Source organism: Halostagnicola kamekurae, assembly GCF_900116205.1.
GTDB lineage: Archaea > Halobacteriota > Halobacteria > Halobacteriales > Natrialbaceae > Halostagnicola > Halostagnicola kamekurae.
The window spans coordinates 1400695-1456963 of record NZ_FOZS01000001.1 but is presented as its reverse complement, the minus strand read 5'-3'; the positions used below and the strand labels follow the sequence as shown (position 1 = coordinate 1456963).

Below are 56269 nucleotides of genomic sequence, written 5' to 3'. Positions count from 1 at the left end.
GGACGGTCTCGTATCGACGAGTAGACTATGTCAGAGAGGACAGCCACAAAGAGTCGTGGTCGTCTAGCAGTTGCTCTATCGTACGCGTTTGCTGTCCATCCAGAAAACATCAATATAAAATGATGTTTAGTAGTATGTGGCTGGTGGTTGCTGCCGGACAAATAAATCTCATGACGCTATATTGAATGTTAGTTCTTTCTGGTAGCACTGGCACCTCATCACGGACACAAATCGTTTTGCCGCTGGGCCCGAATTCAGCGGCTAGATGCTACTCTCCGGAACGGTTATCGCCGACTCGAGGACGGTCTTCGACGACGGCGCGGTCGTCGTCGAGGGCTCACGGATCGCCGCCGTCGGCGAACGCACAGCGATTCGCGACCAGTATCCCGATCTCGAGGAGCGCGAGTACGACCTCCTCGCTCCGGGACTCGTCGGCGGTCACATCCACTCGGTCCAGAGTCTCGGTCGCGGGATCGCGGACGACTCGGAACTCCTCGAGTGGCTCTTCGAGTACGTGCTCCCGATGGAGGCGTCGCTGTCGGGCAAGGAGATGGAGACCGCAGCGAAGCTCGGGTACCTCGAGATGCTCCAGAGCGGGACGACGACATGTATCGACCACCTCTCGGTCAACCACGCTGACAGAGCGTTCGAAGCCGCCGGTGAGAGCGGGATCCGCGGAGTTCTCGGAAAGGTGATGATGGACCAGCGGTCCCCGGAGGGGCTTCTCGAGGAAACCGAAGACGCGCTCGCAGAATCCGAAGACCTGATCCGGGAGTATCACGGCTCGTTCGACGATCGAATCCGATACGCGGTCACGCCGCGCTTTGCCGTCTCGTGTACCGAGGCGTGTCTCCGTGGTGCCAGAGAGCTCGCCGACGCCTACGACGGCGTTCGAATTCACACTCACGCGAGCGAGAATCGAGGCGAGATCGACACCGTCGAATCGGACACCGGAATGCGAAACATCGAGTGGTTGGACGAGGTCGGACTCACCGGCGAGGACGTCGTGTTGGCCCACTGCGTCTGGACGAACGAACGCGAGCGAGAGATCCTCGCCGAGACGGGAACGCACGTCACCTACTGTCCCTCCTCGAACATGAAACTCGCGAGCGGCGTCGCACCGATCGTGGAGTATCTCGAGCGCGGAATCCCAGTTGCACTCGGAAACGACGGCCCGCCGTGTAACAACACGCTCGATCCGTTCACGGAGATGCGACAGGCGAGCCTGTTACAGAAGGTCGACCGACTGGACCCGGTCGCCATTCCGGCCGAAGAAATATTCGAGATGGCCACGGTCAACGGCGCGAAGGCGGCCGGCTTCGATCGCCTCGGAAAACTCCGTTCCGGATGGCGCGCGGACGTCATCGGCATCGACACCGACAAAGCGCGTGCGACACCGGTCCACGATCCGATCTCTCATCTCGTCTTCGGGGCCCACGGCGACGACGTCGAGTTCACCATGGTCGACGGAACCGTCCTCGTCGACGACGGCGACGTTCGCTCGCTCGACGCGGAGAAGATTCGCGAGTCGGCGACCGAAATCGCACGGGACCTCGAGGGCGCTCGAGAGTCGGCGGACGGGACGAGTCCGTAACGGCCCTCAGTTGGCCGTTGCGATCGCTTCGATTTCGATACCCACTCCTTTCGGCAGATTGGCGACTTCGACGGCGCTTCGGGCCGGCGGCTCCTCGTCGAAGTACGTCGCATACGTGTCGTTCATCTCGTCGAAGGACTCGATATCGTCGAGATAGACGGTGACTTTGAGAACGTCGCTCATCTCGAGGCCTTCCTCGGCTAACACCTGCTCGACGTTGGTGAGGCTCTGCTCGGTCTGTGTTGTGATCGGCTCGTCCGCGAGCAACTCGCCGTCGGGTGTCAACGGGATCTGTCCGGCGGTGAAGACGAGGTCGCCGTTCGTCGTCGCTTGGCTGTACGCGCCGACAGCGGCCGGTGCGTTATCCGTGCTAATAATTCGTTTCACGAGTAGTCGTTCTCGGCGGATCGCTTAATTATTGGCGACCGTGAGCCGGAGATCCGTTTGTGGACCCGTCGTCCAGTCAGTCGTCGCTGATCGAGGCCGTTTCGCCGGCCTGATCGGCGGTCTCGTCCGGATCGTCGAACAGCGGACTCGAGTCGCCCGGAACGAACGTGTTCAAAAGGAGTGCGGACAGGCCGGTCATGATGACCGCTTCGCCGAAGAACGTCTGTGCCGCTCTCGGCAGCCCCTGAAGCGCTTCGGGGACGACCGCGACGCCGAGACCGAGGCCGAGCGACGTCGAGACGATGACCATGTTCCGCCGGTTCATCTCCACGTTCAAAAACAGCAAGCGCATTCCGCTCGCGGCGACCATGCCGACCATCACGAGGACGGCACCGCCGAACACGGGTTCCGGAATCGTCGTCACGACGGCTCCGGCGATCGGGCTCAGTCCCATGATCGTCAGGAAGACGCCGCTAACCCCGACGACGTGCCTGCTCATGATGCCCGTGAAATTGACGATACCGACGTTCTGCGAGAACGAGGTCACCGGAAACGAGCCGAAGACGGCGCCGATCGAACTCATGAGTCCGTCTGCGAAGATGCCACCGCGGAACTCCTCCTGGTCGGGGTTTCGGCCTTCAGCGGCGGTAATGCCGGACATATCTCCCACCGTTTCCATCGCCGAGACGAGAAAGAGGAACGCGAACGTGACGATCGCGACGGGATCGAACGCGTACCCGAACTCACCCGGCGTCGGGACCTCGACCAGCGACGCGTTGGCGATCGGACTGAAGTCGACGACGCCGAACGCGATCGCGACCGCGTAGCCGACGGCGATCCCGATGAAGACGCTCAGGATTCGCGCCACGCCGTCGAGAAAGAGGTTGAACAACACCGCGATAAACAACACGAGCGCCGCGAGTCCGAGATTCTGCACGGAGCCGAAACTCGCCGCGGTCGGATCGCCGCCCCCGACGTACTCCATCCCCGTCGGGATGAGGTACAATCCGATGATGATCACGATGAGCCCCGTTACCAGCGGCGGGAAAAACGGCTCAATGCGTCTGAACTGCCAGCCGATGAGTCCCTCGACGACGAGTCCGGTGACCAGTACCGCACCGAAGACGGCCGCCAATCCCTGTTGGCTTCCGATGGCGCTCGCCGCCCCTAAAAACGTAAAGCTCGTGCCCATGACGATCGGGAGTTTGGCACCGACCGGACCGATCGTGTACGCCTGAACGATCGTCGCGAGCCCGGAGAACAGAAGGACCATCTGGACGAGATACCCCGTATCGGCGGCCCCCAATCCGACCTCGCCGGCAACGAGAAACGCGACTGCGGTCGATGGAACGATCATCACCAGAACGTGTTGAATGCCGAGCGGAACCGCCTCCGATATCGGCGGTTTTTCGTCGAGTTCGTACGCGAGTTCTATTTCGCTGTCCCTCTGTCCAGACATGAAGCGTTGTCTCTCACCTCTCGAATTTCCCATTTATACCTTGTCTTCTCGAGAAAAGACGAGGCTCGAGAACGCCCGAAGCGGCGACGTTCAGGCGGCCTGAGCCCATGATACCAAGAAATACCTGAGCCGAACATCGATCAATAGCTTTTATTCGCGCCACAAGAAGTATCGGCATGGAACAACTGGAGCGGTCGGTCCACGACGCGCCGATCATCGAGAAAGACGACTACGAGTACCTCGTCCACCCGATCAGCAACTGCGTCCCGGTGCTCGAGCCGAGCCTGCTGCGCGAGGTCGTCACTCGGATCGTCCGTGCCGCGGACCTCGAGAACGTCGACAAGATCGTGACCCCTGCCGCGATGGGGATTCACATTTCGACCGCGGTTTCGCTGACGACGGATATCCCGCTCGTCGTCATCCGAAAACGCGAGTACGGGCTCGAGGGCGAAGTCTCGCTCACGCAGGAGACCGGGTACTCGAAAAGCGAGATGTACATCAACGACGTCGACGAGGACGACAACGTCCTCCTGCTCGACGACATGCTCAGTACCGGCGGGACGCTCCGGGCGATCACCGAGGCGCTCGAGTCGATCGGCGCAAACATCGTCGATATCGTCGTTGCGATGCGAAAAGTCGACGGCGGCGACGCGATGGTCGACAGCGAGTACGACGTGTCGTCGCTGCTCGATATCGTCGTCCGCGACGGCGAAGTCACGGTGATTCGCGACGAGGAAGAGCGACAGCTTGTTATCGAGCAGTTCGACGAGTAGCGAGGAAACTTCGACTGCGGTGTGACCAGAACTGCGATTCGGTCCGTTATCGACCGAGCGCGAGTTGGGTTTCCGTCTCGCCATCGGCCAGCAGCGACCGAGCGGCCTCGACGGTCTCGTTCGTTTCCGCGGTGTTCTCCATCAGCACCGTTTCGCTCGGGAACAGTTGCTCGCCGAGCAAGAGCCCGTGTTCTCGAGCGGTCGATCCGGTCACGGTCAGATACACTCCCACGCCCGCGTCGGCGATAGCGGCCTCCTCTTCGATCGCGGGAGTGGGGTACTCGAACTCGATACCGTCGAGAATGTCCGTGCCCAGCACCGCTTGCACGAGCCGCTCGTATCGCGGAACGATACAGAGCGGGCCGGCGTACTCCTCGAGGAACGCCCGGTCGATCGACTCCGATGCCGGCGTCGCGTTCGGCGTCGCCATCAGGGTGTGATAGACCGTATCGCCGAGACCGGTGACCACCCGCACGTCGGTATCCGTGGGATCGATGCGGGCGTTGACGTCCGCGATTCGCTGTAAGGGCTCCGGCCGCAGTTCGACGACTTCCTCGAGAACGAGGTCGGCGCTGTCGAACCCGAGCGCGAACTCGTGGGTTCGCAGGGCCCGAAACGGCTCTTCGCGCCCGACGAGTTGTATCGACGTGCCGTCGGGAACACCCTCGACGCCCTCGAGTGGAATCGTGACGCTATCGAAGACGATCCGCCGCGGTTTCCCGGCCCGGTCGTCCCGAAACAGCGTGTACTCCGGCTCGGTCGGCTCGTCGACGTTACTGTAGGCTGTGAGACGATGATAGACGTCGCGATCGCTCGAAAGCGACCCTTTCGTGAGCGCCTTCTCGTGACGGAGCGTCGAACTGATGTCGTCCGCGAGGTCGCCGATTCCCAGTTGGTTCGCCAGCCGATCGAGGACCGACTCGAGCGGCCGTCCTTTTCGAGGAATCGCGATCGGGATCGTCTCGCCCATTGACCGAAAAACAGCAACCGAGAAGTAAACGAGTTGCGTTTCGTCGCGCTCGTGGGTTAGTTCGAGAACATCGAACCCAGCTCGTCGCGCCACTCGTTCAGATCGGTGACTTCCTCTGAGAGCGTTTCGACCTCAGACTCGACGTCCGCAACAGTTTGTTCGACATCTGCCACCGTCGTTTCGACGTCCTCGACCGATGACTCGACCGTCGCGACCGTGTTCTCGACTTCGTCGACGGTCCCCTCGACCTCACCGACGGTTTCTTCGACTGTCGCGACTGTCTCCTCGACTTCGTCGACGGACGTTTCGACGCCTTCGACGGACGCTTCGACGTCCCCGACGGTTTCTTCAACCGTCTCGACAGTCGCTTCGACGGTTTCGACGTCCTCGGCGACGCTGTCGACCTCGCTCTCGAGGTCGTCGATATCGGACGCGTTCGTTTCGACAGTCTCCTCGAGGTCCTCGACGACGGTGTGGGCCGCGTCGATTTCGGATTCGACGGCTTCGAATCTGCTGTCGATTCCCTCGACGTCGTCGGCGACCTCGTCGAGGCGATCCGTCGCCGAGTGCAACTGTTCGCCGAACAGCGCCGTCTCCGACTCGATGTGATCGACGTCGGCGGCGACGGACTCGAGTTCAGACTCTGTCGCATCGACCCGCGTATCGATCGAGTCGAGTTCGGACTCGACGCTCTCGAGTTCGGATCGGAACTGCTCGATGATCTGTTCGCCGGTCCCGTACTCGTCGAGGAACGATTCGATCGCCCCGGAGTAGGCGGCGACCTCTTCGACCCGCGACTGGAGGTGATCGACCCGCGCCAGATCGGGGCCGTTCATCTCGACATCGAGTTCAGACCGGAGGACCTCGAGATCCTCGTCGCTGACCGACCCGGCCCGGAGTTCGGCCGCGAGTCGTGCGCTGAGCGAACTGGCGTCGCCATCGACATCTCCGTCGCCTTCGAACGACGGGTCGGTATCGACACCAACATCGGAGTCGTCCGAGTCCGGTTCGCCGACGTTGTCTGATTCCGGGTCAGGTCGGTCGACGCCGTCCGAATCTGCGTCTGATTCGTCGGTGTCGGCCGGTTCGTCGACGTCGTCCGCTGTCTCGGCATCTAGCTCGCCGCCGTCTTCCTCGTTGTCGTCTTCAGTCACGTCTGCCGGACCGAGGCCGAGATCGTCAGCGTCGTCGACCGCCGCCGATTCGTCTTCGCCGGACGGCGGAATGTCGTCTTCCTCGAACTCGAGGTCGACGCCGTCGGGCTCGGCCGCCGCATCGCCTTCCGTGTTGTCTGCCAGTACATCGCCCTCACGATCCGATTCGTCCGTATCGGCTGCCCGGTCGAGGCCGAGGTCGTCTGCGTCGTCGGTCGTCTCGGCTTCGGCCGTTTCGTCCGCGGACGAGTCGGTTTGTGCGGTATCCGCATCGAGGCCGGGGACCGAGTCGGACTCGCCGGCGATCATGTCTTTGACGACCTGGTTTCGGTCGTCGGTGATGATCTCGTCGATCATGGTGTCGTCGACTTCGGTTCCCTCCGTGCCGACGGCGTCCGTCCCCATCTCCTGCGTCTCTCTGTCGTCGGCCGATTCCTCGTTTCCGCTATCCGCCGGCAGTTCGACATCGACGGAGATCGAGTCGGTCAGAAACGGCGCGGCTTCGGATTCGTCGCCGATTCGGATGCCGTAGACGGTGACGAGCGTTTCCTCCGGGGAGAGCGTCCGGGTGAATTCGACGTGGTGGTCCTGAAACGCGGTCCAGTTCTCGCTGTAGTAGTTCGGATGGAAACCGACGCCGTCCATCGGGAACGACTCGGGGATGGTCTCGGAAACGGTAACGGTCACCGCTTCGTCGCGACTCGAGTCGATCTCAAACCGGATTGCGGGAACCGGGAACTCGTCGGCCGCAAAGAGCTTCCGAACTGTCACCCCGTCGGCACTGGCTTCGATCACCTGATCTGTGTCGGCGGCTGAACTCATAAGCGCACTATTAACTTACCATTACTATAAAATGCACGGCAGTTTCGAATCCGCCTATCGAACGTCGTACAGGCTATCGTGGCCTCGATACCAGAGTAGAGAGTGATTGAACGCACCAGTCGAGCGACGGTCGGCGATTACTAGAGGTCGACGCGGTCCCCGATTTCGATGATCTCGAGATTTATCGGATACTCGAAACTATTCGTGTGGTGAGAGAGCGCCTTCGGGTCGGCGGTCAGTCCCTTCCACATGTCCCAGTGGCTCGGACAGAGCGTCTCGAGTCGGAGCGCGTTCGCCGCCTCGACGATCTGGTTTTCGTCGTTGTACCAGCGCGTTCGTTTCGGTTCGCCGGTCTGCTTGTCGGGGATGTTTCCGACGGTTCCGAACGCGAGCACGCCCAGGTCGATGTCGTACTCCTCGCCGATTCGTTCGAACTCCTCAGCCGGTTTCGAGTCGCCGCCGTGGAAGAACGTCCCGGCGTCGTGTTCGATGACGTAGCTGACCGGATGGGTGGCGTCGGCGTCGTTCGCGGGTTCGACGTTGACGGTGAACTCGCCGATTTCGAACGTATCGCCCTCGGATACTTCCTCGAACTGGTCGTCCGCGAGGTCCCACTCGTCGGTCCAACCTTCCTCGCGAGTGACGGCGAGACTGTCGTCGGGACCGTACATCGTCGCGCCGGTGGTCTCGAGAATCGGGGCCTGACTCGGGCCGTCGACGTGGTCCGTGTGCTCGTGGGTCGCGAGCACGGCGTCCGCTTCGGTGACATCCTCCGGATCGAAGGGAACGGGAATCATGCGTATCGTCCGCGGGGGACTCCCCGTTCCGAGATAGGGATCGATGAAAACGGTCGTTCCCTCGTCGCCTTTCAGCGCGAAGCCGTTACAGCCGAAGTACCAGACGGCGACGCCGTCCGGATCGGCGTCCTCGATCGCACGAACAAGCCACTCGCCCCAGTCGCTCGTTGTCATACGTGTGGGTGCTCGGAGTGTGCGGGTAAGTGTTATCGTTTCGCCTCAAACCGTGAGAGTCGCCGCGAAATGGGGTGTGTGACCGAGATGAAACCGAGGACGAATCAGAACGCTCGAGAGCTATACTCAACACGACGCCGAGAGTTCGACGATAGCGGCGGTCTCGTCGTCTCGGCCCGACCCGTCTCGATAGCGAACGCTGCTTTCGTCGCGGTCGTACTCGATCAGGCCGGCGTCCTCGAGGAGCGGCAGATCGGTGTGTACGATGGCGCCCATAACGTGTCGCCAGTCGCCGGGCGCGACCGACTGGGTGTTCCCGTGGTCCGGTTCACGGGTGAGATCCATCGCGATCGACTCGACCGTGACGGCGTGCGAGCGGTCGGCGAGGGTTTCGACGATCCGCCGCCGGCGCGGATCGGCGAGCGCCTCGAACAGCGCGTCCGTCTCGTCGGCGTTCCGATCCTGATCCTCGAGGTGCTCGAGGAGTCCCGATTCGAACGCGTCGGGGGTCTTCTCCTCGAGGGTTGCAGCGCCGATGGCCGCGTCGACGCGTTTCGTCTCCGGATCGTAGGAGAGCACCCCCGCATCGGTGAGCATCGGAAGGTGGCGGTGGTGCAGATCGAGGAGCAGACTCTCGAGCGAGGCGACCGAAAACCCGTCTTCGCCCTCGAGTCGGTTCGCGAGTTCCGCGGCCGTCCGCGTCGATCGCGGTGTCTCGAGTACGAACGCGACGAGACGGCGTCGAACGGGGTCGGCGAGCGCCTTGAGCGTCACATCGAGGCGTTTCTCGTCGCCAGTTGCAGGTTTACTCGTCGGACGGTTCGCATAGTTCGTCATTACCCGCTCTGGGAGCGCGATCTCATTAAGCGCGTTCCCAAACCTCTTAGGACTGTGAAAGCGGATAGTCACGGGAGTAGAACGCTTCTCTCAGTGGTATCGGAGGATACGGCAGAACGCGTTTTCGCAGGAGATTACCAGGTGCCGTGGAACGTATCGAACTCGAGGCTGTCGAGCGGTTCGTGGCCGACGGCGATCTCGTACTCGCCGGGGGTGAGCATCGGCTTGTGGAACTGCGGGCCGTCGTCGGTCGTGATCCGAGGACACCCGGTGTTGACGAAGGCGTCCATGTCGAAGTTCCGGAGTCGATCGGGCGTGACCTCGTCCATCGTGATGAGGTAGGCGTCGTCGTTTTCGTCGAGGATGTCCTGGGCCTGCTCCCAGCGGCCCTGTCCGATCTTGGTACAGAAGATGACGCCCCACTTCTCGGCGTCCATCGCGCGGTGGATCGCGCCGTAGCGCTGTTTCATGAACTTCTCGGTGTCCGCGACCGTCACGACGTTGTTGACCGGGTCGGCGATGACGACGTGTTTGTCGGGGTGTTCCATCGCAAGCCCGAGCGGGTGGAACTTGCCACCGCCGACGTAGAGAATCTGGTTCGCGGGCACGTCAGCGCTGGCGTAATTGCAGCCCAGAACCTGTCCCTCGTGGGTCAGTCGGTCGTCGCCGCGACGGCTGTCGACCTCGTAGCCCCGTTCCTCGAGGAACTCGCGCATCTCCTCGTAGAGATTCATGTGTTGGGCCGTCGTCACGAGGCCGACCTCGGGGTCGTCGTCGGGGTCTGCGAGCGTCTCGAGGGCTTCCTCCATGATCGGCGTCACGTCGACGTTCGAGAACAGCGGGACGTAGATCACCTTGTCCGTGTCCTTCATCGGCGAGTGGCCGAAGTGGACGAAGACGTCGGTGCGTTTCATCAAGTACGTATCGAGGTCACAGGCGCCGTAACAGGGCTGGCCCGAGAGCATGATCGTCACGTCGTCGCCGACGCGCTCTCGGAGGTCGTCCGCAACCTTCGGCCCGCGGCGTTTGAGGCCCTCGGGGAACTGAAGGCCGACCTTCGTGGCGTCGCGGTCGTCGATTTCGTCGACGATCCGCTCGAGTTCGTAGTCCCACTCCCGATCGTGCTTGAGGCTCATTCCGGTGTTTCGGAGGTCTCCCTCGCTGTACTCCGACTGCTGGCTCATTACACTTTCATTCGTCGGCGCACGTAAAACGGCGGCGCTTTGGCCCCTCGAGACGATCTCACCCCGCGTTCGGTTCGAACGGTCGGACGTTCAGCCGGTCCGAAAAGTCATGGTACTGCAGTCTAAATGGAGGGCCAATGGTAGCACGAGGCGATTCGGACGGATACCTCTTCGACCTCTATCGCCAGTACATCGGCGAGCCGTCGGGTCGAAACGACGTCTACGTTGGATTCGGGCTGTTCTTCGGCGGGATCGGACTCGCAGTGACGGCGCTGGTACTTTTCATCTGGGGGAGCACGCATGAGCCACAATCGACGGCGTACGTGACGTGGACCGAACCGGCCTACGGGTTCGGAATGCTCTCGCTTCCGGCGATGATGCTCGGAATCGTCGTGTTGTTACCCTCGAACCGACGGATGCTCTATACGTCGCTCGCGGGCGCAGCGATAACGTTCGGAGCCGTCCTCGGTTTCTTCTATGCGTATCCGTCGGACTGGAACGGCTTCGGTCAGGATTACACCGTCGAAGTCGTCGCCATCTACGCGGTCGGCATCGCGGGGCTCATCGCATCCACGGGGGGTGCGCTGATTGCCCACTACTTAGAGCTCGCCCAGTCGGCCGGCGTCGGCGAGGCTCGAGACGGCGAACGGGCCGATTCCGAGTCCTACACCGACGAGGAGATTCAACAGGACATCGACGACGCGATGGAGGACGTCGAACTCTCGTGGGGCGGCGTCGAAAAGGACGACAACACGCAACTGAGCTTCAGCGGTAACGAGTTCGACAACGTCGAGATCGGCGATACGGCGAAAACGACCCGATCGTCCGGCGTCGATTCGCAGGTGGCCGGTCTCAAGGGACTCAAGGGCGGCGAGACGAAGACGACGACCTCGAGTTCGTCCGTGGAGGACCAGACGGCGAAGCTCAAAGAGCTCAGAGAGCAGAAACGGGCCGAGGAGCTGGCGGCGGACGATTCGGATGGCGCTCTCGACACTATCGCGACATCGTTGCGGTCGGGCGTACGACGAGTCCAATCGCTGCTCAGCCGAAAGTAACGCCAACCTCGCTGAAGAAAACGGAATTCTTTCCGAAACCTGTCGAATAAAAGAACCTCACATAGATTTATAAGTCGCCAGTGGCCTTCCCAAACTATGGCCAAAGGCCTAGACGTTGGGACAATGAACATCCTGTCTGCCCAGCAGGATGGCGACGATACGGTATTCGTACAGCAGCGAAACTCCTTCGTGGAGATCGAGTACTCGGACATGGCCGAGCAGATGCTCTCGCGAAGCGAAGTCCTCCACATTCGCAAGGACGACAAAGTGTACGTCGTTGGCGACGACGCGCTGAATTTCGCGAACATTTTCAACAAGGAGACGCGGCGGCCGATGAAACACGGCATCCTCTCGAACGACGAGAAATCGGCCATCCCGATGATGAAACTCATCATCGAGCAGGTCGTCGGCGAGCCGACGTATCCGGACGAGAAACTCTACTTCTCGACCCCCGCAGATCCGATCGACGACGACCTCTCGACGCTGTATCACCAGAAGACGATCGAGTCGTTCCTAAACGACATGGGATACGACGCCGAACCGATCAACGAGGGGATGTCCGTCATCTACTCCGAACTCGCGGACAACAACTTCACCGGACTCGGCATCTCATTCGGCGCCGGGATGACGAACGTCTGTCTGGCCTACTACGCGGTCCCTGTGATGAAGTTCTCCGTCGCCCGCGGCGGCGACTGGGTCGACGAACAGGCCGCTCGAGCGACCGGCACGCCCGTCGATAAGGTCACCTCGATCAAAGAGGACGACTTCGAACTCGACTTCACGACCGACGTCGGCGGCGTCGAGGGCGCGCTCTCGATTTACTACGAGAACCTCCTCGATTACGTCATCGAGAACATCGTCAGCGAAGTCGACGAGGAAGACGTCGAGGAGGGCCTCGACGTGCCGGTCGTCGTCACCGGCGGGACCTCGAGTCCGAGCGGCTTCGAGAATCTCTTTCGCGATCACCTCGAGGACGCGAACATTCCGTTCTCGATCAGCGGCGTGACCCACGCGAACGAACCGCTCTACAGCGTCGCCCGCGGTGGCCTCGTCGCAGCTCGATCCGACGAGGACGTCGAACACGACCAGGGCGACGAAGAGGCGGAAGCCGCCTCGGCGAGCGAGTAACGACTCGATCCCTCCATTTTCGCTCAAACGCGTTCGATCAGTTACCCGTTCGACCAGAATACTGCGAGAGACTACTCGTCGTCGGCAGCCTCGAGCGCGTCGTAAAATCGGTTGAACGCGTCCCCCCACGACTCGAGTTCCGGGAACTCGCGTTCGTGTTCGACCGGCACGTCTGCGTACCCACAATGGCTACACGTCACCGTCGTCACGTCGGCGAGCGACAGGCGCTCGAGCGGAGACGAACATCGTGGACACTCCTCCATATTGGTTCCTGTCACGGCACGTTCTTAACTTTATCTCAGCCGTCGATCGATCGAACGGCGGTTCCGCTCGACACGGGCGCTCGAACGTCACGTCGTCGAGCGTGTCACGATACGGCTTCGACCGATCTGGAAATCTTTTGTGTGCGGCCGGCGTCTGCCCGTTCGATGCCCGTGCCACAGCGACGAACGCTCGCTCGCCGGCTGGAAGACGTCGACGATTTCCGGACGCCGTCGGCCGATCTCGAGCAGTATCTCACCCCGGCGGAGGTCGCTTCGCACGTCTGTCATCTCGCCGCGTTACAGGGCGATCTGGCCGGCGAAACCGTCGTCGATCTCGGGACGGGAACCGGAATGCTCGCTATCGGAGCCGCTCTCTGTGACGCTGGGCGAGTCGTCGGAATCGACGTGGACAAGGACGCGTTGGCGCTCGCTCGAGAAAACGCCCGGTCCGTCCTTTCTGACCACGCTGCCGATTCCGACTCGAGTGCGAGTCCGTCGAAGCGGCCGCCGATCGAGTGGATCCGCGGCGACGTCACCCGACACCCGCTTGCGGTCAACGACGTCACCGTCCTCTCGAACCCGCCGTTCGGCGCACAGCGAGGCAACCGCCACGCCGATCGCGACTTTCTCGAGACGGCCAGTTCGATCGCCGACACTTCCTATACGATCCACAACGAGGGGAGCCAGGAGTTCGTCGAGTCCTACGCGAACGATACCGGAGGAACGGTCACTCACGCGTTTCGCGCCGCGTTCTCGCTTTCGAACCGACTCGAGTTCCACACCGAGGAGACGCGCACGCTCGAGGCCGAAGTGTTCCGGATCGAGTGGGACTCGAGCGCGGTTGATCCGACCTCGAACACGGTGTCGTGACGGCGCCCTCACGGACGGTCGGAGATCGATCGTCCGTCGGAATTCCGTTTCCGAGTCCCCCTCACCTCATTCGACCGTATTCTTCCTCGCTCGCGATCTGAACCACCGTCCCGCCCGTCTTCGCGTAGATCGCCCCCTCTTCGCGCTCGAACTCGATCCCGCCGGCTCGAACCGTTTCGTTCCGCTCGGGAATCTCGACCGTCGACGTCCCGACGGGGTTGCCGTCGGCGTCGGTTCGCGCCACCTCGAGGACGAACGCCTCGTCGTCCGTATCGACCGTAATGGTCCGGTCGTCGATGCGAACGTCGGCCTGCGAGGACTCGGAAGTAAACGCCAGCTGTTCGTCCCCCTCGTCCTCGGAGAGCCAGATCTGGTAGACCGGATCGTTCCCCGTCGGCGTCCAGCCGGTTCGTTCGGCGCGAACCGTCTCGCGCCAGCCCGGTCCGCCGACCGATACCGTCTCCTCGCCGGTAAAGGCCAGTTGCTGGGCCGTGATCGACTCCTGCCAGAGGTGTCGTTTCTCGCTCGAGACGACGACGCCGCTGGATTCGACGCTGGTGTCCTGTCCGAACGCGCCGACGTCGATGACGCCGACGATTTCGTTTTCCGCCCCGTCGACGTACTCGATCGTGTAATCGGCGACGGAGATCGACGCGTCTTCGGAGCCGGTCTCGCCCGAGATGACGAACAGTTTGGTCGGAATCGCCGGCCCGGCGATGAGCGCGACGACGGCAACGATCACGAGGAACGCGACGTGGCGCTTGCTGACCGCCGCGAACGGTTTCGAACCGCTCGGTCCCACTCCTCGAGCCATCGCCTCGACCCGCTCGATCGCGTCCCGCGTCGACGATCGGCTCGAGCCCGCCAGCTCGAGGATGCGGTCGATCCGCGCTTCCGCGCGAATCTCGCGTTTCGCTTCGTCCGATCGGGCGAAACGCTCCCGAATCGACGCGGGAATGGCCGGCCGATTGGGGGCGGTGACCGCGAGGGTGACGATGAGCGCCAGTCCGGTGACGATGGCGATTCCGGGGCCCTGAAACAGGTAAAACGAGTTCTGGTCGCCGTACCAGTAGATCTGCCAGAGGCCCTGTTCGAACGCGAAGAACAGGACGGCGATCCAGAGGTAAAGCGGGTTCGGTCGATACTGGCGTCGCCTGTACAGTATCGCGGCGAGGACGAATCCGGCGAAGAATCCGAGCGCGTGGCCCTGAATCGCGACGTTCGCCCACGACGGCGCCGTGGCGGGACTGGCCTGTGGAACGTAGAGACCGATCGGGGTCGAAAGCGCATCGTAGGTCGTCATGAGGACGGTTTGGCCGCCGAGAACTGCCAGAACCGTTGGGATCGGGTAGCGGACGATAGCGAACCCGGCGAACGCGAAGACGATGCCGGAGAACCCGATCACCGGGCCGAGCGCGAACAGACTCGTGACGATTCCGAGCGCGAGTACGGTAAGCGGAAAGATCACGACCGCCCGAACCCACGGAGTCTTCCACAGCGTCCTCGAAGACCGGTCGTCGCGTGTATTCGAATCACGTCCGTTCGAATCGTGCTCGCTCGAATCGCGCCCGTTCGGGTAGTGTCCCCACGCGTATTCGGCGATCGGGGCGACGACCGCAGCACCGAAGACGTTGCTGAGGAGGTGTCCGGCGCTCGCGTGTGCAAACGAGGCAGAAAGCATTCCGAGCGGGTAGTAGTACGAATAGGCCCGATACGGGATCGACACCGGATCGGAGAACTCGGAGATGCCGTCCTGAACGAAGAGGTAGAACGCGAGGACGAACGCGAGGACGAGCACGGTCCCCCACGGCACGCCGTAGACAAATCGGGACCGGAGAACGTCTCCCCACGGCTGCTCCGGGTCGTGAACGTTTTTGAGAGCCGCTATCGAGCCGACGAACGTCGCCGCGAGAACGACGGCCAGCACGGCCCCGATCGGATTCATATCTCTGTCCTGTGAGCGAAGTGGTATAGGGTTTATGTCCCGCCGTCGCCGCGACGGCTCGAGCGGCTGATCGAGCGGCGTCTTCGAAAGGTACAAGCACGTGACGCTCGGATGAAATCGTATGGAACTGCGGGTCACCGAACGCACGGAGACCGAGCTTTCGATCGAGATCGGCGGCGAGGATCACACGTTCATGAACGTGCTCAAAGGGACGCTCCTCGAGCAGGAAAACGTCGCCGCGGCGACCTACGACGTGAATCCGGAGCAGTCCGGCGGACAGACTGACCCGATCCTGACGATCAAGACCGAACCGGGCGTCGACCCCATCGACGCGCTCGAGGAGAGCGCCGGGACCGTCCGCGAGAAGACGACGTCGTTCCGAAACGCGTTCGAAGCGGCAGTCTGATTTCGATTCGAGGCTCTTCTGCGTTGGGTCGTTCTGTGCCAAGAGGCCTCTGTGCCGAGAACTCACGCCTCGAGAGTGGCGGGTCCGTCGGCATTCGGGCGGTCCAAATCAGCAGCCGACGTATACCGCGAGTATCGCTCCGTCGGGGCCGACGTGGACGTCGATTCCTTCCGCGTCGTGGTCGTCCCGCTCGATTCCCCGCGAGTCGAACGCCTCGAGGAGGTTCTCCGCGAGGTCGTCCGCGAGCGCCGCTTCGGTATCGTACGCGTCGATCGAGTCCTGGGCGAGAATCTGGACTCCGCGGGGGCCGCTCTCACAGGAGAGATCAAACTCCGACGGGTCGGTCCGGTCGCCGCCGTCGTCGTCGGTGTACGCGCCCACGACGAGGCGCTGATTTTCGGCCGTCGCGAACGCCTCGAGGCCCTGATCGTACTCGAGGCCCGCTCCGCCACCCGTCCCGTCGGCGGTCTCGGTTTCGCCGGCCGCGGCTCGCTCGTCTGCGAGCCGGTCGTGTACCAGCAGCGCCGTCTCCTCGAGATCGATGCCATTGGCCTCGGTGGCCTCGCCCGGAACGTCGGTTCCGATGCCCGGAATTACTGATAGCGGAACGATGCCGGTGGCGAACAGCGCGACGACGATGACGAACACGGCGATAACCGGCGAGTAGGGCTTTGCGACCTCGAGCCAGCTCGCACCCTCGAGATCCCGGTCGCTCTCGTCGAACGTCTGTTCGGTTCGCTCGAGCGTGTGGTTACCACAGCGAGCGCAGGGCGGCGAGTTGCGCACGTGCTCGCGGCCGCAGTTCGTACAAGCCCAGACGTAGGTCGGGGAGGCGTCCCCGCGGCCAGCCTCGTCCCCGGCGTCGTCCGCGCGGTTGAACGAGTTGTATCCGCATCGCTCACAGGGCGGATCATCGGATTCGTGCGGTTTGCCACACCACGCACACCGCCAGGTCACTGTTAGTAGCGGTCGGCCGCGCGAGCATAAGGATACTGTATTGGGGATTCGACTTGCGATCGCATCGCGAAACAGATTCGAGAACGGGTCGCGAATGCGACTCGAGATTACATCGTGTTTCGACTCGAGACGAATTCCGGCTGTTCACCGCGCCGATTCTGCGCTTCGAGAAGACGAAATTACCGTCTCGCGAGGGCCCGAGGCGGTTACTGTCGAATCAGCGTCCCGCAAGCGCTCGGGGAGGTTACTGTCGAACCGGCACGTCACGCTCGGCGAGGTAGTCTTTGACTTCGCCGACGGAATACTCGTCGAAGTGGAAGATAGAGGCCGCGAGCCCGGCGTCCGCGTCAGCTTCCGTGAACACGTCGTACATGTGTTCGGGACCGCCACAGCCCGACGAGGCGATCACGGGCGTATCGACGGCCTCGCAGACGGCCGAGGTAAGGGCCAGATCGTAGCCGTCTTTCGTCCCGTCCCGGTCGATCGAGTTCACGAACAGCTCGCCCGCGCCGCGAGATTCGACCTCGCGGGCCCACTCGACGACGTCGACGCCGGTTCCTTCGCGGCCGCCCTTTTTCGTACACTCGAACCAGCACGATTCGCCGTCGACTTCGACGTAGTTCTCGCCGGCCTCGTCGTACCGGCGTCGGGCGTCGACGCTGATGACGATACACTGGCTCCCGAACGCGCGAGCGCCCTCGTTGACCAGTTCGGGCCGCTCGAGCGCGCCGGTGGTGATCGAGACTTTGTCGGCCCCGGCGCGAAGCGTCTCCTTGATGTCCTCGGTCGTTCGGATGCCGCCGCCGACGGTCAGCGGGATGAAGACTTCGTCGGCGACTCGAGACACGACGTCGAGCATCGTCTCGCGACCCTCCGCGGAGGCGGTGATGTCGAGGAAGACGAACTCGTCGGCCCCGGACTCGTTGTAGGCTTTGGCCATCTCGACGGGGTCGCCGGTGTATTCGAGGTCCTCGAAGTGGACGCCGGTGTAGACCGCCGGATCGCCGTCCTCGTCGAGGTCGACGTCGATGCAGGGAATCACTCGTTTGGTGAGCATGGTCTGGTGTTGGAGCGACCGGCGTTTGATGGTTTCGACAAAAAATTGGTCGCGCCCGCGCACGTAGGAGGGCTTAAGTGATCGAGACCGAAAACGCTCGATATGGCAGACGACAGCGAACCTGCGACGGACGACTCGGGCGCCGATGTCGGCCACAATCTCGAGGCCGAACGGACGACCGCACCGATGAGCGACTTTCCCGCGAAAAACGCCGCAATCGGCGCGGTCGTCCTCGCGGTTGGACTGGCCGTCGGCTACGGCGTGCCGCTGCTGGCGCTCTGAGGGGACGCGTCGAAAACGAGCTAGAAAACGTACTCGTCGTCGTGGCCCATCATACCGTCGTCTTCGAGGCCGCCGCCCGTCTCGTCTTCGTCCATCGGTCCGCTCGTCTTGTAGGCCTTGATACCTGTCGAGAGGAGGTCTTCGATCGCTTCCTCCCGATTGACGAACTCACCGCGCTCGACCATTTGCGCGATCTGCATCTCGAGGTGTTCTGGGATGGTGATCTCTACTTTCGGCATCTGATTCGCGTTTCGGCAAGGGGGTATTTAGGTTTGACGGGGATTGTGCACGCCTGGGAACGGTCGAACGATACCGGCCGAAACGACGAGGGGCGCCAAAACGGCGTGGCCCCTCTCGCCTGTCTACCGGTGGGGGGTCGTCTCCGCCGCCGGCGATCCGCACCGTCGTCCGGGAGAGAATCCACGACAGTCCGCCCCGCGTGTCGGAGGATCTCGGAAAAGTGGACCGCAGTCGGTATCTCGGTTCGTTTCTCGGAGCTACTTGTTACCCATCATCGAGTCGATGGTGTTCTTGATGGTCGACCCGGGCTGAGTGATCATCTCGAGTTGTTCGCGCATACGCCGCTGGTTGAAGTAACTCGCGAACGCGAGGATCGTCGGCGGCCAGAGACCGACGAAGATCCCGCGCTCGCGCTCGCCGCGAACGAAGTAGTAGTACAACGACAACCCGACCGACGCCAACGACGCCAGCAACGCCGGGCCGAGGGCCTGTTCGCCGACATCCTGTGCTTGCGTTCCGGAAACGCGCTCCGCTCCCAGTTCTTGTTTCGAAGCCATGCAACAACACGCTCTTCGAGACCGTACTAATTCGTGGCGAGGGTTGCGAGCGGAACCCCCGCGTTGACCGACTCGAGAACCGTTTCGAATCGTTTTCGAGGGCCGCATCGTCCGCCGAATGTCCCATTACCTCGCCGGTTCCGTGGGCCATGGAGCGAAGTTTTTGTTTCGAACCCACGCGACCACGATCCAAAATCTCACGATTGAGACGATCTATTCGAACGGGAAATCGGTCTCGAGCGGTAGAGCTACCCGTCCGGAGGCCAAGGCTCGCACATGAAAGACGTCACCGACTGCTACCGCGAGTTCGGGGACGACCGACTCCCGCCGGGCCAGCGCGAAACCAGTGCGTTTCCGGTCCTTTCGAAGAGCGGCACGCCGCCGTTCGACCCGGAAACGTGGGAGTTTCGCGTCACGGGAGCCGTCGAGAACGAATTGTCCTTTTCCTGGGACGAATTTCGGGCGCTCCCCGCCGAAACCCAGCGACAGGACTTCCACTGCGTGACCGGCTGGAGCACGTTCGATCGGGAGTTTACCGGCGTCCCGTTCCTCGAGCTCGCCGACCGCGCCGGCGTCGCCGACGATGCGGTCCACGTGCTGTTCTCCGCGCTCGACGACTACACGACTGACCTCCCGCTCGAGGCGTGCATGCGCGAAGAAGTTCTGTTCGCCTGGGAACTCGACGGCGAGGCCCTGCCCCGAGACCACGGCGGGCCACTCCGGGTTGTCACCCCTCACAAATACGCCTACAAGGGGGCGAAGTGGGTCGACGGCGTCGAGTTCCTGACCGACCCCGAACCCGGCTACTGGGAGCGTCGGGGCTACTCGGAGACGGCGAATCCGTGGCGTGAGGAACGATATAGTTAGGCTGAAGGCACGCGGGTCCCGATGGGTGGTCGATGGAGCGACCGTCGGGTGGACGGGAGGTAACAGGAACGCTCGAGCGAGACGCATCCGCATATTACAGCGCGAGCCGCGAACTCGAGGAGGTCTCGTTCGGTGCCATAGTTGACGCGGAAGGCAAGCCGCGCCTCCAGTGGGCGGCTCCCGACGGACTCGAAGTCGCCGGAACTGGCGTCGCGAAACGATTTCGAGCGAGCGGGCCGGAGAGATTCGACGAACTTCGATCCGACGCGGGGCAGGCGTTCGACACCCTTGAGTTCGACGGGCCGGAAATCGCTCGACCACGAGCGTTCGGCGGCCTCTCCTTTCACGACGGTCACGAACCGACCGGCCCGTGGGAAGGATTCGACGCGGCATCGTTTGTCATCCCCGCCGTTCAGGTTACGCGAAGCGATGACGGCGTCTGGCTCACGGCGACCGCCACGAGCGAAGATGAGGTGGCAGAACGCCTCGAGCGGGCCCACGCGCGGTTCGAGGAACTCCCCGCGATGCGCCCGAGCGGAAACGGTCCCGGCGTCGATCGGACCGATCGTTCGACCACGCCGGCGGAGTGGACGGAGCAGGTCGAGACCGCGCTGGATCGGATCGAGCGGGGCGAGCTCATCAAAGTCGTCCTCGCACAGTCGCTGACGGCGAGCCTCGACGGGACGGTCGACGTCCCGGCGACGCTCGAGCGGTTGCGCCGCACGTACCCGAACTGCTATCGGTTTTCCTTCGCCCACGAGACGGGCGGGACCTTCTTCGGGACGCCGCCCGAGCGACTCGTCGCGAAGCGGGGCCGAACGGTCGAAACGGAGGCGCTGGCTGGATCGGCACCGCGAGGCGACGACCCCGCGGCCGACGACGAGTTCGCCGAAACGTTACGAGACAGCGAGAAAGTCGGGCACGAACACGGGCTGGTCGCCGAGGCGATCCGCGAACAGCTCGATCCGCTGGCCGAGTCGGTGACGGCGTCCGAGCGAACGGTTCGGCGGCTGGCGACGATACAGCACCTGCGGACGCCGATCACGGCGACGCTCGAGGGGGATCGACACGTACTCGAGATCGTCGAGGCGCTCCACCCGACGCCCGCGGTCGGCGGGGTACCGCCGTCGGCGGCTTGGGAGACGATCCGATCGACGGAGTCGTTCGATCGGGGCTGGTACGCCGCGCCCGTCGGCTGGTTCGACGGGAACGGCGACGGCGAGTTCGCGGTCGGGATCCGATCGGCAGTGACCGCCGATCGATCGGTGACGCTCTTTGCGGGCAACGGGATCGTCGCGGACAGCGACCCGGCAGACGAGTGGGACGAAGTACAGCTCAAGTTCCGACCGATTCTCGACGAACTCCAATGACGGGCGCACCGAATGAATCGACGCTGTGGGCGCGCATGCTCGTCGACGAGTTAGCGGCGGGCGGACTCGAGGCGGTCTGTATCGCGCCCGGAAGTCGATCGACGCCGCTGACGGTCGCGTTCGCCCGCCATCCCGATATCGAGGTCTTCTCGCATCTGGACGAGCGATCGGCGGCGTTTTTCGCGCTCGGGCGAGGCCGACGAACCGGCGAGCCGACCGCGCTGGTCTGTACCTCCGGGACCGCGGCCGCGAACTTCCACCCGGCCGTCATCGAGGCGAATCAGGCGCGCGTCCCGCTGCTCGTTCTGACGGCGGATCGCCCACCGGAACTGCGAGATAGCGGGGCGAACCAGACCGTCGACCAGGTCAAACTCTACGGCGACGCAGTTCGGTGGTACGCGGAACTTCCCGAACCGAGGGCCGAACGTCGACGCGCGCGTTCGCTTCGAACGACGGCGGCTCGAGCGCTCGCGACGACGACCGGCACGCCGGCCGGCCCGGTGCATCTGAACTGTCCGTTCCAGAAACCGCTCGAGCCGACCAAGGTATCGGAGTCGATCCCCCAGTCCTTCGCCGGGACGCCGGCCGAAAGCGGTCGAGACGGGCCGTACGTCCGGACCACTCAGGGGCGAATGACGCCCGATCTGGCGGACTGCCAGACGATCGCGCGGGAACTCGAGAGCGCAGCGCGGCCGTTGGTCGTCGCCGGCCCGACGGATCCGGCCAACTTCTCGAGCGACGATTCTCGCGGCGTCGACCCGGCAGTAGTCATGACGCTCGCGCGGGCGGTCGACGCGCCAGTACTCGCAGATCCGCTTTCGGGGCTTCGGTTCGGCTCGCACCTCGAGGATTCCAATGACGGCCCGACCGTCTGTGGCGGCTACGATACGTACGTGAAGACGCTGCCGGCACCCGACGTCGTCCTCCGGTTCGGTGCGTCGCCGACGTCAAAGCCGCTCCGGCAGTATCTTGCCGACAGTTCGGCGCGGCAGTTCCTCGTCGATCCCGCCGCGGAGTGGAGAGAAGCAACGTTCGCCGCGACCGATCTGATCGGCGCGGAACCGACGGCGGTCTTCGACGGGGTACTCGAGGAACTCGCGAATAGCGCCGGACGAGAAACGACCGAGGAAGCGTGGCCCGAGCGGTTCGCGACCGCGGAGCAAACGCACTGGCGAGTTCACGAAGGACCGGTGGACCCGGGGAGCGAGACGACCGAACCGCTCGAGGGCTCGATCCTCTCGACGGTCTTTTCCGACGCGCCGGATCCGGCCTCGATCTTCGTCTCGAACAGCATGCCGATCCGGGACGCGGATCGGTTCGGGCGGCCGCGGGCGGCGGCGCTGACGGTGCTCGCAAATCGAGGTGCGAGCGGGATCGACGGTATCACCAGCACGGCGCTGGGTGCGGGAAGCGCGACCGAGGACCCGCTGGTGCTCGTGACCGGCGATCTGGCGTTCTATCACGACTCGAACGGGCTGCTCGCGATCGAGCGCTGCGACGTGGACGCGACGATCGTCGTCCTCGACAACGACGGCGGCGGCATCTTCCACATGCTCCCCATCGAGGAGTTCGACCCGCCCTTTACCGACCAGTTCAAGACGCCCCACGGCCTCGAGTTCGAGCCGCTGGGGGAGCTCTACGGCCTCGAGTTCGAGACTGTCGACCCCGAGAACTTCGCGGCTCGATACCGGGAGTCGGTCCGAAGCGAGGGCACGCAGGTGCTCCACCTCGAGTTCGACGCGGAGGCGAGTCACCGACGGCGCGAAGCGCTCGCAGAGCGCGTTCGAGATCGTCTGTAGCCAGGACGGCGTATGAGTCTGTATCAGTTACGGGCGTACCATGGATTCATCTCGCGTTCGTTTTGTCGAATGCTACTGTACGCCGCACCCAGTAGTGTGTAAAAATATATGTGTTCGAGAAGACAATACGTCGTATGGACTCACTCAGAGCGGCGATTTCCGAAACCTGGGACAAACAGGGGAAGGTGGGTATGACACTGGTTTGCGGCGCTTTTGCTGGAATCGGTGGGTTGACTGCGAATAGCGTCGTTCCACACTTCGTCGCGTCAACAGCCGCGCAAGCCATACTCGGTGGGCTTATCGCAGGCGGTGCCGTGCTCGTCGGCGTGGCGATTTTCACGCTCATAAATCAGATAATCCGGTAGGTCCTCCCATCGGGCGAGCCGAACCTATTTCACCGCGAGCGTCCCAGTTTCTGACATGGTTTCAGATCACTTCGACCCCGAGCGGTGGGAACCGATCGAGGAGTTCGACTTCCGCGATCTCACCTACCATCGGGCTGTCGACTCCGGAACCGTCCGGATCGCGTTCGACCGGCCCGAAGTCCGCAACGCGTTTCGACCCGGGACCGTCGACGAACTCTACGACGCACTCGAGCACGCCAAACGACAAACCGACGTCGGCTGTATTCTGCTGACCGGGAACGGCCCCTCTCCCGAGGACGGCGGCTGGGCGTTCTGTTCGGGCGGCGACCAGACGATTCGGGGCGAGGACGGCTACCAGTACGAGGGCGACGAGGAACGCGCCTCGGAGCAGGGTCGCCTGCACATCCTCGAGGTCCAGCGACTCATCCGGCATATTCCGAAGGTCGTGGTCTGCGTGGTCCCCGGCTGGGCCGTCGGCGGCGGGCACTCCCTGCACGTCGTCTGCGACCTCACGCTGGCCAGCGAGGAACACGCGAAGTTCCTGCAGACCGATCCCGACGTGGCGAGCTACGACGCCGGGTTCGGCTCGGCCTACCTCGCGAAACAGATCGGGCAGAAGAAAGCTCGAGAGGTCTTCTTCCTCGGGAAGACCTACTCCGCCGAAGAGGCCGAGGAGATGGGGATGGTCAACGAGGTCGTCCCACACGAGGAGCTAGAGGAGACGGCCCTCGAGTGGGGCGAGCGCATCAACGCCAAGAGCCCGACGGCGATGCGGATGCTCAAGTACGGCTTCAACATGGCCGACGACGGGCTGGTGGGCCAGCAGGTCTTCGCCGGCGAAGCGACTCGACTCGGGTACATGACCGACGAGGCCGAGGAGGGACGCGACGCGTTCGTCGAGGGGCGAGAGCCGGACTTTTCGGAGTTCCCCTGGCAGTACTAAGCGGCCGGATCCGCCCGAAATCGAGCCGTCCATCTTCTCAGCGCGCCGATCGACGAGAGTCGGTCGAACGTTCGACCGCAATGCCAACGTTGACACTTCCTGAAGTGGGACACTCGAGTAATGAGTACGGCAGCGGTTTCGCGGACGAAAGCCTGGGTGATGGCCGCGCGGCCCCAGACGTTGCCGGCGGCCGCAGCGCCGGTCATCGTGGGCGTCGGCCTCGCGCTCGAGGCGGGCGTCTTCGAGCCACTTCCGGCGCTGCTTGCGTTCGTTGGAGCGGCGCTGATCCAGGTGGGGACGAACTTCGCGAACGACTACTACGACGCCAAGAAGGGGGCGGACACCGACGACCGCGAGGGGTTCACTCGAGTGACCCAGTCGGGGCTGATCGAGCCCGATCAAGTCAAACTCGCGACGATTGCGACGTTCGCGCTCGCGATCCTCGTCGGGACGTACCTGGTCTACGTCGGCGGCCTCCCAATCCTCGTCGTCGGCCTCGTGAGTGTCTTCTGCGGCTGGGCGTACACGGGCGGCCCCTACCCGCTCGGCTACCACGGACTCGGGGATCTGTTCGTTTTCCTCTTCTTCGGCGTCGTCGCTGTGATGGGAACCTTCTACGTGCAGGCGGCCACGCACCTCGCGGATCCGCTGACGACCTCGATACCGGACGGGACGGTTACGACGACCGCCTTTATCGCGAGTTTGCCGGTCGCCTGCCTCTCGACGGCGATCCTCGTGGTAAACAACGTTCGAGATCGGGAGACCGACCGCGAGACGGGTAAGTACACCCTCGCGGTCCGGCTCGGCTACGGCTGGAGTCGCGTCGAGTTCGTCGCGCTGCTGGCCGTCGCCTTCGCGATTCCGATCTGGTTCTGGCTCGCGGCGGATTTCGGACCGGCGGTCTTGCTGCCGCTGCTGACGATTCCCTACGCCGCGATGATCACACGGACGATGCTCACGCGAACCGATGGAAAGGCGCTCAATCCAGCGCTCGAGAGCACGGGCAAACTGCTCACGATCTTCTCAATCCTCTTCGCGGCGGGGCTGGTGCTCGGATGACGCCGACGCTCTCGCTTCGGCGCTTTTCGCTCCCGCTCGAGTCGCCGCTCGAGACCGCTCACGGGCGGATCGACGAGCGCGAGGGATTCCTCGTGAAGCTGACCGACGGCGACGCGGTCGGCTACGGCGAGGCGACCCCGCTCCCGGGATGGACGGAGTCGCTCGAGGCGTGCGAAGACGCCCTCGAGCGGGCGAAAGAGACGATCTCCGAGGCGGGGCTGAGCGGGGCGATCGAGGAAGTCGACGACCGCGTCGCCGCCCGGCACGGCCTGACGCTCGCGGTCGCAGATCTCAGGTCCGCTCGCGAGGCGACGCCGCTGTACCAGCACCTCGGCGACGATGCACTCGTTGGCCGGGTCCCAGTCAATACGACGATCGGCGACGGAACGCCGAAAGAGACCGCCGATGCGGTCGAATCCGCCGTTTCTCGCGGGTTCGACTGCTGTAAACTCAAAGTCGGCGTCCGTTCGGTCGAGACAGACGTCGAACGCGTTCGGCGCGCTCGAGACGCAGCGGGGCCGGAGGTCGAACTCCGAGCCGACGCGAACGGTTCCTGGACCGTCGAGGAAGCCGAGTCTGCGATCGACGGGTTCGCCGACCACGGCGTTTCGATCCTCGAGCAGCCGCTTCCGGCTGGCGCGCTCTCCGGACACGCGGCGTTGCGCGGCCGGGGCGTCGATATCGCGCTCGACGAGGGGCTGCTCGAGCACGGCGTCGACGCGATCTGTGAGGCCGGCGCTGCCGATGCGATCGTCCTGAAGCCGATGGCGTTAGGGGGGATCGACGTAGCACAACAGATCACCGCGTGGGTGCAGGAACTCGAGATAACCCCCATCGTGACGACGACGATCGACGCCGTCGTCGCCCGGACGGGTGCCGTCCACCTCGCCGCGTCGGTGCCGGAGCTGCCGGCCTGCGGGCTCGCGACGGGCGAGTTGCTCGCCGAGGATCTGGCGCGCGATCCCGTCCTCTTCGAGAACGGGTCGGCGGTCGTCCCGCAGGCGAAGGGTCTTGGGGTTTCGGGCCTCTGATCTGGCTAATGCGTTCGACCGCCGACTGGCCGACGAGGGATCCGTTGACACATCGCCGAGAAACGTCCCCCGAGCGGACCGCCGTGATCGACGTCGAGAGCGACGAGCGCTGGAGCTACCGCGAGTTCGACCGCCGCGTCGATCGACTCGCGAGCGCGCTCGAGTCGGCCCTCGAGACACCTCGTCTCGAGAGTTCCGACGACACTGGTGCATCATCGGACCGCGTCGCCGTGCTGATGGAGACCCGCCCCGCGTTCGCGAGCCTCGTCTTCGCCGCGATGCGAACCGGCCGCGTCCTCGTGCCGCTGAACGTCCGGGAAACGCCGTCCGAACTGGCGTCGAAACTCGAGCGGACGGACCCCGACGCCGTGATCTGCGAAGCGGAGACGGAATCGCTGGCGGCCTCGAGCACCGACCGTCCGATCTTCTCCGTCGATAGGCCGTCCGATTCGACGCCGGAGCCTGTTGGCTCGCTCTCTCAGGAGGACGGTGGGGCCGCGGCGGCTCCCGACCCGGTTTCGCTCGAGCGCGACGACCCATTTTTGATCATGTTCACCTCCGGAACATCCGGCGAGCCGAAGGGTGTTCGGCTGACGGTTGGGAACCTCCTCGCGAGCGCGACCGCGTCGGCGTTCCGCCTCGGCGTCCTCCCCTCGGATCGCTGGCTCTGCTGTCTGCCGATGTACCACATGGGCGGGCTCGCGCCCGTCGTTCGGTCGGCGCTCTACGGGACGGCGCTCGTCGTCCAGCGCGACTTCGATCCGGTGGAAACCGCTCGAGTCGTCGAGGAATACGACGTCACCGGCGTCTCGCTCGTCCCGACGATGCTCACGCGCATGCTCGAGGCGGGCTGGCGCGAGCCGGATTCGCTCCGGTTCGTCCTGCTCGGCGGCGCGCCGGCCTCGAACGAACTGCTCGAGCGGGCGCGCGGGGCCGGCGTTCCCGCCTATCCGACCTACGGGATGACTGAGGCGGCGTCCCAGATCTCGACGGCGACGCCAGAACAGGCGCGCTCGCACGAGGGAACCGTCGGTCAGCCGCTCGTCGTGACCGACGTAACCGTCGTCGGCGACGATGGGACGCCGCTCGCGCCCGGCGAGTCCGGCGAGATCGTCGTCTCCGGACCGACGGTGACACCGGGCTATCTCGAGGCGGGCCACACCGACGCGGCGTTCGGAGCGCACGGACTCCACACCGGCGATATCGGCTACCGAGATCGGGAGGGGCGACTCTGGGTGTTGAACCGGCGGAGCGACCGCATCGTAACCGGCGGGGAGAACGTCGATCCCGGCGAGGTCGTAGACGTCCTTCGAGCCCACCCGCAGGTCGACGAAACCGCGGTCGTCGGCCTGTCGGACCCCGAATGGGGCGAGCGCGTCGGTGCGCTCGTCGTCCCCACCGAACCGGCTGCGGTGACGGCTGACGACCTGCTCGAGTTCTGCGACGGCCGGCTCGCCGGCTTCAAGCGGCCGAAGACGATCGGCTTCGCGGACGAACTCCCGCGGACGGCCTCGGGGACCGTCGACCGCGAGGTCGTCCGGGAGCTCCTCCGGGATGAGGGAACGGACGTGGCGTCCCTCGAGTAGTCGCTTCGGTTGCTGGTTAGGGAGTAACATATAGGGTGCGAAGACGTATCTCCGCTCGTGTGTACGCTGACACTCGCCTGGCAGGTCTTCGACGACGCGCCCGTCGCCGTCGCGGCGAACAGGGACGAAGCCCTCGAGCGGCCCTCGAGCCCACCCGACGTCTACCGCGAGGAGCCGCTGGTGATCGCCCCGCGGGATACCGACGCCGGCGGGACCTGGATCGGGTACAACGAGCACGGCGTCTTCGCCGGAATCACGAACCGCTGGACCGGCGCGGAGCTGGCCGGCGACCGATCTCGAGGACTGCTGGTCGGGGACGTGCTCGAGGCCGAATCGGCGACCGAAGCGGCGCGGACGATCGAGGCAACGACAGACGAGCACGAGTACGACGGGTTCAACCTCGTCGTCGCCGACGCCGAGCGAGCGTTCTGTGACACGTGGGACGGCCGACTCGAGCGCCGCGAGTTCGAACCGGGCGTCCACGTCGTGGTCAACGTCGCCGTCGACGACCTCGTCGACGTACCGCCGACCCGTCCGGACGCGGCTCGAGCGCAGGCGGCCAACGCCCGAGCGGTTCGCGAGGAACTCGCGGTGGACTCGACAGAATCCGTCGACGAGTGGCTCGAGCGCGCCGGTGACGTGCTGGGCGATCACGAGTACGGCGTCTGCATCCACCGGGACGGGTTCGGCACGCGGTCGTCCTCGATCATCGCCCTCGGCGAGTCCCCGACCTATAGGTTCGCGGACGGACCGCCGTGTCGGACGCCCTACGAGGACGTGTCCCTCGACCGTGAGAGAGACGGCCCCAGCGGCGACCGCGAAGGCCACATTTAAGCGCCTCGCCCACCGTCTATGTGGTATGCGCGCACATCCGTCTGTAGCCGAGAGCACGCTCGCGAGGTGGGCACTGTGAGCGTCTCGAGCGCCGAAGCCGAACTCTCCGCGGACGAACGGGCGGGACTCGAACTCGTCAGGGAGACGGGCGGGATTCACCAGAGCGACTTCTGGAAGGAACTGGATGTCTCCTCGCGGAAGGGAAGCCGGATCATCGAATCGCTCGTCGAAAAGGAACTCGTCGATCGCGAGGATACGGTGTACAACGGGCACAACACCTACTACATCACGCCGACCGCTCGAGATCTGGACTTCCGACTCCTGATGGCCGGCGACATGCTCTCGCCGTTCATCGGCGAGGAGGAGGTAGACCCCAACAGCGACGCCTTCTCGCAGTGGATCATGAACCTCGCGTATCAGGACTGACGCGAGCGTTTCTTTCAGCACCGCCGACTGTCGATAGCTGGTAGCCGCGTCTGTTTCTCGAGACGGAGAGTCGTCGCCGTCGACGAGGGCCACCCGTTCAGCCACTTCTGAACCGCGGGTCCAGACAGCAACGAGGGAGAGCTATATCGAGGAAACCACGTGCGGCGGCGCGCGCTCAGGAGCGGGTCGCTATCTGCGACCCGTGATCGAAAGTCGTGCGAGGGATGAGCGAACGAGGGTACGAGTGAGCGAATCGGGTGGGGAGGGTGTGGAAATCATAGTTGCCAGCGATAGTGGTGTTCTCGAGCATCCCAGCGGCTGTACTCTACAACTTGGCTGCATCCCTGCACGTTTCGTGACACATTATTCCCGGCCAGAAACAGTAGTTATATGACACTACAGGGCATTGGGTCGAATGGAAGCCACACACTCCGCGGCACGGGGGCGTTTTGTATTGAAATGCCCCGGGTGGTTACAGCACCCGAGACGTGGCTTCCAAACCGATGCGGCTTGGTTGCCATGATTGGATATCTTCTCCGCGGGCTTAAACATCCCGTCCGACAGACGAATCGAAGTCAACGACCGCCAGCAGTTGTGTACTCATCGTTAGCGATAACACACGCACTCGAGGGTGAGCGCGAGCCATGACGACATCGACGAACAGTCTGGTCCTCGAAATCGTCCGCACGCTCGAGAAAGAGGGCATTCCTCGCGAGTCCTACCAGCTCGGCCGAGAAATCGATCCCGAAGCGCTCGCCCGGTTGCTCGAGTCCGCCGACAGTGCGATCGAGGTTCGCCTCGAGGTACAGGGCGTCTCGCTCGCCGTGACGAACCGCGGCGTCCGGGTGTCCGACGACCCGCCGTCGTCCCCGCCCGAGTGCCCGCGATGTGGACGCCCGGTCACCACCGTCATCCAACTCGTCCCGACCCACCGCACCGCCTACCCCTGTGGCTGTCCGGTCGAAGGGGAGTCACTCGAGTAAGGGGATCCCTCGAGTAACGAGCACCGCTCGAGCGGGGCTCGTCACCAAGTGGGATCGTCGTCGAGCGGTGGACGATCGGTAACAAGAGACCGCAACTCGAGTCGCCGTTCGGTCGACGTGCTTACTCGAGCGCGCTGCCGGCCCGGATAATCTCGCGCTCGCCGAAGGCTGGTCCGACGAGTTGGATCCCAACCGGGAGCCCGTCGGTCTCGCCCGCCGGCACCGAGATCGCGGGCAGGTTCGCGAGGTTCACCGGCACCGTGTTGGCGTCCGCGAGGTACATCGTCAACGGGTCCTCGAGGCTCTCGCCGAGTTCGAACGGCGGCACGGGCATCGTCGGCGAGGCGAGCACGTCGGCGTTCGAGAGCGCCTCGTCGAAGTCCTGTTTGACCCACGCTCTGGCGTCCTGTGCCTTCTTGTAGTACTTGTCGTGATACCCCGCCGAGAGGGCGTACGTTCCGAGCAGGATTCGGCGTTTGACTTCGTCGCCGAACCCTTCCTGTCGCGCCTTCGAGAAGGCCTCGTTCCAGTTGTCGTTCTCGCCCTTCTCGCCGGCGGCGTGGCCGTACCGGACGCCGTCGAACCGCGCGAGGTTCGAGGAGGCTTCCGACATCGCAATCACGTAGTAGGCCTCGACGGCGTGTTCGACCGACGGCAGGCTGACTTCCTCGTACGTCGCGCCCTGGTCCTCGAGGTCGTCGATGGCGTCCCAGAACGTTTCGACGACGCCCTCGTCTGCGCCCTCGAGCAGTTCCGTGGGGACGCCGATGGTCAATCCGTCGACGTCGCCGTCGGCCGCCGCGGCGTAGGAGCTGTCGGCAGCGCCGTCGGCACGTGGCGGTTCTCGAGTCGTCGCGTCCCGGCCGTCGGGACCGGCAATGACGTCGAGCAGCGAGGCGGCGTCCTCGACGCTCGAGCCGAAGGGGCCGATCTGCTCTAAACTGTTGCCGTAGGCGACCAGCCCGTACCGGGAGACCAGTCCGTAGGTCGGCTTGATGCCGACGACGCCGCAGAAGGCGGCGGGACAGCGGATCGAGCCGCCGGTATCGGACCCGAGCGCGAGGTCGGCCTCGCCCGCGGCGACCGCGGCGGCCGAGCCACCGGAGGAGCCGCCGGGAACGTGACCGGGCGCGGCGGGGTTGTCCGTGGAGCCGAAAAACGAGGTTTCGGTCGTCGTTCCCATCCCGAACTCGTCCATGTTCGTCTTGCCGACGATGGTCGCGCCGGCGTCTTTGAGCCGGGAGACGACCGTCGCATCGTAGGGCGGGACGTAGTCCTCCAGCATCTTTGACCCGCAGGTGGTCCGAACGCCGTCGGTCGAGATGTTGTCCTTGACGGCGACCGTCGTTCCGGCCAGCGGGCCGTCCTCGTCGCCCTCGAGGGTCTCCTCGGTGATGAAGATATTCTCGGACATGATCAGGAGACGTTCGGGCCTTTGAAGTAGCCGTCTTCGGTTTCGGGGGCGTTCTCGAGCGCCGACTCGCGGTCGAGCGAGTCGCGAACCTCGTCGGGTTCCATGACGTTCGTGAGTTCGGCGTCCTGGTCGACCGACGGAACCTCGTCTAGGGTCTCGAAGTACTCGAGGATGTCCGCGAACTGGCCGGTGAACTGCTCGATCTCGTCGTCCGCGAGATCGACCCGGGCCAGCGACGCGACGTGGCGAACGTCCTCGGGCGTAACGGCGTCGTCGCTCATACAGGAGTGCACCGGCCTGTCGGGAGTAAGCGTTTCGATACGACCGACGAATCGCACGACCGCCGGTAGCGCGATAGAACCAGTCTCGAAACCGTTCCTATCACCGCTTTGCCACCACACGAACCTAGTACGGAAACTGGCGAAGCGTTGTTATTCGACCGGCGTAGCCGCCCGGTAGACGCTCCTTACTCGAAGCAATCGTCATGTACTCCTCAGTGTCTGTCTCGAGACGAGTTCATGGACGTCGAAAGGCACGAGAACGACCCGAGCCGAACGATCGGGAACGACCGCCGTCGGAGACGCCCTCGAATCCGAGGCTGGTGGGGCGTTCGTCGGCGATCGAAGGTCGGTTCTGTTCGGCCGATTGCCGCTGTGAATTGACCGTCATCCCGCCGGCAGAGTTGTAGCGGCGCTTTGAGTTCGACACCGACCTCTCAGTAGGTGGGGCTCTCCTCGGGAACGTCGTCTCGAGCGTTGGCGACGCGACCGAACACGAACAGCGCGTCGGAGAGTCGATTGAGGTACGTGACGGCGGTCTCGTTGATCTCCTCTTCGCCGGCCAGCGCCACGGCGCGTCGCTCCGCTCGGCGACAGATCGTCCGCGCGTAGTGGAGACTGCTGCCGAGGTCGCCGCCGCTCGGGAGGATAAACGAGGTCAGGGGCTCGAGTTCCTCGTCGTACTCGTCGATCCAGGACTCGAGGCGCTCGACGTGTTCGGCCTCGATCTTCGGGTCGTCCTCGTCCGGGTCGGGGTTGGCGAAATCGGCCTGGACGATGTGGAGGTGGTTCTGAATCTCTCGGAGTTTCGACTCGAGGTCGTCGTATTCGGCGGGGCGAGTCGTGCCGACCACGGCGTTCAGTTCGTCGACCGTGCCGTAGGCCTCGATGCGGTGGCTCGCTTTCGACACCCGGTCCATCGTCCGCAGGTCGGTCTGGCCGTCGTCTCCTCGGCCGGTGTAGATGTTCATATCGCGGAGGTTCTTTGCCTGCTTGCATAACGGTGGCGGTGGTCATCGAACCGACTATCGACGCTAACGGCCGTTTGCAGACGTCCTTTCGATCATTCCCAGTTGGTTGCAACGGGCCGAACCTATTGGTAGGCGGAGTCCCCACCCTAGAAGAGAACGGGCACCATGGCACAGGCAACACTCGCAATTACGCTGCCGGAACAGGCGTGGATCCAGCAGGTGTCGACCGCACACCCGGAGTCGATGTTTCGCGTGCTCGCGGCCGTCCCCAGCTCTCACTCCGGATTCGCGCTGGTCGAGGTAACCGGACCCGATATCCCCGGCGTCCTCGAGGCGATGGCCGGACACGACCAGATCACGGAACTGTCCACGTTAGAGCGCGGCGAGAACGACGTCACCGTTTATTTCGAAACGACGAAGCCGCTGTTGCTGTTTTCCTCGCGCGATTCGGGGATGCCGATCGAACTCCCGGTCGAGATCCGAGACGGTACGGCGACAATCGAGGTAACTGGCACTCGCCAGCGACTCGCCGAACTCGCGACCCAACTCGAGCAGTTCGGCATCCAGTATCGGATCGAGACGATCCGCGAGGCGTCCCACGATCGACAGGTGCTCTCGGAACGCCAGCTCGAGGTCGTGGTCGCGGCCGTCGACGAGGGATACTACGATACGCCGCGGCGGTGTTCGTTGACCGAACTCGCCGACCACCTCGACATCGCGAAATCCACCTGCAGCGAGACGCTTCACCGGGCAGAAGAGACGGTCGTCAAGCAGTTCGTCGACGATCTCTCCGGTGTCGATGAAACGGCAGCGCCCCAAGAACCGATTACGCCGCAGTAAGCGGTTACTGTAGTGGTTTTCGTTCCCGTCGTAGTCTCAACGTTCAATTATCGGGCATCGTCCCGGAGTAGGTTATAAATACACGATCATGTTCGCGTCAATTCTCGCACGCTGGCAATCGGCTCGATGCTTGAAACACATCTAGTGGTGAAAACGGTGTAGAGGTTCCACAAATGAACGAATATGATTACGTGCAGACATGTTTAACGCACGTGAACTCAACAGCCACATCGGGGGTGTTCTAACCCGATGAGCGCAGACGACGAGTCGTTCCACCCGCTCGGACAGGACTGGGAGAACGACCTCGAAGATATGCTCGACGATACCGAGTACGACACCGATCTCGGTATGAAAATGGCCGAGGATGCCATGCGGGTCACGAAGGGCGAACTCTCGGAGGCCGACTTCCACGAGAAGTACCACGACGAGATGATGGACGAGTTCGGCCAGGACGACCGGCCGACAGAAGAGGCCTACGAGGAAGCCAAGAAGAACGCCGGCGGCTTCGCCGAGATGCTGAAAGGCCTCGGCGGCGACGGCGGGGACAGCCGACGCGGCGTCATGAAGAAGATGGGAGCCGGCGCCGCGATGGGTATCGGTGCGTGGGGAACCACCCAAAGCGGCGAGGAACCCAGCGTCAGTGCGGCTGACACGGGGACCACGGAAACCACCGAAGAGTTCGATACCCAGTGGGGCATGACGATCGATCTGGAGCGCTGTGACGGTTGTCTCTCCTGTGTGCAGGCCTGTACGAGTGAGAACAACCTCGACAAGGGCGTCAACTGGATGTACGTCCTCCAGTACGAGGAAGACGGTCCGGACTCCAGCCGAAACCGGCTCGTCCGCCCGTGCCAGCACTGCACCGACGCCCCGTGTGAGAAGGTCTGTCCGACGACGGCCCGCCACACGCGGGACAGCGACGGACTGGTTCTGACCGACTACGACGTCTGTATCGGCTGCCGGTACTGTCAGGTCGCCTGCCCGTACGGCGTCAACTACTTCCAGTGGGACGAACCGGACATCTCCACCGAGCAGATCGAGGAGGACCACCCCGATACGGAAGGTCACATGATGGTCGACGAGCGAGGTCGCTGGGTCGACAGCCGCGCTCCCCGCGGCGTCATGAGCAAATGTACGTTCTGTCCGTCTCGCCAGGACGGTTTCGCTGGCGAGGAGAAGGTCGGAACGACGGCCTGCGAGGACGCCTGTCCGCCCGACGCGATCCAGTTCGGCGACATGAAACGCGAGACGAGCGACCCACAGCGGTACATCAACAATCCGGCGCGGGGTCGCGCGCTCGTCGAAATAAGCGAATCTATCCCGTCTGCATCCGGACTCGAGGAAGATCTCTCGGGCGCTGGCTCGGATCTCCAGTCCGTTCTCGAGGCGGCCGAAGACCTCGACGAAGAACTGCTCACCGTGATGAAGGCGGCGGAGATCGTCACCGAGAACTTCGGCGAGGACGACGCCGACTCCGTTCAGTACGAACAGAGCATCCTCGATCTCTTCGACGTGCTCGAGAGCCACGGCCTCGACCTCGACAGTCAGGAGGTCCTCGTCGAACTCGAACTCGCCAGCGAACCCGGCGAGGACGAGGAGTTCGAGGGCGCCGACGAAGACGCCGCCCAGGGAGCGCTCGTCGACTACGCGGGGTCGCCCTCCTCGAACTTCAAGCTCCTCGAGGACATCGGAACCAACCCGAACGTCGTCTACTTCGGGAACGAGCCCGGTCCGAACGCAGAACAGACCGAAACGCCGGTCATGTACAGCGACATAGAAGCCGAGCGTGCTAACGGCGAGTCGATCCAGCTCGTCGACAACCGCATGGACGTTCTCGAAGAGGAGACCGTGGGTGACTTTGGGGTGTCCTTATGAGCACCAAGACCCCTACCGAGGAGGATATCCTCCGACCGATAAACACGTTCACGAAGAAGTACATCGCCCTGTACGGTGTTGCGACGGTGGCGCTCGTTGCCTTCCTCGTCGCGTGGGGATATCAGCTTCAGAAGGGACTGATCGTCACCGGTCTCGGCGACTGGGGCTCCGGTGGCGGTGTGACCTGGGGACTGTACATCGGCGCGTTCATCTGGTGGGTCGGCGTCGCCCACGGCGGGATCATCCTCTCGGCCGCCGTTCGACTCCTCGGGATGGACCGATACATGCCGGTCGCGCGTATCGCAGAGATTACGACGATCGGCGGACTCTCGGCTGCCGGGTTTTACATTCTCGTCCACATGGGTCGGCCAGACCGCATGGTCACGAGCGTTCTCGGTCACTTCCACATCACGGTCAACAATTCGCCGCTGGTGTGGGACGTTACCGTCATCACGGCGTACTTCGTGCTGTCGGCGACCTACCTCGGTCTGACGCTGCGATACGACGTCGTCCGACTGCGTGATCAGCTGCCGGACCACTTCGAGCCGGTGTACAAGATCATGACGATCGGATACACTGAGAAAGAAGACGAGGTCATCGAGAAGATGGTCTGGTGGCTCGCCGCGGCGGTCATCATCATGGCTCCACTTCTCCTCCACGGCGGTGTTATTCCGTGGTTGTTCTCGCTGCTTCCAGCGATGCCAGGTTGGACCGGTGGAATTCAGGGACCAATGTTCCTCAGCATCGCGCTCATGTCGGCGATCAGCGGAATAACGATCATCTCGTACGCGTTCCGCCGCGCCTACAACTGGGAGCATATCATCACGGACGACATCTTCCGTGGACTGCTCCTTTGGCTCGGATTCTTCACTCTACTGTTCCTCTGGTTCCAGCTTCAGTCAGTCCTCAACGGTGTCTTCCTCGGCCCAATAAACACGTCAAAAGCGGCCGAAGCGAAGATCGCCCATCCGGTGTATCGCGTCGCGATGGGAATGGTCTTCCTGACACTCGTGTACATATTCCTGCAGGGGATCCGACCAAAACTGTTCAGCAAGACGCGGGCGCTCATCGCTAGCTGTGCAATTTTGCTCGGCACGCTGACCGAGAAGATCCTGTTCGTCGTCGAAGGGTTCTTGCACCCGACCTTCGATATCTACGCGGCGACCCCGGGAGAGTACTTCCCGAGCATAATCGAGTTCATGTCGCTCGCTGGAACGGCCGGTCTCGTTGCACTCCTGTTCCTCAATATCTCGAAGCTCGTTCCCGTGGTCGAACTCCACGCGATCGAACACCTTCGTGATGACCACGGCCAGGAAGAACCAACCGAGGCCAAACCAGAGGAGGTGAAAGCATGAGTCTCGCTTCGACGCTCCTGTATCACGGCTACGACGGGACCAGCGGGTTCACCGGGTTCGTCAACGAAGGGACTTGGGTCATCTTCGCGTTGATCCTGGTTCCGGTCTACATAATGCTCATCGCCTGGTTCGTCGGCAAACCGCGCGACGTCAAATCGCAAGTGCTTGGCGTGACCTATCTCGTCGGCTTGACCACCATGATGTGGGGCGGGATGTTCGTCATCACGATGCTCATCGGCGTGCTCTTCTACGGCGGCATGCCCGAACCGATCACTCAGCCCGGTCCGTAAGAAACGCCGACTCGATTTTTCGATCGCGTCTTCCGTTTTCGGTCGTGTAGGCTCCGCTTTCGCTTTCAGTTCGTCCCAGCGGACTACCCCGAACCAGTACACGTATCCCGCTCGATGCCCTCATTTCGTGTACCAGCCAGAGATACCATGAGTATTACAGAACACGAACTCAAGATCAAACTCGAGAGCGTCGAGGACCCGATGATCGGCGAGGGCATCGTCTCGCTCGGCCTCGTCAACGACCTCGAACTCGAGGACGGGACCGCGGACATCTCCCTCGCGTTCAACGCGCCGTACTCGCCGGCGGAGATGGAGATCGGAAACGAGATCCGAGAGGTACTCGCCGAGGAGGGTATCGAGGCGGACCTCTCGGCGGCCGTCAGCGGCGCGATGGGATTCGACGACGAGGTCTTACCGGACGTCAGAAACGTCATCGCCGTCTCCTCGGGGAAAGGCGGCGTCGGCAAGACGACGGTGGCGGCCAACATCGCCGCCGGACTCGAGGACCGCGGCGCGATGGTCGGCATTCTCGACGCCGACATTCACGGTCCGAACATCCCCCGAATCCTGCCAGTCGAGAGCGAACCGGGCGTGATGCCGAACGAGGACCTCGTTCCGCCGCGTTCAGACGGCGTCCGCATCATGAGCATGGGATTCATGATGGAAGACGAGGACGACCCGGCGATCCTTCGGGGGCCGATGGTCAACAAGTTCATGATGAAGTTCCTCGAGGGCGTCGAGTGGGGTCGGCTCGATTACCTCATCGTCGACCTGCCGCCGGGGACCGGCGACGCCTCGCTGAACCTGTTGCAGTCGATGCCGGTCGACGGCGCGGTCGTCGTCACGACGCCACAGGAGATGGCACTCGAGGACACCCGAAAGGGGATCAACATGTTCCAGAAACACGACACGCCGATCGTCGGCGTCGTCGAGAACATGAGTTCGTTCATCTGTCCGAGCTGTGACGACGAACACGAACTGTTCGGCGACCAGGGCAAGGGCGTCGACAAGATCGTCGAGGACTTCGATATCCCGATCCTCAACCGGATTCCGATGCATCCGGACTTCGGCGCCGACGGCGGCGAGGGGACGGTCGCGAAAAACGAAGACAGCGACGTCTACGACCGGATCGACGAACTCGTCGGCGCGACGGCCGATCGGATCGGCGAGATCAACAGACGGATGGTCGCCGACTATCGCGAGCAACAGCGAGCGAACGCGGTTCCGACCGACACCGAAAGCTGAGCCGGTCGATTTCGACTGCGACCGCCGATTCCGGCACGCTCGCGGATCGGACCTCCGGGCGTGTTCTCACTCGAGCAGCGATTCGACGTACTTCGTGACGTGGTCGTCCATGCGGCGTTTGTACCCCGCCTGTCTGGCGAGTCGGTCGAGCTCTCGAGCGATCAGACTCCCGTACTGGACGGCCTTTTTGTCCCTCTCGGCGACCGACTGTGGCAGATAGTCGGTTGCGACGGCTCGCAGTCCCTTCTTGCGCGTTCGCTCGTCGGCCAGGAGATCGTCCGGGAGCCGAAGCGCCGCATCGACGACGGCATCGTGGAGCAACGGCGCGACGGGGTCGACGCCCGCCGCCGTAATCGCGCACACGTCGCGGGGTAGCTGTGCCGGAAGCGTCGCGATGCTCTCGCGGACGGCGCCGCGGACGGTTTCGGCCTCGACGCGGTGGTCGAGGCGGACGACCTTCTCGTAGCCGCCGAACAGTTCGTCGGCACCCTGTCCGACCGCGAGCCGGTCGAAGCCGTCCGCCGCGACTCGATCGGCGACCAGATACAGCCCCAGCGCGATCTGGACGTCCATCGCGTTCGTCCGTCCGATTGCGCGGGCGACGGCGGGAACCGCGCGCTCGAGGTCCGCGGGCTCGAGTTCGACGACGGTGAGGTCCCGGTCCATCGCGGCCGCAGCCGTGCGGGCGGCGTCGACGTCGTGGCTGTCGGGAAAGCCGACGACGTAAAGCGGCGCGTCGAGCAGTTCCGCGACCAGCGCTGAGTCGACGCCGCCCGAGAACGCGACGGCCGCGTCGTCGGTCTTCAGAGACGCGGTCGCCGTCTCGAGCGCCTTCGAGAGAGTCCCGATCGCGGTCTCGTGATCGGCTTCGGGCGTTGGGTCGGGAAGCTCCCAGACTCGGTCCGGTCGCCGGTCGTCCGTCCCGGCGGCGACGGAGCCGGCCGGAAAGAGTTCGGGCGAACTGAGGTCGGTCGGATCGAACGCCCACCGGCGTGACTGTCCCGGAGCGCGACCTCGATCCGCGACCGAATCCGACTCTCCTTCGACGAACAGCGGGACCCGTCCGAGGACATCGCGAACGAGTTGATCGTCGACGACTCCGGCGAATCCCGCTGTTCCGGGAAGCGGATCTCGATCGTCGAGGGCGGTTCGAACGGTCGCGGGGTCGGTTCCGCGAAGGGTCATTGAAAGAGCGTGCCGAGGCCTTTTCGAACGCGGCGGGTCACGCCGCCCGCGGCCTGTCGAAAGCTGATGTGCCAGGGGGTCCGCTTGCCCTCGACGGAGGTTTTCCCCTCGCCGATCGCCTCGAGGACCGCGTCGACCGTCCGCTGATCGGTGTCCACGCGGGTCACCGCCTGGCCGACCATTTCGCTGATGTGGGCGTCGCTTCCCGCTGTCATCGGGAGGTCGTGAGACTCGGCGAAGCGTTCGGCCTGTCGATTGGCGCGGCCGGTCAGCAGTCGCGAGTTGTAGACCTCAATCGCGTCTGCCTCGGCGAGATCCTCGCGCGTGATTCGAGCCATGACGCCGTGGCGAGACTCCTGAAACGGGTGTGGGACCACCGCGATCCCGCCCTGGGAGCGAATCGCCTCGAGCGTCTCGCCGTAGGATAGTCCGGGCGGAACGGCCTGTTCGACGCCGAGGCCGAGAACGTGGCCCGCTTTGCTCGAGATTTCGATGCCGGGGATGCCGAGCAGGTCGTACTCCGGCGCGCGCCGGGCGGCCTCGAGGCTCGCGTCGATTTCGTCGTGGTCCGTGATCGCGATCGCATCGAGGCCGACGGCGGCGGCTTGCTCGAGGATGAGGTCGACCGGATCTCGACCGTCGTACGACAGCGACGAGTGGGTGTGAAGTTCGACCGACAGCACGCGTCGACCTTTAGCCCGACTGATCAAAAGCGCCTCGGTACGACGTGGTGGCCGAGAACCTCTGTTGTCCCGCACTGCCGTTCGGAACTCGATGCAACCGCGGAGGCCTCCGACGATATCCACGAACGTGGATATGGAAATCCATTTACCGGGTCGCTTTCAACATGGGGATGAATGAGTCTTGCCGATTCGGACCGCGAACTCGTCGTCGAGGAACTGGGTCGCGATCCCACCCCGGCCGAGGCGGCGCTGTTCGAGAACCTCTGGAGTGAACACTGCGCGTATCGCTCCTCGAGACCGCTGCTCTCCGCGTTCGAGAGCGAGGGCGAACAGGTCGTCGTCGGCCCCGGCGACGACGCCGCGGTCGTCGAACTGCCGTCGCACGACGACGCGGGGACGAACAGCGTGGATGGAACCGAACGCGAAGGCGAGGGCGATAGCGAGGACGACGGCGACTCGACCTACATCACGATGGGGATCGAGAGCCACAACCACCCCTCCTACGTCGATCCGTTCGACGGCGCGGCCACCGGCGTCGGCGGGATCGTCCGCGATACGCTCTCGATGGGGGCGTACCCGATCGCGCTCGCCGACTCGCTTTACTTCGGCGAGTTCGATCGCGAACATTCCCAGTACCTGTTCGACGGGGTGGTCGAAGGAATTAGCCACTACGGAAACTGCATCGGCGTCCCGACCGTCGCCGGAAGCGTCGACTTTCACGCGAAGTACGAGGGGAACCCGCTCGTCAACGTCGCCTGCGTCGGCCTGCTCGAGGAGGACCGACTCGTCACCGCGGAGGCCCAACAACCGGGCAACAAACTCGTCCTCGTCGGGAACGCGACCGGTCGCGACGGCCTCGGCGGTGCGAGCTTCGCGAGCGAGGATCTGGCCGAAGACGCAGAGACCGAGGACAGGCCCGCCGTGCAGGTGGGCGATCCCTACGCGGAAAAGCTGCTCATCGAGGCCAACGAGGTCCTGATCGAGGAGGACCTGATCGAATCCGCGCGCGATCTGGGCGCCGCCGGGCTCGGCGGCGCTTCGAGCGAACTCGTCGCCAAGGGCGGTCTCGGCGCGCGAATCGACCTCGATCGTGTCCACCAGCGTGAACCGAACATGAACGCACTCGAGATCCTTCTCGCCGAGTCCCAAGAGCGGATGTGCTACGAGGTCGAACCCGAAAACGTCGATCGCGTGGCCGAGATCGCCGAGCGGTTCGATCTCGGCTGTTCGGTGATCGGAGAGGTCACCGACGGCAACTACGTCTGTTCCTTCGAGGGGAGCGAGGCGCGACGCGCCTCGGATGACTCGAGCGGCGACGATGGGGAGCCGCGAGAGCGCGAAACCGTCGTCGACGTCGACGCGTCCTTCCTCGGCGACGGCGCGCCGATGAACGATCTGCCCGCCGAGGACCCGCCGCGACCGGACGTCGACCGCCCGACAGCAGACCTCGAGGCGGCGTTCGAATCGGTCGTCTCGAGCCCGAACACGGCGTCGAAACGCTGGGTCTACCGACAGTACGACCACGAGGTCGGCGTTCGAACGAGCGTCCCGCCGGGCGACGACGCGGCGGTGATGGCCATCAGAGAGTGCGGGACCGGGCTGGCGATCTCCTCGGGTGCCGCGCCGAACTGGACCGAGGCGGCCCCGCTCGAGGGAGCGAAGGCCATCGCGCTCGAGAACGCGACGAACCTCGCGGCGAAGGGCGCGACCCCGCTCGCCGCCGTCGACTGTCTCAACGGCGGCAACCCGGAGAAACCCGACGTGTACGGCGGATTCAAGCAAATCGTCGACGGGCTCGCCGATATGTGTTCGGCGCTTTCGATTCCCGTCGTCGGCGGCAACGTCTCGCTGTACAACGATTCGGTCGCCGGGCCGATTCCGCCGACGCCGACGCTCGCCGTCGTCGGCACGAAAGCCGGCTACGACGCGCCGCCGCTCGAGGCGACCCCCGAGGGCGAACTGCTCCTCGTCGGCGACCTCGCGATGGCGTCGGATTCCTACCGCCTCGGCGGGTCCGAGTACCTCGCCCAGTTCTCGGGCAGCGACCGGTTCCCGGCGCTTCCTGAGTCGCCCGCGGCGTTCGTCGACGCGCTCGCCGAAATCTCAGACGACGAGGCGACCCGCGCCGTCCACGACGTGAGCCACGGCGGACTCGCCGTCTCCCTCGCCGAGATGGCATCACCAGCGGTCGGTCTCGAGGTCGAACTTCCGAGCGAGGACCCGGCCGGGGCGCTGTTCCACGAACAGCCCGGTCGCGCGCTCGTACAGACCACCGACCCGGACGGCCTCCGCGCGGCCGTCCCCGACGAGACGCCGGTCGTCTCGATCGGGACGCCCACCGGCGACGGCGTCGTTCGGATCGAAACCGGCGAGCAAACGCTCGAGCTCGGTTCAGAGGCCGTTCGGGAGCTCCGGAACACGATCGAACGAGAGCTCGAGTGACGACACCGGCGTCGACAAAGTAGAGCTGTATTCTCCGGTTCGTTGCCGAAATATGTCGAGAGCGTCGATCAGTCGTCGTCGAAGGTCGTTACGTCGCGGAATTCGATTCGGGTTCTCTCACCGCTACCGGCCGTTTCGACGGTGATCGTCCAGTCGTGTGCCTCGGCGATGGCTCGAGCCAGTACCAGCCCCAGTCCGGGTAGCGTGAGATCTTCCGGCTCGATCGGGTCGAGACTCCGGTCCTGCGGGTCGCTCGATCTCGTTTCGGCATCGTCGGCGACGAAGAACCCGCGCACCGGATCCTCGTCGTCGCCGATCGGTCCGATCCTGACCGTCGTTTCGCCGGTCGAACGGGCCGCAACGTCCTCGAAGACCGACTCGAGGAGGCGACCGAACCGATCGGCGTCGGCTCTGAGCGTCGCGTCCGTCTCAACCTCGAGGCTCGCCGAATCGAGTTCGGACCGCTCGAGCGCGTCCTGGGCGGCCGATCGCAGGTCGATCCGCGTACGCTTTCCGACGCTCCGAGAGTTGCGCGCGAACTCGCGAACGTCGTCGACCAGCCGTTCGGTTCGACCGAGCGTCGCTTCGACCGACTCGTCGGGGACCGAGATCGAACCGTCGGACGCCTCCGTCCGGTCGATCTCGAGTGCGTCCGAAATCGTTCGAATCTGTTCTTTGAGATCGTTCGAGAGGACGTTCGCGACGGCCTCGAGTCGCTCGGTCTGTCGCTCGAGTTGCTCCGTTCGTTCGCGAAGCAGTCGGTCCTGTTCTGCGCGGTCGAGCGCGACGGTGGTGTTCTCGACGAGCGTCGACACGAGGTCGAGATCGGTTTCGTCGAACTGGTTCGACTCGAACGAACCGGTCATGAGTACGCCATGAGTTCCGACGGGGGCGATTATCTCCGATTGAAGCGCCGTGGAGGAGTTATAGAGGTCGTCGACTTCGTTTAGATCGTCGTAGTACGCCAGTTCACCGGACTGATAGACGTCCCAGGCGAGCCCTTCGCCGGGCCGGAAGCGCGGCAGTCCGTTGAACTCGTCGTGGGCTTTCGCCGTTCCGGCGACGGGATCGAGATACCCCTGCGTATCGTCGAGCAGCCAGATACCGCTGATCGGCAACTCGAGGAGGTCGCTGCCGGCGTGGACGGCGATCGAGCAGATTTCCTCGGGATCGTCGGACTGAAACAGCCACCGAGTGAGTTCGTGTAGGGATTCGATGATCTGCTCGTGGGCTCGCTGTTTGGTCACGTCGCGGATAATCCCCGCAACGTTCGCCCGTTCGTCCTCGATCGGAACGAGTCGAAGTTCGCAGATGCGCTCGTTCCCGTGGAGGTCGGTAAACGGGATCTCGAGTTCACGGAAGTCCGCGGCGCCGACCGCGACGTCGTCGATCGCTCGGTCGATCTCAAGTGCGTGTTCGTCGTCGACCGAGGCTAATTCCGGGACGATATCGACGTGTTCGCCGAGTAACGCCGATCGGTCGAGTCGGAAGTTGGCCTCGATCGCTTCGTTGACCGAGACGATTCGGTTGCCGTTGTCGAGAACGATGACGCCGTCGCGGATCGATTCGACGACGGCGGCGTTCTGTGCGAGTTTGGTCTCTCGGTCTTTCCGCTCGGTGATGTCCCGCATGAAGACGGAGAGCCCGTCTTCCGACGGGTACGCGCGCGCCTCGAACCAGGTTTCCAGTCGGGTGTGATAGACCTCGAACGAGACGGGGATCTGCTCGTCCATCGCTCGGTAGAACCCGTCGGGGAACTGGGTCTCGATCGTCCGCGGTAACTCGTCCCACATGACGCGGCCGATGAGTTCGCCTCGAGAGCGCTTGAGAAGTGCCTGGGCTCGTTCGTTGATGTACGTAAACCGAAAGCCGGAGTCGAGGGCAAAAAACGCATCCGTCACGCGGTCGACGACGGGAATCGCCTTACTCGCCACGGTCTACCACCGGTGAGTGCTGTGACGACCCGCTGGTATTCGCCGCCCGATCACTCGACGCGCGCCCTTTTAGCAGGTTTTTCATCGGCTGTTGGCGCCTAACGGAGTTTCGAGCGAGCACTATTTGAGTTTCGTGGCCGGTACTCCTCGGGTTGTCGACGCGACCCCCTCGAATCGGATCGCAGACGCCGAAACGCGACGGGCGTGGTAACCGCGAGTGGGATCTCTTGGACGCGACGTTCCACCGGAATTGGCGGTGCTGTGTCACGGTCCAACGACCGTCCCGACGCCCTCGTCGACGCCACGTTTCGATGTCGCCGTAGCCGAGAACCTGCTCGAGTTGATACTCGCCGCTGCTATCTGAGCGGTCGGCCGACCGTCGGATGTCGGCCGCGTCGAAACGATTTCGGAACCGCTGTCGAATCCGGATTCGTCGGAGAGGAGAGTGGTGACTGACCCTAACGAGGTGATTCGGACCATATTCGAACTACGGACGGGTACTACTTCAGTGTACGTCAGACAGGTGACACACTCGAACCAAACAGCTGATACATAAAACGGATGTTGTTTACCCCGCTTCGCGTCAGCGTCGAACGCCCCATCACAGGCGCGACACACTGAGAGCTGGCGCCCCGCCGGAAAGACGACCCAACCGGCTACGAATCCACGCCGCTTGGAATCGTCTCGCGCTCCTCGAGGAACGCCTCGATCCGATTCAGCGCCTCTTTGAGGTCCTCGAGCCCCGTCGCGTAGGACACCCGGAGGTGACCGGCGGCGCCCTCGCCGAACACGTCGCCCGGAACGGCCGCGACGCCCTGTTCCTCGAGCAGCGTCTCGGCGAACTCCTCAGAACTCCACCCCGCCGGCACCTCGGGGAAGACGTAGAACGCACCCTTCGCTTCGAAACAGGGCATGCCGATCTCGCGAAAGCGCGAGAGGACGAATCGCCGCCGCCGGTCGTACTGTTCGACCATCTCTCGCACGTCGTCCGCGCAGGTGTCGAGCGCCTCGAGGGCGGCGTACTGGGGCGTCGTCGGCGCCGAAAGCATCGTGTACTGGTGGATCCGGTTCATGGCACCGATCGTCTCGGCGGGACCGAGCGCATATCCCAGTCGAAGCCCGGTCATCGCGTGGGCCTTCGAGAACCCGTTGAAGACGATGGTCCGCTCGCGCATCCCCTCGAGGGTGGCGATCGAGGTGTGGTCCTCGTCGTAGGTCAACTCGGCGTAGATCTCGTCGGCCAGCACCGTTAGGTCGTGTTCTCGCGCGAAGGCCGCGACCGGCTCGAGGTCCTCGCGCGTCATGATCGCCCCGGTTGGGTTGTTGGGATAACAGATGACGAGCACGTCTGCGTCGGCCGCGCCGGCGGCCTCGAGCTGGGAGACGGTGAGCCGGAAGTCGTCTTCCTCGAGGGTCGGCACCGGGAGTACCTCGCCGCCGGCGAAGATCACGCCGGGCTCGTAGGAGATGTATGACGGCTGGGCGATCGCGACCGTGTCGCCGGGGTCGACGACGGCCCGAAACGCCAGATCGACCGCCTCGCTCGCGCCGGCCGTCACGAGTATCTCCTCGTCGGCGCCGTACTCGAGGTCGAAGCGGTCGTCGACGTACTCCGAGATGGCTTCGCGAAGCTCGCGTTTCCCCCGATTCGCGGTGTAGGAGGTTTTCCCCTGCTCGAGGGAGGCGATCGCAGCGTCTCGGGCGGCCCACGGGGTCGAGAAGTCCGGTTCGCCGACGCCGAGCGAGATGACGTCGTCGCGCTCTTCTGCGATCTCGAAAAACCGGCGGATCCCGGAGGGGCCCACCGACTCGACGCGTTCGGATAGGTCGATCGTCATGGGGACACAGACAGCCGGTCGTCGTCGTCGCCGTCGCCGAGTTCGATCCCGTTTTCCTTGTAGGAGGTCATCACGTAGTGGGTGACCGTCTGGGTGATCTCGGGGACGGGCGCGACCTTCTCGCTGATGAACTGGGACACCTCGCGGATCGAGTCGCCCTCGACTTCCATGTCGAAGTCATAATCCCCGCTGACCAGTCGCAGGGCCGTCACCTGCGGGAATCGCGAGAGCCGTTCCGCGATGTCGCCGTAGCCCGTCTCTCGATCGAGCATGACGTTCAACTCGACTTCCGCGCGGACCCGTTCGTCCTCAAGTTCGTCCCAGTCAACGACGGGCTGGTAGCCGCGAATTACGCCCGCCTCCTCGAGCGATTCGATCGTCGCCTCGACCGCCGACTCCTCGAGGTCGGTCATTCGCGCGATATCCGCGGTACTGTATCGCGCGTTCTCACGGAGCAACTCGAGAACTTCGCGTTCGCTCATACGGACGGATGCGCGAGCGCGAGTAAATTTCTTCCGGACTCGTGTCGGTGGTTCACATACGCCGACGGGTGGTCGTCCGGGGTTCGTCACGCCCCGCGTTCAGCGGTAGTTCTTGAAGAGAATCGCCCGCACGTCGTCTTTGGTCTGGACGTCCTCCGTCGAGCCGTCCGGCAGTTCGACGCTGTAGCGGTGGTCGCCGGAATCGGACTCCTCCCACTTGTCGTCGTGGGTCTCGAGCAGGGACATCATCTCGTCTAACATCTCGTCGTCGTCGGCCGCGCCGTCGCCCTCGTCGGGTTCATCGTCGTCTTCGTCGGTCCCGTCGTCGTCGTCCCCATCGGCATCGTCTCCGCCCGCCGATTCGTCGCCCTCACCGTCCGGTCCGGTGTCGTCTCCATCGTCCGATTCGCCGTCTCCTCCATCGGATTCAGCGCCGTCGCCGTCCGCTTCGGCGTCGGTATCGCTCTCGTCGTAGGAGACTTCCTCGAGCCCGTCACCCTCGAGTGAATCTACCGAAACGTCTGCCGCGTCGAACTCGCCCTCGATCTCGAGGTCGCCATCGAGATTGTCGATCAGGAACTGGACGGCGTCTTTCTCGCGAACGTGGCCGTATTTCCCGACGACCTGCTCGGAGATCTCCTCGCGGAGGTGCTGTACGAAGGCGTACTGTTCGTCCGTGACCTCGAGTGACTTCATACTACACGGATGTTGCGGGGGGTACAAATATGTGAGTCGTCGTGAACTGTCGTCCGTTCGAAACCGTGTCGGAGCGTCTCGATCGCAGATGCGAATACTCCGGGAGTTCCACGGGGCGATGCGCCCGTGGTCGACCCCGCTCACCGACCGAGCGATTCCCGTCGCTCGGTTAGCCCCGCAGGAGGGTCCTGATAGAAGAAGTTCGGTTTCTCGACGGTGTTATCGTAGTCGTTCTCGAACACGTGCGTCGTCGCCGGACTCATCGGTGGTAACAACCACGATCGATCGCCAGTCACGGCCCGTCCGGCCGCCGCTTCGTTTTCCTCGAACCGCTCGAACTGGTCGGTCACGGTGTGGTGATCGACGATCTGGACGCCGTCCTCGGCGAAGGAGTGTAACACCGCGCGGTTCAACTCGACTAACGCCTCGTCTTTCCAGAGGGTCCGGTCGTTGCGCGTATCGAGCCCGAGCCGCTCGGCGACCGCCGGCAGCATATCGTAGCGATCGCGGTCCGCGAGGTTTCGCGCTCCGATCTCAGTCGACACGTACCACCCGCTGAACGGGGCGGCCGTGTAGTGTATGCCGCCAATTTCCAAGCGCATGTTCGTGACGACGGGGACGTCGTACCACTTGAGGCCGAGATCCTCGAACCACTCGTAATCGGGGTGGCGAAGTCGCACCTCGCCGACGACCGACTCGGGGACCTCGAACAGCTCCGGTTGCTCGTCTCGAATCTGTATCACGTGGGGCAAAATGTCGAATCGAGTTCCTTCGCCCTCCCAGCCGCGCGATTGGCAGTACTCGGTCAGCTCGACCTCGTCGGGATCGCCGACGACGCCGTCTTCCGTTCGGTATCCGGCGTACCGCAACAGTTCGTAGTTCCAGAGCCTGACCTGGTGTTCCCCGTCGATCATCGGTTTGAACACCGTGATCAGCGGTCTGATATTACCCCCGTTTCGCGCCCGCTCGAGGTGTCTGCAGCAGGCCTCGTGTACCGCTCGAGCCGTCTCGCAATCGCGCGCGTCGGCGACGTTCAGCTGCTGCCAGAACAGGCGGCCCACACAGCGGTTGCTGTTGCGCCAGGCCATCTTCGCGCCGTGCTCGAGCTCGAAGGACGTGTGCTCGTACCGGCCTCGTCGCTCGATCTCGTCGGCTATCTCGTCGAGTCGGTCCTCGATCTCGGACTCGCGACCGAGTTCCGGGTAACACGCACGGACGAAGGCGTCGGCCTCCGCGTAGAGCTCTCGCGGAGAGTACTCGGTGGGGGACGCGTGCATACAGAAACTTGACCGAGTTCGGGTTTACACTTGGCGACTGCGGTGAATTCCCTCGAAGCTTTCCCCGAGGCGTTCAGCTTCCTTCGCCTGCAGACGACCTAGCAGGGTCACTATCAGCGAGCGGCTCGGTGGTTCAACCTGCTTTCGACCAAAGCGCAGAAGCGACGAACCCGACGCTTAAGGCCCGACGAGTAATACCCTCTCGATATGGTCCTGAAAGAATCTGAGACCGAACTCGACGAGGGCGATCCCGCCCCGTCGTTCGAACTCGAGGGAGCCGACGGCGAGACGTACTCGCTCGAATCCTTCGCCGACAACGAGGCGCTGTTGGTCGTCTTTACGTGTAACCACTGTCCGTACGCCCAGGCCAAGTTCGACCTGCTGAACGAACTGGCCGCCGAGTACGACGACGTCGCCGTCGTCGGCATCAACCCCAACGACGCCGAGGAGTACCCCGAGGATTCACTCGAGAAGATGCGCGAGTACGCGGGCGAGGGGCCGATCGACTTCGACGCCTACCTGCGAGACAAGAGCCAGTCGGTCGCCGAGGCCTACGGCGCGGTCTGTACCCCCGATCCGTTCCTGTTCGAGAACCGGGACGGGGAGTTCCGACTCGCCTATCAGGGACGACTCGACGACGCGTTGAACCCCGAAGACGAACCGACTCGATTCCAGATTCGCGAGGCCATCGACGCCGTGCTTGCCGGCGAGTCCGTCGATCTCGAGTGGAAGCCCTCGCAGGGCTGTTCGATCAAGTGGATCGAGCAGTAACTGGAAACGCCTGCCAGAAACACGGCGGTTAAGCGTCCCGATCCACAACGTGTGCGTATGAGTCTCGAGACTATGGAACCGAACCCGACGTGGGATGCGGCGTCCTACGAGGGAACCGTCGAAACGCTCGAATCCCACCGCGACGAACTGACCTACAAAGTCTGGGGCGGCGACTGGTGTAAGGACTGTCGCGCGCTCTTGCCCGACTTCGGCGCGGCCCTCGAGGCTGCGGGCGTCCCCGACGACCGGATCGACGAGATCGCCGTCGACGAGGACAAGCAGGGCCCCGGCGTCGACGAATACGGCATCGAATACATTCCAACAGTCGTCGTCCTCGACGACGACGGCGAGGAAGTCACTCGATTCGTCGAATCGGAAGACCAACCGCCAGCGGTCTGGCTCGCGGATCAGCTCGAGGCGACGCTCGAGCCGGCGAACTAATCGCTCGAGAGACTCGAACCCGCAAATTAGTCGTTAGTCGACGCTCGAGCCGACTGGTTTTCACCGCCGCGTGACCGTCCCCGACGAAATCGGACCGTTCGTTCAGAACGGAACGTCGTCCTCGTCGATACCGTCTATTTCCGTCTCTCGGCGTTTCTCGGCCAGGACTTCGAGCGCCTCGTCGATCTCCGTCGTCGGCGGCGAGCACGCCCGGTCTCGACAGACGTACAGCGTCGGATCGCCGTCTCGAGCCTCGCGGGCGGCCCAGATCGGCGGCGCATCCGCGAGTCCGAGCCGGTCGAGCCACGACTCGAGTTCGTCGTCGGTGGCCGGTCGCCGCGCGATGAGTCTGTCGGGGAGGTACCGCTCGCCGAGCCGATCTCGCCACGCGTCGGGCAGGCCATCGGCGGCGACCGTGATCTCGAGCAGGCCGTTCTCGAGTCGGTCGGCGGCGAGACAGAGCGTCGCGTACTGGAGCGGGTTCGACTCGATCGTGTCGGCGTGGGTCTCGAGCGCGCCGGCCGCGATCTCCTCGAACGACGAGTCGGTAAAGCCGTCCAGCGCGAGCAGCGTTTCGATCGCGACGCCCATCGACGAGGGCGTCGAACTATCGTCGAGTTCCTGGGGTCGGGCCACCAGCGACTCGCCGTGTTCGGGGGTGAAATACAGCGTTTCCCCTTCCGCGTCCCAGAACTCGGCTTCGATGGTCTCGGCGAGTTCGAGCGCGAACGCGAGATGGTCTACGTCGCCGGTCGCCTCGTGGCAGTGAAGCGCCCCGCGAGCGAGAAACGCGTAGTCCTCGAGGTAGCCGTCGACGGCGACGTCCCCGTCTTTGTACCGCCTCGAGAGTCGTCCCGTCTCCTCGTCCCAGAGGGTTTCCCGCACGAACTCGAGGGCATCGATCGCCGCGTCGGCGTAGGAATCCTCGCCGAGGACGAGCGCGGATTCGGCGAACGCGGAGATCATCATCCCGTTCCATCCGGCGAGGACCTTCTCGTCGCGGTTCGGACGGGGGCGATCCTCTCGCACCTCGAACAGCGTATCGAGCGCGCTCTCGAGTCGCCGGTCGATTTCCTGTTCGTCAAGCTCGAACTCCTCGGCGAGTTCCTCGAGGGTCGCGTCGCGGTTCAGCACGTTCGATCCCTCGAAGTTCCCCGACGCGGTGATGTCGTAGGCCGCACAGACGAGTTCCGCCGCGCGTTCGTCCTCGAGGGCGGCTTCGACTTCTGCGGGTGTCCAGACGTAGAACGCACCTTCCTCTTTCTCGCCGTCTTCGTCGAGACTCTGGGCGTCGAGCGTGCTGAAGAAGCCGCCCCCGTCGTGGGTGAGTTCTCGTTCGACGAACGCGAGCGTCTCCTCGACGACCTCGGCGTAGCGCTCGGTGCCGGTCAACTGGTAGCCCGCGAGGAATGCGCGCGGAATTTCGGCGTTGTCGTAGAGCATCTTCTCGAAGTGGGGCACCGTCCAGTCGCGATCGACGCAGTAGCGATGGAAGCCGCCGCCGACGTGGTCGTATAGCCCGCCTGCGGCCATCGCATCGAGGGTCTTCTCGAGGGCGTCGCGGTAGCCGTCCCGGTCGGTCCGATCGGCCGCTCGAGCGAGGATGTGGAGTCTACCCGGTTGCGGGAACTTCGGCCCGTCGGAGCCGAACCCACCGTACTGCGTATCGACGCTTCGCAGGGCCGTCCGCGCCGCGCTCTCGAGCGTGTCACTCGAGGGCGGCGTCGATTCACCCACGTCGGCCCGCTCACCGCCCGTCGTTCCCTCGAGTTGGTCTCTGGCCGCGTCGGTCCACTTTTCGGCCCGGTTTTCGATCGCCTCTCGATCCTGCTCCCACGACTCGCTCGTCTTCTCGAGTAAGTCGAGAAAGCCCGGCATTCCCCGCTTTTGTTCCTTCGGGAAGTAGGTCCCGACGTAGAACGGTTTTCCCTCCGGCGTGAGCCACGCAGAGAGCGGCCAGCCGCCGCGGCCGGTGACGACTTGGGAAACGGTCATGTAGACGCTGTCGACGTCAGGGCGCTCCTCGCGGTCGACCTTGATCGGAACGAAGTTCTCGTTGAGGACTTCGGCGACCTCTTGGTCGGAAAAGCTCTCGTCTTCCATGACGTGACACCAGTGACACGCCGAGTAGCCGACCGAGAGGAATATCGGCACGTCGCGTTCGCGTGCGGTCTCGAGAGCCTGCTCGTCCCACGGCTGCCAGTTGACGGGATTGTCAGCGTGCTGGCGCAGGTACGGGCTCTGTTCGTCCTCGAGCCGGTTCCGGCGGGTTGGGGTCGTCATAGCCGGGGGTACGGTCGACGCGAATAAAAGGGACTGGTGATCGGATGTCGGGTGACGGTACTGGACGCCACGAACGAGAGAGGTACGTCGATAACTCGACATTAAGGCTCTCGAGAGCAGCGACAGTACGCATAAAAGAAACGGAAAGAATTGGACGAGTGGTGGAGCTAGTTGCCGCCGCCACCGCCGCCGCCATTCATTCCGCCGTCGCTCTCGTTACCAGCGCCGGGATCAGCGCCATCGGTACCAGTATCGCCGTTACCACCGTTGTCGCCGTTACCACCGTTACCGCCATTGCCACCGGTCTCACCGGGCGTAGCCTCAACGAGGTCCAGTTGGGCGTTTCGGAACGATCCGTCTTCGCCCATGGTTTCGCTGTCGCCCGCGCTGAAGTCCTCCTCGGACATCAGGTATCCGAGCGACGGCGCCGAGCCCATATCGTAGTTGATCAGGTAGAGGTTCCAGTCGTCCGGCGTGTCGAACTCGTCCGTCAGTTCGGCGGCCTCGAACACCTCGTCTTTGGTTCCCTGATCCAGGCTCGATGCGACTTCGAAGTCGACACCGGGTTCGTAGTCGTCTCCGAACACCACGACTGTCCCATCGCCGTTATCCTGTGCGGCCGCAGTACTCGCACCCGCGGTTCCGAGCGCGACCGCACCCGCAGCGAGGGCTCCTTTCTTCATAAACGATCGCCGCGTATCGTCGAACAGTCCGCTATCTGGTTGTTCTGTCATGTCTCTCACTCTGAGTTCCCCTCTTCGGGGTAGACGGTTCTTGACCTAATTTTCGCATAAGTACGGGCTATCGTTTCACCGTCTACGATCGCTTTCTCACTCGAGAAGGTTTCGCTGGCGGTTCTTCCTCCCTGTTACGCCGGTTCGTGACTCGACAACGGCGACGGCGAGCAACGATCGTTTGTCGGGCGAAACTGGACTGTAGGTACCTGTTTCGACGGCATCCGGTCGTTCTCTCGAGCGAACGAAGTCGGCCGAGTTACCGACGATAAACGCCCCTCGAGAGTCGACAATTCGGCGGCGATAGACGCCGCACGCTTCCTCCACGCGACAACCGTGACTCGGACCGGAACGTTCTCACAGCAAAACAGACAATTTACGCGAACCATTCGTCCGGAAATCACCACCCGGAACCGATCGAATCACGTTACTGATCGTCTGGAGTGATCGTCGTCGTTGGTCGGGAACGTTCCGACTCACGGACATCCGACGGCTGATTCGATTCGCCGGAACGGCCATCCGCCTCGACAGTGATCGAGTCGGTGGACGGTTCCGACCGCGAGGTCAACGGCCTGCAGAGGAACGCCAAATTATCGATTACCACGCTGAAACGAACGCGACGACCGCCTTGAAACGAATACGACGGATTTGGCTTCGTCGACGATCGATGCTTGGTCCTCCTAACAGGCTATCGTCTCTGCTGTCCGGTTTCGCGCGCTCGTCGGCCGTACTCCACGAACGCGAACCCGTCGCGCTCGTCGCGAGCGAGTTCGTTCCACGCCGCCCGGTCCCACGACGGGAAGGTGGTGTCGCCCGCCGGCTCCTCGTGTACCTCCGTGACGATCAACCGGTCGAGCGCGGGCAGGAACTGCCCGTAGACGGTCGCACCACCCGCGACGAAGATCCGGTCGGCGTCGTCGTGGCGGTCTCGTGCGGCGGTCTCGGCCGCCTCGAGTGCTGGCTCGAGTCCGGCGGCCGCCACGGCGTTCTCGGGTGTCTCGAGATCCCGACTCGTCAGAACGACGGTCGTCCGGCCGGGGAGCGGTTTGCCAAGCGCCTCGAGGATCCCCTCGTAGGTGACCCGGCCCATGATGACCGGGTGGTCCATCGTCGTCTCCTTGAAGTGCTCGAGGTCTGCGGGGATGTGCCACGGCATGTCCCCGTCCCTGCCGATGACGCCGTTGTCCGCGACGGCCACGATCCCGACGAGTTCGCGGTCGGTCTCGAGCGCGCCCGCGCCGTTCGAATCTGCTTCGTTCGTCGCGGCGGTGCTCTCGGCGGCCCGCCCGTCTCTTTCGCTCATTCGGCGACCGCGAACTCGAGTCCGTCGTGGGACTCGTAGTCCTCGAGCGTGACGTCCTCGGCGGTGAGTTCGTCGATCGAGACGTCGGCGACGGAGAGCGTCGGTCGCTCGAGCGGTTCGCGGGCGAGTTGCTCGAGCAGGCCGGGGACGTGGTCGAGGCGTTCGTCTCCCTCGGCCTCGGCCGGGGCGGTCGACTCGAGCCACGATTTCACGTCCCGGTACGCTTCGGGCTCGTCGACCGCCGCCAGCCGCGACTGCAGCGCCTCGAGGTTATCCGCGTACCACTCGCCGCGTTCGCCGCGACCGCAGTAGACGTGCGAGTCGACGACGGTGTGGGCGAAGGTCCCGGGTTCGAAGCCGGTCTGGGCGGCGACCACCTTCGTCAGGAGCGCGTACGCCGCGATGTTGAAGGGCACGCCCAGCGCGATGTCGCCCGAGCGCTGCGTGAGGTGGCAGTTGAGCCGGTCTCCCTGCACGTTGAAGACGAAGGTGTAGTGACACGGCGGGAGCGTCGAGACCGCCGCGTTCGCCGGGTGCCAGGCGTTGACGACGAGCCGACGCGAGTTCGGGTTCTCAGAGAGCGTGTCGATCACGTACTGCAGCTGGTCGAACGTCCGCCGCCCGTCGGCCTCCTCGGTCACCCACCGGTGGCCGTCCTCGGGCCAGGACTCGCCCTCGAGCTGTCCCGTTTCGTCCGGGACTGGATACCGACGCCAGAAGCGGCCGTAGGCGGTGTCGAGGCGACCGGCGTCGTCGGCCCACGCGTTCCAGATTTTCGTCTCCTCGCGCAGGTTTCTGACGTGTTCCTCGCCGGAGAGGTACCAGCAGACCTCGTGGATCATCGAGTTCCAGCGGTAGCCGTCCATCGCCTTGGTCGTCAACAGCGGGTAGCCCGCCTGCAGATCGACCTCGTAGTGCTCGCTAAACGACGAAATCGTGTCGACGCCGGTCCGATTCGGCTTGTGTGCCCCGCCCGAGAGGACCGACTCGACCAGCTCGAGGTACTGACGCATTGTACCCCCGTTTCGGCGGGGATCCCAAAACGGATTCGGTTCCGGCGGTCGAGGGCCGAATATTCGGTTTCGGGCGGGATACTCGAGGAACACTCGAGATACTTTCACCACGGTCTCCAAACGCTCATACCCGCGGCCCGTCTTCCGGCGACCAATGAGCAACCGAGGCGGGTCCCGCGTGCTCTCCATTTCGCCCGAGGTTCTCTCGAGCCAGTCGCTCGCGGCGTTGCGGGACGCCCGAGATCATTTCGACCCGGATCTCGTGCTCGTTCCCGGCCCCTCTCGAGCGCCGCAAGCCGACGCGCGCGCCCGCCACGTATTCGAGGTGCCGGTCGTCCACCCGCCGCTGACGGACGCCGCCGAACCGGTCCGACGACACGATATCGGCGCGACGTCGCTCCTCACCGCACGCGGAGCCGACGCGCTGGTCGACGCCGAACCGGCACCCGAGCGCCGCCTCGAGACCGACGCCTCCATCGCCGCCGTCGTCTGTGACGACGTGACGACGACGGTTCGCCCGACGGCACTCGAGACCGACCTCGCCCGCCGAAGCGAGCTGTCCGCCGCGTTGCCCGCCGGCGAAACGACGACCGTTCTAACCGGCGGACTCGCCGCCGGCTATGACGAACGCTGGCGGCTCGCGGCGGACGACGGTGCTGTCGTCGGCGTCGGGGTCGACGGCGGGAATTCGAAAACGGAATCGACGGTAGACACCACGATCGCCGTCCGAATCGTCGGAATTGGC

Annotated in this window: 55 protein-coding genes (1 of these 55 cut by a window edge); 27 read left to right on the top strand and 28 right to left on the bottom strand. The window is 63.9% G+C overall.

Annotated elements, in window-relative coordinates; all coding sequences use genetic code 11:
* Positions 1 to 265: 265 nt before the first annotated feature.
* A complete protein-coding gene (locus tag BM348_RS07490; protein ID WP_092903420.1) occupies positions 266 to 1594 on the top strand; it encodes a 5'-deoxyadenosine deaminase in 1329 nt (442 codons plus the stop codon).
* A 6-nt stretch (positions 1595 to 1600) separates the two neighbouring features.
* On the opposite strand, the gene BM348_RS07485 is transcribed toward BM348_RS07490, so the two are convergent.
* Together BM348_RS07485 and BM348_RS07480 are read right to left on the bottom strand one after the other, a co-directional pair.
* Positions 1601 to 1981: a Rid family detoxifying hydrolase gene (locus BM348_RS07485; protein WP_092903418.1), complete on the bottom strand. Its 381-nt coding sequence runs from the start codon at positions 1979 to 1981 to the stop codon at positions 1601 to 1603.
* Between the two features lie 76 nt (positions 1982 to 2057).
* Positions 2058 to 3440: a uracil-xanthine permease family protein gene (locus BM348_RS07480; RefSeq protein WP_092903416.1), complete on the bottom strand. Its 1383-nt coding sequence runs from the start codon at positions 3438 to 3440 to the stop codon at positions 2058 to 2060.
* A 176-nt stretch (positions 3441 to 3616) separates the two neighbouring features.
* Between BM348_RS07480 and hpt the strand changes: the two genes are divergently transcribed.
* A complete protein-coding gene (hpt, locus tag BM348_RS07475; protein ID WP_092903414.1) occupies positions 3617 to 4213 on the top strand; it encodes a hypoxanthine/guanine phosphoribosyltransferase in 597 nt (198 codons plus the stop codon).
* A gap of 46 nt (positions 4214 to 4259) precedes the next feature.
* Here hpt and BM348_RS07470 read toward each other — a convergent pair whose 3' ends face one another.
* The 5 genes from BM348_RS07470 to dph2 all read right to left on the bottom strand — a co-directional run bounded on the left by BM348_RS07470 (position 4260) and on the right by dph2 (position 10151).
* Positions 4260 to 5183: a hypothetical protein gene (locus tag BM348_RS07470; protein ID WP_092903684.1), complete on the bottom strand. Its 924-nt coding sequence runs from the start codon at positions 5181 to 5183 to the stop codon at positions 4260 to 4262.
* Between the two features lie 56 nt (positions 5184 to 5239).
* Positions 5240 to 7159 (bottom strand): AAA family ATPase, encoded by a 1920-nt coding sequence (locus tag BM348_RS07465; protein WP_092903411.1) that lies wholly within the window; start codon positions 7157 to 7159, stop codon positions 5240 to 5242.
* A gap of 140 nt (positions 7160 to 7299) precedes the next feature.
* Positions 7300 to 8130, bottom strand: coding sequence for an MBL fold metallo-hydrolase (locus BM348_RS07460; RefSeq protein ID WP_092903408.1), 831 nt, complete (start codon positions 8128 to 8130; stop codon positions 7300 to 7302).
* A 126-nt stretch (positions 8131 to 8256) separates the two neighbouring features.
* Entirely contained in the window at positions 8257 to 8967 is a 711-nt protein-coding gene (locus tag BM348_RS07455) for a DUF7344 domain-containing protein (RefSeq protein WP_092903406.1), read from the bottom strand.
* Positions 8968 to 9101: 134 nt separating this feature from the next.
* Positions 9102 to 10151 carry a diphthamide biosynthesis enzyme Dph2 gene (gene dph2, locus BM348_RS07450; protein ID WP_092903404.1) on the bottom strand — a complete coding sequence of 350 codons (1050 nt, stop codon included), beginning with the start codon at positions 10149 to 10151 and terminating at the stop codon, positions 9102 to 9104.
* 137 nt (positions 10152 to 10288) lie between these two features.
* On the opposite strand from dph2, the gene BM348_RS07445 reads away from it, so the two are divergent.
* Together BM348_RS07445 and BM348_RS07440 are read left to right on the top strand one after the other, a co-directional pair.
* Positions 10289 to 11206, top strand: coding sequence for a DUF7139 domain-containing protein (locus BM348_RS07445; protein ID WP_092903402.1), 918 nt, complete (start codon positions 10289 to 10291; stop codon positions 11204 to 11206).
* Positions 11207 to 11302: 96 nt separating this feature from the next.
* Positions 11303 to 12334, top strand: coding sequence for a hypothetical protein (locus BM348_RS07440; RefSeq protein WP_092903400.1), 1032 nt, complete (start codon positions 11303 to 11305; stop codon positions 12332 to 12334).
* A gap of 71 nt (positions 12335 to 12405) precedes the next feature.
* Here the strand turns inward: BM348_RS07440 and BM348_RS07435 are convergent, their stop codons facing one another.
* On the bottom strand, positions 12406 to 12597 hold the full coding sequence (locus tag BM348_RS07435; protein ID WP_092903398.1) for a hypothetical protein: 192 nt from the start codon (positions 12595 to 12597) through the stop codon (positions 12406 to 12408).
* 165 nt (positions 12598 to 12762) lie between these two features.
* Between BM348_RS07435 and BM348_RS07430 the strand changes: the two genes are divergently transcribed.
* The gene (locus tag BM348_RS07430; protein WP_092903396.1) at positions 12763 to 13467 is read left to right on the top strand and encodes an METTL5 family protein; all 705 of its coding nucleotides are present in this window, start codon (positions 12763 to 12765) and stop codon (positions 13465 to 13467) included.
* A 61-nt stretch (positions 13468 to 13528) separates the two neighbouring features.
* Here the strand turns inward: BM348_RS07430 and BM348_RS07425 are convergent, their stop codons facing one another.
* Positions 13529 to 15412 carry a rhomboid family intramembrane serine protease gene (locus BM348_RS07425; RefSeq protein WP_092903394.1) on the bottom strand — a complete coding sequence of 628 codons (1884 nt, stop codon included), beginning with the start codon at positions 15410 to 15412 and terminating at the stop codon, positions 13529 to 13531.
* Positions 15413 to 15533: 121 nt separating this feature from the next.
* Between BM348_RS07425 and BM348_RS07420 the strand changes: the two genes are divergently transcribed.
* A complete protein-coding gene (locus BM348_RS07420) occupies positions 15534 to 15818 on the top strand; it encodes a DNA-directed RNA polymerase subunit L (protein WP_050051189.1) in 285 nt (94 codons plus the stop codon).
* A 108-nt stretch (positions 15819 to 15926) separates the two neighbouring features.
* Here the strand turns inward: BM348_RS07420 and BM348_RS07415 are convergent, their stop codons facing one another.
* Positions 15927 to 16775: a hypothetical protein gene (locus BM348_RS07415; RefSeq protein WP_092903392.1), complete on the bottom strand. Its 849-nt coding sequence runs from the start codon at positions 16773 to 16775 to the stop codon at positions 15927 to 15929.
* Between the two features lie 244 nt (positions 16776 to 17019).
* On the bottom strand, positions 17020 to 17832 hold the full coding sequence (hisF, locus tag BM348_RS07410) for an imidazole glycerol phosphate synthase subunit HisF (RefSeq protein WP_092903682.1): 813 nt from the start codon (positions 17830 to 17832) through the stop codon (positions 17020 to 17022).
* A 102-nt stretch (positions 17833 to 17934) separates the two neighbouring features.
* Between hisF and BM348_RS07405 the strand changes: the two genes are divergently transcribed.
* Entirely contained in the window at positions 17935 to 18114 is a 180-nt protein-coding gene (locus BM348_RS07405) for a DUF7550 family protein (protein ID WP_092903390.1), read from the top strand.
* 20 nt (positions 18115 to 18134) lie between these two features.
* Here the strand turns inward: BM348_RS07405 and BM348_RS07400 are convergent, their stop codons facing one another.
* The gene (locus tag BM348_RS07400) at positions 18135 to 18353 is read right to left on the bottom strand and encodes a ribbon-helix-helix domain-containing protein (protein WP_092903388.1); all 219 of its coding nucleotides are present in this window, start codon (positions 18351 to 18353) and stop codon (positions 18135 to 18137) included.
* Positions 18354 to 18611: 258 nt separating this feature from the next.
* On the bottom strand, positions 18612 to 18911 hold the full coding sequence (locus BM348_RS07395; protein WP_092903386.1) for a hypothetical protein: 300 nt from the start codon (positions 18909 to 18911) through the stop codon (positions 18612 to 18614).
* A 276-nt stretch (positions 18912 to 19187) separates the two neighbouring features.
* On the opposite strand from BM348_RS07395, the gene BM348_RS07390 reads away from it, so the two are divergent.
* The 11 genes from BM348_RS07390 (at position 19188) to BM348_RS21230 (ending at position 30174) form a co-directional block, all read left to right on the top strand.
* Positions 19188 to 19778 (top strand): sulfite oxidase-like oxidoreductase, encoded by a 591-nt coding sequence (locus tag BM348_RS07390; protein WP_092903384.1) that lies wholly within the window; start codon positions 19188 to 19190, stop codon positions 19776 to 19778.
* 32 nt (positions 19779 to 19810) lie between these two features.
* On the top strand, positions 19811 to 21148 hold the full coding sequence (locus BM348_RS07385) for an isochorismate synthase (RefSeq protein WP_092903382.1): 1338 nt from the start codon (positions 19811 to 19813) through the stop codon (positions 21146 to 21148).
* Positions 21145 to 22947: a 2-succinyl-5-enolpyruvyl-6-hydroxy-3-cyclohexene-1-carboxylic-acid synthase gene (gene menD, locus BM348_RS07380; RefSeq protein WP_092903380.1), complete on the top strand. Its 1803-nt coding sequence runs from the start codon at positions 21145 to 21147 to the stop codon at positions 22945 to 22947. The genes BM348_RS07385 and menD overlap by 4 nt, the downstream gene beginning before the upstream one ends.
* Before the next feature lie 134 nt (positions 22948 to 23081).
* Positions 23082 to 23312 (top strand): hypothetical protein, encoded by a 231-nt coding sequence (locus BM348_RS07375; RefSeq protein ID WP_092903378.1) that lies wholly within the window; start codon positions 23082 to 23084, stop codon positions 23310 to 23312.
* Between the two features lie 55 nt (positions 23313 to 23367).
* Entirely contained in the window at positions 23368 to 24255 is an 888-nt protein-coding gene (locus BM348_RS07370; protein ID WP_092903376.1) for a 1,4-dihydroxy-2-naphthoyl-CoA synthase, read from the top strand.
* A 120-nt stretch (positions 24256 to 24375) separates the two neighbouring features.
* Positions 24376 to 25314, top strand: coding sequence for a 1,4-dihydroxy-2-naphthoate polyprenyltransferase (locus tag BM348_RS07365; protein ID WP_092903374.1), 939 nt, complete (start codon positions 24376 to 24378; stop codon positions 25312 to 25314).
* On the top strand, positions 25311 to 26345 hold the full coding sequence (menC, locus tag BM348_RS07360) for an o-succinylbenzoate synthase (RefSeq protein WP_092903372.1): 1035 nt from the start codon (positions 25311 to 25313) through the stop codon (positions 26343 to 26345). Before BM348_RS07365 ends, menC begins: the two co-directional genes overlap by 4 nt.
* A gap of 8 nt (positions 26346 to 26353) precedes the next feature.
* Complete coding sequence (locus tag BM348_RS07355) at positions 26354 to 27931, top strand: class I adenylate-forming enzyme family protein (RefSeq protein WP_092903370.1); 1578 nt, start codon at positions 26354 to 26356, stop codon at positions 27929 to 27931.
* Between the two features lie 57 nt (positions 27932 to 27988).
* Positions 27989 to 28765 (top strand): NRDE family protein, encoded by a 777-nt coding sequence (locus BM348_RS07350; protein ID WP_092903368.1) that lies wholly within the window; start codon positions 27989 to 27991, stop codon positions 28763 to 28765.
* A 75-nt stretch (positions 28766 to 28840) separates the two neighbouring features.
* A complete protein-coding gene (locus tag BM348_RS07345) occupies positions 28841 to 29191 on the top strand; it encodes a helix-turn-helix transcriptional regulator (protein ID WP_050051203.1) in 351 nt (116 codons plus the stop codon).
* Between the two features lie 644 nt (positions 29192 to 29835).
* A complete protein-coding gene (locus BM348_RS21230; RefSeq protein WP_175507069.1) occupies positions 29836 to 30174 on the top strand; it encodes a hypothetical protein in 339 nt (112 codons plus the stop codon).
* A gap of 121 nt (positions 30175 to 30295) precedes the next feature.
* Here BM348_RS21230 and gatA read toward each other — a convergent pair whose 3' ends face one another.
* The 3 genes from gatA to BM348_RS07325 form a co-directional block, all read right to left on the bottom strand.
* Positions 30296 to 31588 carry an Asp-tRNA(Asn)/Glu-tRNA(Gln) amidotransferase subunit GatA gene (gene gatA, locus BM348_RS07335; RefSeq protein ID WP_092903366.1) on the bottom strand — a complete coding sequence of 431 codons (1293 nt, stop codon included), beginning with the start codon at positions 31586 to 31588 and terminating at the stop codon, positions 30296 to 30298.
* 2 nt (positions 31589 to 31590) lie between these two features.
* On the bottom strand, positions 31591 to 31869 hold the full coding sequence (gene gatC, locus BM348_RS07330; protein ID WP_050051348.1) for an Asp-tRNA(Asn)/Glu-tRNA(Gln) amidotransferase subunit GatC: 279 nt from the start codon (positions 31867 to 31869) through the stop codon (positions 31591 to 31593).
* Positions 31870 to 32303: 434 nt separating this feature from the next.
* Positions 32304 to 32837, bottom strand: a complete 534-nt coding sequence (locus tag BM348_RS07325; RefSeq protein WP_092903364.1) for a cob(I)yrinic acid a,c-diamide adenosyltransferase — start codon at positions 32835 to 32837, stop codon at positions 32304 to 32306.
* A gap of 165 nt (positions 32838 to 33002) precedes the next feature.
* Between BM348_RS07325 and BM348_RS07320 the strand changes: the two genes are divergently transcribed.
* The 5 genes from BM348_RS07320 to BM348_RS07300 all read left to right on the top strand — a co-directional run bounded on the left by BM348_RS07320 (position 33003) and on the right by BM348_RS07300 (position 38442).
* On the top strand, positions 33003 to 33677 hold the full coding sequence (locus BM348_RS07320) for a helix-turn-helix domain-containing protein (protein WP_092903361.1): 675 nt from the start codon (positions 33003 to 33005) through the stop codon (positions 33675 to 33677).
* A gap of 249 nt (positions 33678 to 33926) precedes the next feature.
* Positions 33927 to 35552: a 4Fe-4S ferredoxin N-terminal domain-containing protein gene (locus BM348_RS07315; protein WP_092903359.1), complete on the top strand. Its 1626-nt coding sequence runs from the start codon at positions 33927 to 33929 to the stop codon at positions 35550 to 35552.
* On the top strand, positions 35549 to 36907 hold the full coding sequence (gene nrfD / locus BM348_RS07310; RefSeq protein WP_092903357.1) for an NrfD/PsrC family molybdoenzyme membrane anchor subunit: 1359 nt from the start codon (positions 35549 to 35551) through the stop codon (positions 36905 to 36907). Before BM348_RS07315 ends, nrfD begins: the two co-directional genes overlap by 4 nt.
* Positions 36904 to 37197, top strand: coding sequence for a hypothetical protein (locus BM348_RS07305; RefSeq protein ID WP_092903355.1), 294 nt, complete (start codon positions 36904 to 36906; stop codon positions 37195 to 37197). Before nrfD ends, BM348_RS07305 begins: the two co-directional genes overlap by 4 nt.
* Positions 37198 to 37344: 147 nt before the next feature.
* The gene (locus tag BM348_RS07300; RefSeq protein ID WP_092903353.1) at positions 37345 to 38442 is read left to right on the top strand and encodes an Mrp/NBP35 family ATP-binding protein; all 1098 of its coding nucleotides are present in this window, start codon (positions 37345 to 37347) and stop codon (positions 38440 to 38442) included.
* Between the two features lie 66 nt (positions 38443 to 38508).
* On the opposite strand, the gene BM348_RS07295 is transcribed toward BM348_RS07300, so the two are convergent.
* Positions 38509 to 39627 carry an asparagine synthase C-terminal domain-containing protein gene (locus BM348_RS07295; protein ID WP_092903351.1) on the bottom strand — a complete coding sequence of 373 codons (1119 nt, stop codon included), beginning with the start codon at positions 39625 to 39627 and terminating at the stop codon, positions 38509 to 38511.
* Positions 39624 to 40310 (bottom strand): PHP domain-containing protein, encoded by a 687-nt coding sequence (locus BM348_RS07290; RefSeq protein ID WP_092903349.1) that lies wholly within the window; start codon positions 40308 to 40310, stop codon positions 39624 to 39626. The genes BM348_RS07295 and BM348_RS07290 overlap by 4 nt, the downstream gene beginning before the upstream one ends.
* A 174-nt stretch (positions 40311 to 40484) precedes the next feature.
* On the opposite strand from BM348_RS07290, the gene purL reads away from it, so the two are divergent.
* A complete protein-coding gene (purL, locus tag BM348_RS07285; RefSeq protein WP_092903347.1) occupies positions 40485 to 42752 on the top strand; it encodes a phosphoribosylformylglycinamidine synthase subunit PurL in 2268 nt (755 codons plus the stop codon).
* Between the two features lie 68 nt (positions 42753 to 42820).
* Here the strand turns inward: purL and BM348_RS07280 are convergent, their stop codons facing one another.
* From BM348_RS07280 to BM348_RS07255, 6 genes are all read right to left on the bottom strand, one after another.
* Positions 42821 to 44686, bottom strand: a complete 1866-nt coding sequence (locus BM348_RS07280) for a PAS domain-containing sensor histidine kinase (RefSeq protein WP_092903344.1) — start codon at positions 44684 to 44686, stop codon at positions 42821 to 42823.
* Between the two features lie 264 nt (positions 44687 to 44950).
* The gene (locus BM348_RS07275; protein ID WP_092903342.1) at positions 44951 to 45166 is read right to left on the bottom strand and encodes a hypothetical protein; all 216 of its coding nucleotides are present in this window, start codon (positions 45164 to 45166) and stop codon (positions 44951 to 44953) included.
* 176 nt (positions 45167 to 45342) lie between these two features.
* Positions 45343 to 46524: a pyridoxal phosphate-dependent aminotransferase gene (locus BM348_RS07270; protein ID WP_092903340.1), complete on the bottom strand. Its 1182-nt coding sequence runs from the start codon at positions 46522 to 46524 to the stop codon at positions 45343 to 45345.
* Positions 46521 to 47006, bottom strand: a complete 486-nt coding sequence (locus BM348_RS07265) for an Lrp/AsnC family transcriptional regulator (RefSeq protein WP_092903338.1) — start codon at positions 47004 to 47006, stop codon at positions 46521 to 46523. Before BM348_RS07265 ends, BM348_RS07270 begins: the two co-directional genes overlap by 4 nt.
* 99 nt (positions 47007 to 47105) lie before the next feature.
* Positions 47106 to 47702 (bottom strand): hypothetical protein, encoded by a 597-nt coding sequence (locus BM348_RS07260; protein WP_092903336.1) that lies wholly within the window; start codon positions 47700 to 47702, stop codon positions 47106 to 47108.
* A gap of 140 nt (positions 47703 to 47842) precedes the next feature.
* Positions 47843 to 48979 (bottom strand): nitric oxide synthase oxygenase, encoded by a 1137-nt coding sequence (locus BM348_RS07255; protein ID WP_092903334.1) that lies wholly within the window; start codon positions 48977 to 48979, stop codon positions 47843 to 47845.
* Positions 48980 to 49186: 207 nt separating this feature from the next.
* Between BM348_RS07255 and BM348_RS07250 the strand changes: the two genes are divergently transcribed.
* The gene (locus BM348_RS07250) at positions 49187 to 49750 is read left to right on the top strand and encodes a thioredoxin family protein (protein ID WP_092903332.1); all 564 of its coding nucleotides are present in this window, start codon (positions 49187 to 49189) and stop codon (positions 49748 to 49750) included.
* Between the two features lie 57 nt (positions 49751 to 49807).
* Entirely contained in the window at positions 49808 to 50191 is a 384-nt protein-coding gene (locus BM348_RS07245) for a TlpA family protein disulfide reductase (protein ID WP_092903330.1), read from the top strand.
* Positions 50192 to 50293: 102 nt separating this feature from the next.
* Here the strand turns inward: BM348_RS07245 and BM348_RS07240 are convergent, their stop codons facing one another.
* The 4 genes from BM348_RS07240 to thyA form a co-directional block, all read right to left on the bottom strand.
* Positions 50294 to 52474: a thioredoxin domain-containing protein gene (locus BM348_RS07240; protein ID WP_092903328.1), complete on the bottom strand. Its 2181-nt coding sequence runs from the start codon at positions 52472 to 52474 to the stop codon at positions 50294 to 50296.
* Positions 52475 to 52641: 167 nt separating this feature from the next.
* Complete coding sequence (locus tag BM348_RS07235) at positions 52642 to 53208, bottom strand: calcium-binding protein (RefSeq protein WP_175507125.1); 567 nt, start codon at positions 53206 to 53208, stop codon at positions 52642 to 52644.
* 688 nt (positions 53209 to 53896) lie between these two features.
* On the bottom strand, positions 53897 to 54511 hold the full coding sequence (locus BM348_RS07225; RefSeq protein ID WP_092903324.1) for a dihydrofolate reductase: 615 nt from the start codon (positions 54509 to 54511) through the stop codon (positions 53897 to 53899).
* Positions 54508 to 55524 carry a thymidylate synthase gene (gene thyA / locus BM348_RS07220; RefSeq protein WP_092903322.1) on the bottom strand — a complete coding sequence of 339 codons (1017 nt, stop codon included), beginning with the start codon at positions 55522 to 55524 and terminating at the stop codon, positions 54508 to 54510. Before thyA ends, BM348_RS07225 begins: the two co-directional genes overlap by 4 nt.
* Positions 55525 to 55678: 154 nt before the next feature.
* On the opposite strand from thyA, the gene BM348_RS07215 reads away from it, so the two are divergent.
* Positions 55679 to 56269 carry the beginning of a ribonuclease H-like domain-containing protein gene (locus BM348_RS07215; RefSeq protein WP_092903320.1) on the top strand. Its footprint extends 984 nt past the window's final position, so the window shows 591 of its 1575 coding nt (coding positions 1-591); the start codon lies at positions 55679 to 55681; its stop codon lies beyond the right edge, outside the window.

What these genes read in the sequence shown, in the direction of transcription:
- BM348_RS07490 (WP_092903420.1), top strand. Translation starts at nt 266, where the DNA reads ATGCTACTCTCCGGAACGGTTATCGCCGACTCGAGGACGGTCTTCGAC.
- BM348_RS07480 (WP_092903416.1), bottom strand. Translation starts at nt 3,440, where the DNA reads ATGTCTGGACAGAGGGACAGCGAAATAGAACTCGCGTACGAACTCGAC.
- hpt (WP_092903414.1), top strand. Translation starts at nt 3,617, where the DNA reads ATGGAACAACTGGAGCGGTCGGTCCACGACGCGCCGATCATCGAGAAA.
- BM348_RS07470 (WP_092903684.1), bottom strand. Translation starts at nt 5,183, where the DNA reads ATGGGCGAGACGATCCCGATCGCGATTCCTCGAAAAGGACGGCCGCTC.
- BM348_RS07465 (WP_092903411.1), bottom strand. Translation starts at nt 7,159, where the DNA reads ATGAGTTCAGCCGCCGACACAGATCAGGTGATCGAAGCCAGTGCCGAC.
- BM348_RS07460 (WP_092903408.1), bottom strand. Translation starts at nt 8,130, where the DNA reads ATGACAACGAGCGACTGGGGCGAGTGGCTTGTTCGTGCGATCGAGGAC.
- BM348_RS07455 (WP_092903406.1), bottom strand. Translation starts at nt 8,967, where the DNA reads ATGACGAACTATGCGAACCGTCCGACGAGTAAACCTGCAACTGGCGAC.
- dph2 (WP_092903404.1), bottom strand. Translation starts at nt 10,151, where the DNA reads ATGAGCCAGCAGTCGGAGTACAGCGAGGGAGACCTCCGAAACACCGGA.
- BM348_RS07445 (WP_092903402.1), top strand. Translation starts at nt 10,289, where the DNA reads ATGGTAGCACGAGGCGATTCGGACGGATACCTCTTCGACCTCTATCGC.
- BM348_RS07440 (WP_092903400.1), top strand. Translation starts at nt 11,303, where the DNA reads ATGGCCAAAGGCCTAGACGTTGGGACAATGAACATCCTGTCTGCCCAG.
- BM348_RS07435 (WP_092903398.1), bottom strand. Translation starts at nt 12,597, where the DNA reads ATGGAGGAGTGTCCACGATGTTCGTCTCCGCTCGAGCGCCTGTCGCTC.
- BM348_RS07430 (WP_092903396.1), top strand. Translation starts at nt 12,763, where the DNA reads ATGCCCGTGCCACAGCGACGAACGCTCGCTCGCCGGCTGGAAGACGTC.
- BM348_RS07425 (WP_092903394.1), bottom strand. Translation starts at nt 15,412, where the DNA reads ATGAATCCGATCGGGGCCGTGCTGGCCGTCGTTCTCGCGGCGACGTTC.
- BM348_RS07420 (WP_050051189.1), top strand. Translation starts at nt 15,534, where the DNA reads ATGGAACTGCGGGTCACCGAACGCACGGAGACCGAGCTTTCGATCGAG.
- hisF (WP_092903682.1), bottom strand. Translation starts at nt 17,832, where the DNA reads ATGCTCACCAAACGAGTGATTCCCTGCATCGACGTCGACCTCGACGAG.
- BM348_RS07405 (WP_092903390.1), top strand. Translation starts at nt 17,935, where the DNA reads ATGGCAGACGACAGCGAACCTGCGACGGACGACTCGGGCGCCGATGTC.
- BM348_RS07400 (WP_092903388.1), bottom strand. Translation starts at nt 18,353, where the DNA reads ATGCCGAAAGTAGAGATCACCATCCCAGAACACCTCGAGATGCAGATC.
- BM348_RS07395 (WP_092903386.1), bottom strand. Translation starts at nt 18,911, where the DNA reads ATGGCTTCGAAACAAGAACTGGGAGCGGAGCGCGTTTCCGGAACGCAA.
- BM348_RS07390 (WP_092903384.1), top strand. Translation starts at nt 19,188, where the DNA reads ATGAAAGACGTCACCGACTGCTACCGCGAGTTCGGGGACGACCGACTC.
- BM348_RS07385 (WP_092903382.1), top strand. Translation starts at nt 19,811, where the DNA reads ATGGAGCGACCGTCGGGTGGACGGGAGGTAACAGGAACGCTCGAGCGA.
- menD (WP_092903380.1), top strand. Translation starts at nt 21,145, where the DNA reads ATGACGGGCGCACCGAATGAATCGACGCTGTGGGCGCGCATGCTCGTC.
- BM348_RS07375 (WP_092903378.1), top strand. Translation starts at nt 23,082, where the DNA reads ATGGACTCACTCAGAGCGGCGATTTCCGAAACCTGGGACAAACAGGGG.
- BM348_RS07370 (WP_092903376.1), top strand. Translation starts at nt 23,368, where the DNA reads ATGGTTTCAGATCACTTCGACCCCGAGCGGTGGGAACCGATCGAGGAG.
- BM348_RS07365 (WP_092903374.1), top strand. Translation starts at nt 24,376, where the DNA reads ATGAGTACGGCAGCGGTTTCGCGGACGAAAGCCTGGGTGATGGCCGCG.
- menC (WP_092903372.1), top strand. Translation starts at nt 25,311, where the DNA reads ATGACGCCGACGCTCTCGCTTCGGCGCTTTTCGCTCCCGCTCGAGTCG.
- BM348_RS07355 (WP_092903370.1), top strand. Translation starts at nt 26,354, where the DNA reads ATGCGTTCGACCGCCGACTGGCCGACGAGGGATCCGTTGACACATCGC.
- BM348_RS21230 (WP_175507069.1), top strand. Translation starts at nt 29,836, where the DNA reads ATGACGACATCGACGAACAGTCTGGTCCTCGAAATCGTCCGCACGCTC.
- gatA (WP_092903366.1), bottom strand. Translation starts at nt 31,588, where the DNA reads ATGTCCGAGAATATCTTCATCACCGAGGAGACCCTCGAGGGCGACGAG.
- gatC (WP_050051348.1), bottom strand. Translation starts at nt 31,869, where the DNA reads ATGAGCGACGACGCCGTTACGCCCGAGGACGTTCGCCACGTCGCGTCG.
- BM348_RS07325 (WP_092903364.1), bottom strand. Translation starts at nt 32,837, where the DNA reads ATGAACATCTACACCGGCCGAGGAGACGACGGCCAGACCGACCTGCGG.
- BM348_RS07320 (WP_092903361.1), top strand. Translation starts at nt 33,003, where the DNA reads ATGGCACAGGCAACACTCGCAATTACGCTGCCGGAACAGGCGTGGATC.
- BM348_RS07315 (WP_092903359.1), top strand. Translation starts at nt 33,927, where the DNA reads ATGAGCGCAGACGACGAGTCGTTCCACCCGCTCGGACAGGACTGGGAG.
- nrfD (WP_092903357.1), top strand. Translation starts at nt 35,549, where the DNA reads ATGAGCACCAAGACCCCTACCGAGGAGGATATCCTCCGACCGATAAAC.
- BM348_RS07305 (WP_092903355.1), top strand. Translation starts at nt 36,904, where the DNA reads ATGAGTCTCGCTTCGACGCTCCTGTATCACGGCTACGACGGGACCAGC.
- BM348_RS07300 (WP_092903353.1), top strand. Translation starts at nt 37,345, where the DNA reads ATGAGTATTACAGAACACGAACTCAAGATCAAACTCGAGAGCGTCGAG.
- BM348_RS07295 (WP_092903351.1), bottom strand. Translation starts at nt 39,627, where the DNA reads ATGACCCTTCGCGGAACCGACCCCGCGACCGTTCGAACCGCCCTCGAC.
- purL (WP_092903347.1), top strand. Translation starts at nt 40,485, where the DNA reads ATGAGTCTTGCCGATTCGGACCGCGAACTCGTCGTCGAGGAACTGGGT.
- BM348_RS07275 (WP_092903342.1), bottom strand. Translation starts at nt 45,166, where the DNA reads ATGGTCCGAATCACCTCGTTAGGGTCAGTCACCACTCTCCTCTCCGAC.
- BM348_RS07270 (WP_092903340.1), bottom strand. Translation starts at nt 46,524, where the DNA reads ATGACGATCGACCTATCCGAACGCGTCGAGTCGGTGGGCCCCTCCGGG.
- BM348_RS07265 (WP_092903338.1), bottom strand. Translation starts at nt 47,006, where the DNA reads ATGAGCGAACGCGAAGTTCTCGAGTTGCTCCGTGAGAACGCGCGATAC.
- BM348_RS07260 (WP_092903336.1), bottom strand. Translation starts at nt 47,702, where the DNA reads ATGAAGTCACTCGAGGTCACGGACGAACAGTACGCCTTCGTACAGCAC.
- BM348_RS07255 (WP_092903334.1), bottom strand. Translation starts at nt 48,979, where the DNA reads ATGCACGCGTCCCCCACCGAGTACTCTCCGCGAGAGCTCTACGCGGAG.
- BM348_RS07250 (WP_092903332.1), top strand. Translation starts at nt 49,187, where the DNA reads ATGGTCCTGAAAGAATCTGAGACCGAACTCGACGAGGGCGATCCCGCC.
- BM348_RS07245 (WP_092903330.1), top strand. Translation starts at nt 49,808, where the DNA reads ATGAGTCTCGAGACTATGGAACCGAACCCGACGTGGGATGCGGCGTCC.
- BM348_RS07240 (WP_092903328.1), bottom strand. Translation starts at nt 52,474, where the DNA reads ATGACGACCCCAACCCGCCGGAACCGGCTCGAGGACGAACAGAGCCCG.
- BM348_RS07235 (WP_175507125.1), bottom strand. Translation starts at nt 53,208, where the DNA reads ATGACAGAACAACCAGATAGCGGACTGTTCGACGATACGCGGCGATCG.
- BM348_RS07225 (WP_092903324.1), bottom strand. Translation starts at nt 54,511, where the DNA reads ATGAGCGAAAGAGACGGGCGGGCCGCCGAGAGCACCGCCGCGACGAAC.
- thyA (WP_092903322.1), bottom strand. Translation starts at nt 55,524, where the DNA reads ATGCGTCAGTACCTCGAGCTGGTCGAGTCGGTCCTCTCGGGCGGGGCA.